Source organism: Petrotoga sp. 9PW.55.5.1 (assembly GCF_003265365.1).
Classification (GTDB): domain Bacteria; phylum Thermotogota; class Thermotogae; order Petrotogales; family Petrotogaceae; genus Petrotoga.
This window is the reverse complement of sequence record NZ_AUPM01000038.1, coordinates 57,672-101,895: the sequence shown is the minus strand read 5'-3', so window position 1 is coordinate 101,895 and position 44,224 is coordinate 57,672. Positions and strand designations below refer to the sequence as shown.

Annotated in this window: 43 protein-coding genes and 1 riboswitch (1 of these 44 running past the window's edge); of the genes, 27 read left to right on the top strand and 16 right to left on the bottom strand. The window is 30.6% G+C overall.

Annotation, left to right across the window (positions count from 1 at the left end):
* A partial coding sequence (locus PW5551_RS06090; protein ID WP_146738333.1) for a transposase occupies nt 1-331 on the top strand: 331 nt, incomplete at its 5' end.
* A gap of 93 nt (nt 332-424) precedes the next feature.
* On the opposite strand, the gene PW5551_RS06085 is transcribed toward PW5551_RS06090, so the two are convergent.
* Nucleotides 425-1,609 (bottom strand): glycosyltransferase family 4 protein, encoded by a 1,185-nt coding sequence (locus PW5551_RS06085; RefSeq protein WP_113074907.1) that lies wholly within the window; start codon nt 1,607-1,609, stop codon nt 425-427.
* 145 nt (nt 1,610-1,754) lie between these two features.
* Between PW5551_RS06085 and mutL the strand changes: the two genes are divergently transcribed.
* On the top strand, nt 1,755-3,605 hold the full coding sequence (gene mutL, locus PW5551_RS06080) for a DNA mismatch repair endonuclease MutL (protein WP_113074906.1): 1,851 nt from the start codon (nt 1,755-1,757) through the stop codon (nt 3,603-3,605).
* 42 nt (nt 3,606-3,647) lie between these two features.
* Here mutL and PW5551_RS06075 read toward each other — a convergent pair whose 3' ends face one another.
* Nucleotides 3,648-5,117, bottom strand: a complete 1,470-nt coding sequence (locus PW5551_RS06075; protein ID WP_370445921.1) for a 5'-nucleotidase C-terminal domain-containing protein — start codon at nt 5,115-5,117, stop codon at nt 3,648-3,650.
* A gap of 68 nt (nt 5,118-5,185) precedes the next feature.
* Nucleotides 5,186-6,076: a DUF89 domain-containing protein gene (locus PW5551_RS06070; RefSeq protein ID WP_113074904.1), complete on the bottom strand. Its 891-nt coding sequence runs from the start codon at nt 6,074-6,076 to the stop codon at nt 5,186-5,188.
* A gap of 254 nt (nt 6,077-6,330) precedes the next feature.
* Between PW5551_RS06070 and PW5551_RS06065 the strand changes: the two genes are divergently transcribed.
* From PW5551_RS06065 to PW5551_RS06030, 8 genes are all read left to right on the top strand, one after another.
* Nucleotides 6,331-7,332, top strand: a complete 1,002-nt coding sequence (locus tag PW5551_RS06065; RefSeq protein ID WP_113074903.1) for a polysaccharide deacetylase family protein — start codon at nt 6,331-6,333, stop codon at nt 7,330-7,332.
* 17 nt (nt 7,333-7,349) lie between these two features.
* On the top strand, nt 7,350-8,198 hold the full coding sequence (locus PW5551_RS06060; RefSeq protein WP_113074902.1) for a glucosaminidase domain-containing protein: 849 nt from the start codon (nt 7,350-7,352) through the stop codon (nt 8,196-8,198).
* 24 nt (nt 8,199-8,222) lie between these two features.
* The gene (locus PW5551_RS06055) at nt 8,223-8,906 is read left to right on the top strand and encodes a DUF554 domain-containing protein (protein ID WP_113074901.1); all 684 of its coding nucleotides are present in this window, start codon (nt 8,223-8,225) and stop codon (nt 8,904-8,906) included.
* A 346-nt stretch (nt 8,907-9,252) separates the two neighbouring features.
* Nucleotides 9,253-10,392: a hypothetical protein gene (locus tag PW5551_RS06050; RefSeq protein WP_113074900.1), complete on the top strand. Its 1,140-nt coding sequence runs from the start codon at nt 9,253-9,255 to the stop codon at nt 10,390-10,392.
* A gap of 20 nt (nt 10,393-10,412) precedes the next feature.
* Nucleotides 10,413-11,390, top strand: coding sequence for a glucosyl-3-phosphoglycerate synthase (locus tag PW5551_RS06045; protein ID WP_113074899.1), 978 nt, complete (start codon nt 10,413-10,415; stop codon nt 11,388-11,390).
* A complete protein-coding gene (locus PW5551_RS06040; protein ID WP_113074898.1) occupies nt 11,387-12,880 on the top strand; it encodes a hypothetical protein in 1,494 nt (497 codons plus the stop codon). The genes PW5551_RS06045 and PW5551_RS06040 overlap by 4 nt, the downstream gene beginning before the upstream one ends.
* Nucleotides 12,881-12,899: 19 nt before the next feature.
* Entirely contained in the window at nt 12,900-13,163 is a 264-nt protein-coding gene (locus tag PW5551_RS06035) for a DUF3783 domain-containing protein (protein WP_113074897.1), read from the top strand.
* Nucleotides 13,160-13,780 (top strand): viroplasmin family protein, encoded by a 621-nt coding sequence (locus PW5551_RS06030; RefSeq protein WP_113074896.1) that lies wholly within the window; start codon nt 13,160-13,162, stop codon nt 13,778-13,780. The genes PW5551_RS06035 and PW5551_RS06030 overlap by 4 nt, the downstream gene beginning before the upstream one ends.
* Nucleotides 13,781-13,980: 200 nt before the next feature.
* Here the strand turns inward: PW5551_RS06030 and PW5551_RS06025 are convergent, their stop codons facing one another.
* The 7 genes from PW5551_RS06025 to PW5551_RS05995 form a co-directional block, all read right to left on the bottom strand.
* Entirely contained in the window at nt 13,981-14,679 is a 699-nt protein-coding gene (locus PW5551_RS06025) for an ABC transporter ATP-binding protein (RefSeq protein WP_113074895.1), read from the bottom strand.
* On the bottom strand, nt 14,664-15,398 hold the full coding sequence (locus tag PW5551_RS06020; protein ID WP_113074894.1) for an ABC transporter permease: 735 nt from the start codon (nt 15,396-15,398) through the stop codon (nt 14,664-14,666). The genes PW5551_RS06025 and PW5551_RS06020 overlap by 16 nt, the downstream gene beginning before the upstream one ends.
* Entirely contained in the window at nt 15,395-16,321 is a 927-nt protein-coding gene (locus PW5551_RS06015; protein WP_113074893.1) for an ABC transporter substrate-binding protein, read from the bottom strand. Before PW5551_RS06015 ends, PW5551_RS06020 begins: the two co-directional genes overlap by 4 nt.
* 31 nt (nt 16,322-16,352) lie before the next feature.
* Entirely contained in the window at nt 16,353-17,417 is a 1,065-nt protein-coding gene (gene thrC / locus PW5551_RS06010; RefSeq protein WP_113074892.1) for a threonine synthase, read from the bottom strand.
* Nucleotides 17,417-18,676 carry a homoserine dehydrogenase gene (locus tag PW5551_RS06005; RefSeq protein ID WP_233488451.1) on the bottom strand — a complete coding sequence of 420 codons (1,260 nt, stop codon included), beginning with the start codon at nt 18,674-18,676 and terminating at the stop codon, nt 17,417-17,419. The genes thrC and PW5551_RS06005 overlap by 1 nt, the downstream gene beginning before the upstream one ends.
* Nucleotides 18,677-19,142: 466 nt before the next feature.
* A complete protein-coding gene (locus tag PW5551_RS06000; protein ID WP_113074891.1) occupies nt 19,143-20,093 on the bottom strand; it encodes a carbohydrate kinase in 951 nt (316 codons plus the stop codon).
* 20 nt (nt 20,094-20,113) lie between these two features.
* Nucleotides 20,114-21,049 carry an aldo/keto reductase gene (locus tag PW5551_RS05995; protein ID WP_113074890.1) on the bottom strand — a complete coding sequence of 312 codons (936 nt, stop codon included), beginning with the start codon at nt 21,047-21,049 and terminating at the stop codon, nt 20,114-20,116.
* 140 nt (nt 21,050-21,189) lie between these two features.
* Between PW5551_RS05995 and PW5551_RS05990 the strand changes: the two genes are divergently transcribed.
* The 5 genes from PW5551_RS05990 to PW5551_RS05970 all read left to right on the top strand — a co-directional run bounded on the left by PW5551_RS05990 (nt 21,190) and on the right by PW5551_RS05970 (nt 27,341).
* Nucleotides 21,190-23,193 (top strand): HD domain-containing phosphohydrolase, encoded by a 2,004-nt coding sequence (locus PW5551_RS05990; RefSeq protein WP_158526153.1) that lies wholly within the window; start codon nt 21,190-21,192, stop codon nt 23,191-23,193.
* 242 nt (nt 23,194-23,435) lie between these two features.
* Nucleotides 23,436-23,705, top strand: coding sequence for a co-chaperone GroES (gene groES, locus PW5551_RS05985; protein WP_113074888.1), 270 nt, complete (start codon nt 23,436-23,438; stop codon nt 23,703-23,705).
* A gap of 21 nt (nt 23,706-23,726) precedes the next feature.
* Nucleotides 23,727-25,349 (top strand): chaperonin GroEL, encoded by a 1,623-nt coding sequence (gene groL / locus PW5551_RS05980; RefSeq protein ID WP_113074887.1) that lies wholly within the window; start codon nt 23,727-23,729, stop codon nt 25,347-25,349.
* 215 nt (nt 25,350-25,564) lie between these two features.
* On the top strand, nt 25,565-26,698 hold the full coding sequence (locus PW5551_RS05975; RefSeq protein WP_113074886.1) for a DUF401 family protein: 1,134 nt from the start codon (nt 25,565-25,567) through the stop codon (nt 26,696-26,698).
* A gap of 28 nt (nt 26,699-26,726) precedes the next feature.
* The gene (locus tag PW5551_RS05970) at nt 26,727-27,341 is read left to right on the top strand and encodes a phosphatase PAP2 family protein (protein WP_113074885.1); all 615 of its coding nucleotides are present in this window, start codon (nt 26,727-26,729) and stop codon (nt 27,339-27,341) included.
* A gap of 33 nt (nt 27,342-27,374) precedes the next feature.
* Here PW5551_RS05970 and fsa read toward each other — a convergent pair whose 3' ends face one another.
* Entirely contained in the window at nt 27,375-28,037 is a 663-nt protein-coding gene (gene fsa, locus PW5551_RS05965) for a fructose-6-phosphate aldolase (protein ID WP_113074884.1), read from the bottom strand.
* Nucleotides 28,038-28,090: 53 nt separating this feature from the next.
* Nucleotides 28,091-28,753 (bottom strand): Crp/Fnr family transcriptional regulator, encoded by a 663-nt coding sequence (locus tag PW5551_RS05960; protein WP_158526152.1) that lies wholly within the window; start codon nt 28,751-28,753, stop codon nt 28,091-28,093.
* Between the two features lie 114 nt (nt 28,754-28,867).
* Between PW5551_RS05960 and PW5551_RS05955 the strand changes: the two genes are divergently transcribed.
* From PW5551_RS05955 to PW5551_RS05925, 7 genes are all read left to right on the top strand, one after another.
* On the top strand, nt 28,868-29,206 hold the full coding sequence (locus PW5551_RS05955) for a cupin domain-containing protein (RefSeq protein ID WP_113074882.1): 339 nt from the start codon (nt 28,868-28,870) through the stop codon (nt 29,204-29,206).
* Nucleotides 29,207-29,250: 44 nt separating this feature from the next.
* Nucleotides 29,251-30,882: a hydroxylamine reductase gene (hcp, locus tag PW5551_RS05950; protein WP_199562225.1), complete on the top strand. Its 1,632-nt coding sequence runs from the start codon at nt 29,251-29,253 to the stop codon at nt 30,880-30,882.
* 258 nt (nt 30,883-31,140) lie between these two features.
* Nucleotides 31,141-32,670 carry an alpha-amylase gene (locus PW5551_RS05945; RefSeq protein WP_113074881.1) on the top strand — a complete coding sequence of 510 codons (1,530 nt, stop codon included), beginning with the start codon at nt 31,141-31,143 and terminating at the stop codon, nt 32,668-32,670.
* 44 nt (nt 32,671-32,714) lie between these two features.
* Nucleotides 32,715-33,491 (top strand): hypothetical protein, encoded by a 777-nt coding sequence (locus tag PW5551_RS05940; RefSeq protein ID WP_113074880.1) that lies wholly within the window; start codon nt 32,715-32,717, stop codon nt 33,489-33,491.
* 94 nt (nt 33,492-33,585) lie between these two features.
* Entirely contained in the window at nt 33,586-34,314 is a 729-nt protein-coding gene (locus PW5551_RS05935; protein WP_113074879.1) for a hypothetical protein, read from the top strand.
* Between the two features lies 1 nt (nt 34,315).
* Nucleotides 34,316-35,698 (top strand): hypothetical protein, encoded by a 1,383-nt coding sequence (locus PW5551_RS05930; RefSeq protein WP_113074878.1) that lies wholly within the window; start codon nt 34,316-34,318, stop codon nt 35,696-35,698.
* 43 nt (nt 35,699-35,741) lie between these two features.
* Nucleotides 35,742-37,016: a glycogen-binding domain-containing protein gene (locus PW5551_RS05925; RefSeq protein WP_158526151.1), complete on the top strand. Its 1,275-nt coding sequence runs from the start codon at nt 35,742-35,744 to the stop codon at nt 37,014-37,016.
* A 76-nt stretch (nt 37,017-37,092) separates the two neighbouring features.
* Here PW5551_RS05925 and pgl read toward each other — a convergent pair whose 3' ends face one another.
* The 3 genes from pgl to PW5551_RS05910 all read right to left on the bottom strand — a co-directional run bounded on the left by pgl (nt 37,093) and on the right by PW5551_RS05910 (nt 40,652).
* Complete coding sequence (gene pgl, locus PW5551_RS05920; protein ID WP_113074876.1) at nt 37,093-37,791, bottom strand: 6-phosphogluconolactonase; 699 nt, start codon at nt 37,789-37,791, stop codon at nt 37,093-37,095.
* Nucleotides 37,772-39,343, bottom strand: coding sequence for a glucose-6-phosphate dehydrogenase (gene zwf, locus PW5551_RS05915; RefSeq protein WP_113074875.1), 1,572 nt, complete (start codon nt 39,341-39,343; stop codon nt 37,772-37,774). Before zwf ends, pgl begins: the two co-directional genes overlap by 20 nt.
* Nucleotides 39,344-39,455: 112 nt before the next feature.
* Nucleotides 39,456-40,652 carry an FprA family A-type flavoprotein gene (locus PW5551_RS05910; RefSeq protein WP_113074874.1) on the bottom strand — a complete coding sequence of 399 codons (1,197 nt, stop codon included), beginning with the start codon at nt 40,650-40,652 and terminating at the stop codon, nt 39,456-39,458.
* A 146-nt stretch (nt 40,653-40,798) separates the two neighbouring features.
* Between PW5551_RS05910 and PW5551_RS05905 the strand changes: the two genes are divergently transcribed.
* The 5 genes from PW5551_RS05905 to PW5551_RS05885 all read left to right on the top strand — a co-directional run bounded on the left by PW5551_RS05905 (nt 40,799) and on the right by PW5551_RS05885 (nt 43,960).
* Complete coding sequence (locus tag PW5551_RS05905; protein ID WP_113074873.1) at nt 40,799-41,026, top strand: type II toxin-antitoxin system HicB family antitoxin; 228 nt, start codon at nt 40,799-40,801, stop codon at nt 41,024-41,026.
* Nucleotides 41,027-41,152, top strand: coding sequence for a type II toxin-antitoxin system HicA family toxin (locus PW5551_RS10830; RefSeq protein ID WP_113074872.1), 126 nt, complete (start codon nt 41,027-41,029; stop codon nt 41,150-41,152).
* A 110-nt stretch (nt 41,153-41,262) separates the two neighbouring features.
* Nucleotides 41,263-41,373, top strand: a riboswitch (SAM riboswitch).
* Nucleotides 41,374-41,467: 94 nt separating this feature from the next.
* Nucleotides 41,468-42,298 (top strand): MetQ/NlpA family ABC transporter substrate-binding protein, encoded by an 831-nt coding sequence (locus PW5551_RS05895; RefSeq protein WP_113074871.1) that lies wholly within the window; start codon nt 41,468-41,470, stop codon nt 42,296-42,298.
* Nucleotides 42,299-42,322: 24 nt separating this feature from the next.
* On the top strand, nt 42,323-43,321 hold the full coding sequence (locus tag PW5551_RS05890; RefSeq protein ID WP_113074870.1) for a methionine ABC transporter ATP-binding protein: 999 nt from the start codon (nt 42,323-42,325) through the stop codon (nt 43,319-43,321).
* Complete coding sequence (locus PW5551_RS05885) at nt 43,322-43,960, top strand: methionine ABC transporter permease (protein ID WP_113074869.1); 639 nt, start codon at nt 43,322-43,324, stop codon at nt 43,958-43,960.
* A gap of 36 nt (nt 43,961-43,996) precedes the next feature.
* On the opposite strand, the gene PW5551_RS05880 is transcribed toward PW5551_RS05885, so the two are convergent.
* A protein-coding gene (locus PW5551_RS05880; protein ID WP_233488453.1) for a glycine betaine ABC transporter substrate-binding protein crosses the window boundary here: on the bottom strand, nt 43,997-44,224 show its end. Its footprint extends 666 nt past the window's final position; 228 of the gene's 894 nt are visible here — the last part of the coding sequence; its start codon lies off the right edge, out of view; it ends in the stop codon at nt 43,997-43,999.

Here is a 44,224-nt window from a genome sequence, read left to right as displayed (position 1 = left end):
CATTATAGCTGAGATAGGTTCTGTTACTTTTTTCGATTCCAACAATTCTTTGGCTAAGTTCGCTGGTTTGACTTGGAGACAAAACCAATCTGGAAATTATACTTCCAAGATTACTAGATTAACTAAAACAGGTAACTGCTATCTTAGATATTATTTGTTCGAAGCTGCTAATAGCGTTATTAGATATATCCCCGAGTACAAAGAGTACTATTGGAAAAAGTTTAAAGAACCAGCCAACTATCCTCATAAAAGAGCACTCGTGTTTACAACTCGTAAGTTAGTTCGTCTGATTTTTGGATTGCTGGCCAAAAATCGAATCTATGTGAATTAATGAATTGATTGAATACAACTCAATTGTTTTTTCCCTTTTTATGCCTATTTTATTGTCTTTTGAAAGTATGGGCATTGTTTAATTTGTCTGTTTTTAACAATCTTTTTCCTTTTTACCACTTGACTTTTTACCAATTAGCTTTTGATATAAATCTAAGATTCTTTCAACACAGTTTTCTATGGAAAAGTTTTCTCGAACGAATTTTTTAGATTTTTGTTTTAATTCTTCATACTGATTAGTGTTTCTTAATAATTTTATTATTTCATTTGCAAAATCGTTTCGATCAAGATCTTTAATCATGATGCCACCTGATCCTTCTTTTGAAAGTATATCATAAACTCCCGCTTTACCCAATGCAACTACAGGTGTTCCAGCTGCCATAGCTTCTAAAATAACTAGTCCTTGGGTTTCTGTGTAAGATGCAAAAATAAATAAATCTGATTGCTTGTATATATCTAAAACTTTCTCTCTAGACAATCCTCCAGTAAAAATTACATGATCCCTAATCTTTAATTCATCACATGATTTTTCTAAATTTTCCCTTTCAGGCCCTCCACCAACTATAACAAATTTTACTTTCTTTTCTTGTGAAAGAACATTTGCAAAGACTTGCAAAAGAAAATCAATATTTTTTTCTTTCCCCAATCTTCCTACAAATAGAAGAATCCTATCTTCCTCTTTTATTTGAGAATATTCTCTTCTCAAATTCCATTCCACAGGTTTGTCAAAAGAATCCAAATCTATTCCAGTAGGTATAGTTACTATATGATCAGTAGGCACACCATATTCAACCAATGTACTTTTTATATTTTCGGTTGGAGCTATTACTTTATCTGTTTTTAAACACCAATTTCTTATAATTTTTTGAACAAATTCTGGACGGGGTCTCATTATTGCTGGCAAGTAATGAGTATAATATTCATACATAGTATGATGCGTTCCAATATGCTTGACTTTTAACATATGTGAAATCATTCTGGCTAATATTCCCATAGAAAAAGGATCGTGAGAGTGTATTATATCTAAATTAAGATCTTTTATTTTAAATACCTCTGAAGAAAAAGGCAAAGCAATTCTCTGATCTTTTTCAAAAAAAAATTTCACCGCTGGAAATTCAAAAACGTTTTCTTCGTTTCTTTTATAATCAAATTCATATTTAGGAACAAATAAATAGACATTGTGGCCTCTTTTTTCCATCTCTTCTTTATATAACTTTAAAGCTGTTGCTACCCCATTTTTTTGCGGTATATATGTATCAGAAAACATTCCTATATTCATGTTTTTCCTCCTCGAAACTTATTTCAATGATTTTATAAGTACTTAATTATTATAACAAAAAAAGTAGAATTTTATAGTGTTTTATAATTTAAGATGTTATAATAAAAAGTAGTAACAAAAGAAAAGTAAACCAAGAGGTGTGTGCATGAAAATAAAAACTCTTTCACCAGAAGTTATTATGAAAATAGCTGCGGGAGAAGTTGTGTCTGGACCAAATTCGGTTATCAAAGAATTAATAGAAAATTCTATAGATGCAAATGCAGATAATATCAAAGTAGAAATTGTTGACGGAGGAAAATCTTTAATAAAAGTTGAAGATAACGGAATAGGTATGACCGCTGAAGAAATAAAATTAGCAATATTGCCTCACACCACAAGCAAAATATCCTCTATAGATGATATATATAGACTTCAAACATTTGGTTTTAGAGGGGAGGCATTAGCCTCAATTTCCAAAGTATCAAGGATGAAAATCACCTCAAAAGTTTCAGAGGAAGAATTAGGAACGTCTCTGGAAATATTCGGAGGGAAAATATTGGATGAAAAAAAGGTAAATACCTCAACAGGTACTAAAATCGAAATTATGGATCTTTTTTTTAACATACCTGCTAGAAGAAAGTTTCTTAAAAGTAATTCTGCAGAGGGGAGATATGTTACAGATATTGTAGAAAAGTTCGCTCTTTCAAATAGTATAGATTTAACATATACGAGAGATAACAAAGAAATATATAGATTTTCTAAGGACATGGACTTAGCTACAAAATGCTTAAGAATTTATCCCGAACTTAAAATGGAAGATATAATACAAGTTGATTACGAAGACCCTTCCTTTAAAATCTATGGAGTTATTTCTCATCCAAAAATTGGAAGAAGTAACAGAACCGCTCAAACCTTTTTTGTTAATAAACGATACGTAAAAGCAGCCTCTTTATTTTCTGTTTTAGAAAAAGGATACGGAACGATGCTTGAAAAAGCTGTTCATCCATATGCAGTTGTTTTTATTGATATATCTTCTGATATGGTCGATGTTAATGTTCATCCTCAAAAATTAGAAGTAAAGTTTTCTGATGAACGTAAAGTTGCTTCTTTACTAAAAAGCACTGTTAGAGAAACTTTAAATGAGAAGACATCTTTCACTCTTGAACTTGTTGAAAAAAAAGAAGAACCTCATTTTTCTGAAAACAAAAGTTCTGATTTTTCCTTCCAAGATCTTTACGATAAAGAATCGGAAAGTTACTTCAAAGAAGACACAAACGTTGAGTACTATAGAGATGATCAAGAACCCATAATAGATAAAGAACAAAATTATCAAAAAAACAATAAAATAATATCAAATAACGATTTTACATATCATAAAACAGTAAAAAATATGAATAATTTCGATTTCAGTAATTACAAAGAACTTAAACCTATTACAAAAGCCGATTCGTTAGCTAATTTAAGAATCGTAGGTATGGTTGCTGGAAGGTATTTAATCGTAGAAAGCGAAGACAAAATGCTTTTTGTAGATTTTCATGCGGCACACGAAAGATATATATACGAAAATCTAAAAAAACAGTTAGATGAAAAAGACAATCTTAGTTATAATATATTATTATCTCCAGTTAAAATAAAATTAGACAATATTAGAAAAGAAATAATTCTAGAAAATAAAGAACATTTAGAGAAGATAGGAATTATTATAGAAGAAAACAAAGAAGAAATCATTGTAAAAGGATTACCTAATCTTCTCAAGATCAATGATGTTGAAAAAATGATCTTAGAAGTTGCGGATAATTTAAGACTTTCGAATTTAGACAACGATATAAACATTTTTGACAAAAATTTAGCAACTATAGCTTGCCGATCCGCCGTTAAAACAGGAGATAATCCAACAGGAATGGAAACCCTTCTAAAAAACATACTAGAAAACAAATTACTTACCTGCCCTCATGGTAGGCCTATAATGTTTCAAATAAGTTTTAAATCATTAGATAAATATTTTGAGAGATTTTAAAAAAAGGTGCACAAAAAGTGCACCTTTTTTCTCTAAAATTATTTAATCTAATTCTACTAACCTTTCTTCCGATGAATAATATTCTATTGTACCTAAATGAGCGATATATTCTTTCAAAACATCGGCGTCTCTAAAATAAGTGTCATAGCCAGGTTTCCCTTTAAGCATTGTGTATCCGTCACCACCAGAAGCTACATAATTATTAGTTACTACCTTATAAGTTTTGTTCAAATCCAGAGGTTCCCCATTTACTTTAACGTTCATTGCCTTACCATCTTTTATATCTGCAGTAAGCCCGGCTACATGTAATTTAGCACCTTGTCCATCAGGAATATTTGCAGCGTAGTTTAAAACATCCATGATATCCTTTCCAGTTAACTCTAAAAGATATACAGTGTTTCCAAATGGCAGAACAGTCAAAACATCTCTGTAGGTTATTTCACCAGCTTCTATAGAAGCTCTTATACCCCCACCATTTTGTAGTGCAATATCTGCACCGGTTTTCCAAAGCATTGCATCTGTGATTAAGTTACTTAAATTGGTTTCATCACTTCTAACATTTGCACGTTCTCCATCTAAATAAACATTTGTCACACCAACCACTTCATTTAAAGCCTCTGACCCCAATTGATAAAAGTAATCAGCAAACATCTTTATAAAAGGATCTTCAGGAATATCAGGGGTTATAGGAATTACTTCTCCTCTCCAATCAACAATTCTTCCACTGTCTACCCATAAATCTATTCTTCCAAGATATTTGCCATGTTCTCCTGCTTGAGCTACAATAACATCATTAATTAACTCTGGTCCTAAAATTGAATGAGAATGTCCGTCTATTATTATATCTATGCCTTTTACGTTTTGAGCTAAATCATTAGCAGTAGTATATTCAACTGGCAAGTTAGGGGCTTTACCCTCCTCGTAGTATCCTAAATGTGAAAGAACAATAACAACATCTGACTTCCAATCAACTATCGGCAAATATTTTTTCAAAGTCTTTTCAGCGTTAACAATAGTATTTTCACCTAAATATATCGGTTCCAAAACGTTAGTTTGTTCAGTAGCAAGACCAATAATCCCAACTTTTAGATCACCAAAATCTTTTATTATATAAGGTTCAAAAACAGGCCCACCACGTTTATCATTAACAAAATTGGCGGCAACAAAAGGAGCTTGAAGTACTTTCTTTTGCATTTCAAGAACTTCAAACGGTTTGTCAAACTCATGATTTCCTAAGACCATTGCATCCAATCCCATATAATTAAGAACAAGAAAATCTGGAACAGCATCTAATTGATCAGACTCTGGGATACCCGTGTTGACATCGCCAGCATGTAAAAAGAGCACATGTCCGCCTTCTTTTTCAACTTCTTCCCTAGTTTGGTTGATCAAAGTTGCTATTCTTGCAAAGCCTCCCCCATTATCATCTCCCCAAACATGACCATGGGTATCGTTGAGATGAAAAATTACGAGATGGGTAGGTTCTGCTAATACCGATAAAACTAATAACATAAGAACTAACAAACTCAACACTTTCTTCACTTTAATCTCCTCCTTCTAAAATGGTTTTGGAACCTTCATTAAAACTTTTTAAAAACCAAATCTCCTCTATTTACGTTTAAAAAACTCGACACTTTTTGACATTTGGTAACAAAAGAAAAATAAACAGGTTTTTTCCCATTTTCATTCATTAAGCTTTGAAAGTTACTCTGGCCTTTGGCAATAACTAAATCTGCCTCATTATAAATATTTTGAAAAGAAAGAAAAGTATCGTTTAAAGAGGTTCCAAGATATTTTGAGCCACTTTCAAAAGGTAGAGATACTTCTTTCAAAAATATTTCTTCTGCGTCTTTTTTAGTAGCAGATATATATATGGGTTTAGATTTCAGAGCGGAATGTATAATTATATCAGGGTAGAACTCTTTTATAACCCTTATAAAAACTTTATCAAAAACAATTTCTCCAGCATAATTATGAATAAATAACAAAAATCTCGATTTTCCCAATTCTTTTTTGAGTTCTTCAATATCATCTAAGATTATTTTTTTACTGTTAAAGAAACTTTTTATTTGTATTTCAAGCTCTCCAAAAAAATTGTTGGAATTTTGACATAAAAGCTCCCCCATTATAGATAACTTATTAGCCGCATACAAAGGATCTTGGTAAGAAAAACAAAAATCCAACAAATCTTCGTATATTTCTAAAAACCTTTGATTTAGATCGGTTTTATGGTTATTAAAATAATCTTCCTCACCAAAAATTTCAAAGAAAACATCATAAAAAGTCTTTTTTAACTCATAATGAGTTTGAGAGAAATCTATTTTCTCAAAAGTTTGTAAAATCATGTTCTTATAACCATCAAAAAGTTCTTTTGGAGCATCTTTTGATTTGTTTTTAACCTGGTTCATTAATTCATTAGAATGGTTAAGTAAACAAACCAAACACTCATAATCTACATTTGCATCGTTCATTTTACAAATTTCACTCCTAAAAAATCCAATTTATCTTATTTTTTATTATATCACTCTTTATTTAATTTATTATTAGATGAAATTAGGGTTATGTTAAGAAACAGTTTTAAGACCGATTTTTTTAAATGATTTTTTCTAAATATAGTCAATTTATATTTCAGAAAAAATTTTGGTATAATTTATTAAATTTCTTTTAAATAGATTATTATAAATTTTTATTAGACAAATTTTATAAAACTAGGAGGACAAAATAGTTGAAAAAGACAATAATTTTCATTGTATTATTAATTATACCCCTTTTAAGTATGAGTGAGGTATATGTTTTGTTATATCATAGATTTAATGATGAAAGGTATCCTACAACCAATACTACAACACAGGATTTGACTACACATATAAGATATATTTTAGAAAATGGGTATAGAATAATATCCCCTGAAGAATTTTTGTTATATATTCAAGGAGAAATAAACATTGACAAAGGCGTACTTTTTACAGTTGATGATGGTTATAAATCTACTTTAGAAGGATTAAAAATATTTGAAGAATATGAAATACCCTTTCTATTATTCGTTCCAACAGAGTTTATTGGATATCCAGACTATCTAAGTTGGGACGATTTAAGATCTTTAAATGAAAACTCTTTAGTTACAATTGGAGGTCATTCCCATTCTCACGGTAATTTCTTAGAAACCCTAAGGATAAACGGTAAAGAAAAAACGATTGAAATTTTTGAAGAAGATTTAAAAAAGATGTTTGATAAATTTGAAAAAGAATTAAATTTCAGACCTGATTTGTATGCTTATCCATATGGTTATTACTTTAACGGTGTTGAGGAAGTACTCGAGAAACATGGAATAAAAGCGGCTTTTGCTCAGGATTCGGGTCCTTATGTTAAAGAATATGGAAATTATTTTATTCCAAGAGAAGCTTTACTTCAAGATTGGGCAGAGTTAGAGCATTTAAACTATGTATTAAACAGAAGAGCTTTAATACTGGGCAATTATGAACCTCAAGAAGTAAAAGTAAATACAGAAATTCAAATAAAAGCCGTTACAAAAAATATCAATCCCAAAAGACCAACGGTATATATAACTCAAGAAGGTGTTTTGCCAACATCTCTAGATGAAAACATTATATATTCAGAAAAAAAGATATTACCCAACACTAAGACTGTTAATAGAATCGCTATTTTTGCCAGAGACGAAAATAATATTGAATATGTAAAATATTGGCTTTTGCGATTAATTCCATAAAACATTGGAGGTAGAAAATGGGAAAGAAGAAAATACTAATATCTTTAACTATCTTTGCAATAATAATTTTCACAGCTCTAACCATATTCATATCATACAATAATCGAAAAATAGAAAGTAAACCAGAAGATATCAATTGGGTAACCTTAGAATTTGAAAGTTGGAAAGATTTAGACGCTTATTTTGAATCCATAAATTACAATTTAGATAACCCTGAAATTCCAAATGTTTTGATAAAAAGTTTTCCAAAAGATTTTCCTGATGTTTATCCAGTTGAAAAGAAAAAAGAATTATTTACGAAAATAATGCTCCCTATTATACTTGCTATTAACGCCGAAATAGAAAATGAACAGATAAAGTTAGATAAAGCATTAATAGAAAATGATCTTGAAACCATAGAAAACTTAAAAGCAAAATATAATGCAACAAACATCGAAGAATTAAAAATAAGAATAAAACCAATTCCTATAGAAATTGCTTTAGGACAATCAGCTAAAGAATCGGGTTGGGGGAGCTCTAGATTTGCCATAGAAGGAAATAATATCTTTGGCGAATGGACTTGGGAATCTGGAACAGGTATAGTTCCTGCTGAAAGAGCCGAAGGTGAAATTTATGAGGTTAAAAAATTTGAATCTTTAACTGACTCTATGAGAAGTTACGCATTAAAACTTAATTCTTTAAACTATTATGAAGACTTTAGATTAATTAGAGCAGGAATCATAAAAAATAAAAGTTATGAAGATGGTTTATTGTATTACTCTCAGCAAAGAGAGTTATATGTTTCAACCTTGAAAGATCTTATTGATTCTAATAACTTTAGAGAGTTCAGTTCTATGAATTTTGAACTATATTATATCGAAAATTAAAAATATAGAGGGGACAGAATCTCCATGTTTAATATTGCCGTCATTGTAAATACTTTAACTGTTTTAGTTGGAGCTAGCTTGGGTACAATTATAGGAAACAAATTACCAAATAATCTTAGAATAATTCTATTTCAAAGTGTAGGATTAACAACCTTTTTGATTGGATTAGGTATGGGATTAGATGCCAACAACCTCATAGTTGTTCTTGTTTCACTAGCTCTAGGCGGAGTGATAGGAGAACTCTTAAAAATAGAAAATGGACTTGGGAAACTTGCCAATATTGTAGAAAGATCTGAAGGAGAAACTCCCTTTGTAAAGGGTTTTATTACAGCTACTGTTTTATTTGTAATAGGACCTATGACAATTATAGGGTGTTTGAATGCTGGCATATCAGGAGATAACTCAATAATATTTCTAAAATCTGTTCTAGATGGAATATCTTCTATGGTTTTAGCTTCAGCATACGGGCTTGGGGTTGTATTCTCTGCTGTGAGTGTCTTTTTAATACAAGGATCTATTGTCAGTTTAGCAACAATGTTATCTTTTTTATCTGATCCTTATTATTTAAATGATTTTACTGCCGTGGGTGGGGCTATGATAATTGCCATAGGAATCAGACTATTAGAAATAAAAGATATAAAAGTTGGAAATTTCCTTCCTTCACTTATAATTGTGGTATTGATAAACTTTTTAATTACTTTTTTTTAACGTCCACAATATACTAATACTAAAAATTCCCTTTCTGTGAAGTGGGAATTTTACTTTCAAAACCAATTGTTTTTACGGACATTTAATATGATCTAACGGGTAATTTTGACAAATTTAGTCATATGTGTTATAATCTAATTGAAAGGCAGTATACACAGCCTTCTTCTAGATAATAAATGCTTTCCTCTTGACATTTTCTTTAATTTATTTAGCAATTTTATTATCACGCAAATCCTAAAATAAATGATTGATAGGCCTTTTCTAAAAGGTTGTTTTTTTGCACTATTTCATGAAATTGATAATTAATAAATATATACAAATATACAAAAAGAAAGGAGGAATTGAAATGTATAGATTAGAAGACTCTTTGTGGAAGATAGAAAAGTACGAAGACGAATTGCTTACCAATACCATTTTATACAACCAGTTACCGCTAAAATTTCCTAATGATCAAAAGAACTATATTTTAAAAAGACTTGAAAACTCTAATATACCAAATATCCAAGAAGATGCAGAAGGAAATGTTTATGTTCCTTTTATAAACAATGAGAATGCTCAAACTTCTCTTGTTTTTACCACGGTCGATGAGGTGACGGAACCACTTGTTGAAAGGTTTGTAAGAGTACAAAAAGGAAAGATATCTGGAACAGGAGCAGTTACTTCCTCTTTAAAGATAGCTGCCCTTATAACACTAATAAACTTCCTCCATAATGAAAACATTACTCTAAACAACAACGTTATATTTCTTTTTTTAAACCAAGCAAGGAAAAATAAATTTTTGAGTTTAGGTCAGTTTTTGCAAAATAATATAAACAAGTTAGATTACGCAATAAAAATTAACAGTATAAATTTGGGAGATTTAGGGCATAGATCGTTAGGTAAGTATGTTTATAAGCTTAGGTTCTATTCTCCTGATTTAATGCATAAGAAGTTCAAATCCCCCTCGACTTTAGAAATTTTGTATAAGATTACATCAGATTTAAAAGATAATAGCGATATGGAAGGCACATCCATAAGTATCCAAAAATTAGACAAATTCAAAGACAACACCGAAGTAATTCTTGAAATAAAAAGTGAGGGAGATCAAGATCTAGAAACGATCAGCGAGAATTTAAGATCAACTGTTGGAGAATTAGCCAATAGATACAAATCAAGAATCAAATTAAATTTACTGTCTTATATTCCTAGCAGTCTAATACCAAAAGATCATCCTTTTATAGAACAAATTTCAGAGATTCAAAAAAACCTAGGTCTTAAAACAAACTTTTGTCCTTTAGGAAGGGATGAGGCATTGATAATAAAATCTGGTATCCCCGCTATATCTTTAGGCATAGCTAAAGGTGAGGTTACGGAAGAAAATGAGTTCTTTGAAAGAGATGAAATAACAAAAGGTTTAACGCAAATATTAATGATTTTAGATAATGTTGTAGCTGAAAATATTCTTGAAGAGTCAATTGAAGATATAATTGATGAGGAAACAGATTAAACATAAGGGGGAGATCAAAAATGAGTGATAGTGTTTTAAAAAGAGCCTTTCATCATTCTAATTTTTCAAATTTGAAAGAACTTGTTAAACTAAAAGAAGAACAAAACTTAAAGATTTCCCTCGCCTTTCCAGCGTTGAATGAAGAAAAAACTATAGGCAAAGAAATATTAATAATGAAAACAGAGTTAATGGAAAGGTATCCTTTGTTAGATGAAATAGCTGTTATAGATTCTGGATCTGAAGATGAAACAGTTTCTATAGCAAAAGAGTATGGAGCAAAAGTGTTCTTCTCGGGAGATATTTTACCAGAATATGGATTTTATAGGGGAAAAGGAGAAAACCTTTGGAAGAGCCTTTACGCATTGAATGGAGATATAATCGTTTGGGTAGATTCCGATATTGAGAATATTCATCCTAAGTTCGTGTACGGATTAGTTGGTACCTTATTAAAAAATCCGGATGTATCGTATGTAAAAGCTTTTTATGAAAGACCCATTGTTGGAAAAGGCGGTGTCCAGCCATCAGGAGGTGGAAGGGTAACAGAATTAGTTGCTCGCCCTTTATTTTCTCTTTTCTATCCCGAATTAGCAACTATTATACAACCTCTTAGTGGGGAATACGCTGGAAGAAGAGAAGTTTTAGAAAATTTGCCTTTTTTTGTTGGATACGGGGTCGAAATTGCCCATCTCATCGATATAGCAGAAAAATATGGAAGTCAAATCATAGCTCAAGTGGATCTTGAGTTAAGAGTTCATGAGAATCAACCCTTACAATCTTTGAGCAAGATGGCTTTTGAACTTACCAAAGTAGTTTTAAAAAGATTAGAAAAATACGGTAAGATAGCTTTAAAGACAGATCTCAACAACGAACATATTATGATTCAAAAAAAAGAAAACGAAAGGATTCCTAATCCTGTAGAAATTTTAAGTATAGAAAGACCACCTATTATAACTATTCCTGAATACCAACAAAAATTTTCAAAAGGTGAAAAAGTATGAGAAAGATTTTCGTCTTCCACTATCATTATTTAAAAGGCGGTGTAACTACCGTTGTCAAAAATATAGTAAAAACTTTGAGAGATGATTATAATTTCACAATATTTGGTTCAAAAAAAATGGGTATAGAAGGAATAGAGGATATTCTATCTTTTGAAAATGTTGATTTTGTTAATTTTGAAGAACTTGGATACATTTATCCCGATAGCACAGATCAAAAAGATTTTGAATGTTTAAAAGAAAGTATATCAAAAAAACTGAATGACTTTTTGGATGAAGATGCTATATACTGGGTTCACAACTATCATTTAGGAAAGAACCCCGCTTTTACTCAAGTGTTTAAAGATTTTGTGGTTAATAAAAACGTTCCGACTATAATACAAATTCATGATTTCCCAGAGTGTGCAAGATGGGAAAATTATTTTTTTGTTAGAAAATTTATTAAATCCTCTTTGTATCCAATAAAAAGTAATATAATTTATGCAACTATCAATCTATCAGATTACAATAGGCTGATAAAATCAGGTATACCTGAAGAAAATTTATTTTATCTCCCAAATGCTGTTGAATTGAAGAAAGAACATAACGAAGAAATTGAAAAATTCAGCAAAAGCCAAATAATTACAAAACTAAAAGAGCTTGGATTCAATATAAAAGAAAACAATAAGAATATTTTGTATCCAACAAGAACCATTAGAAGAAAAAATATTTTAGAAGCTGTTTTGATAAATAGATTACATGGAAAAAGTAATCTTTTAATTACTTTACCTGCTAACTCTGATAAAGAGCGTCCTTATGAAAAAGTTGTAAAAGAAACCTTTGAATCTGAAAAGGTTAACGGGGCATGGGCAATTTCAGCCAAAGATCCGTCTCTTTTTCCATATATTGTTAAGTTTTCAGATCTGTTCTTTTCTTCTTCTGTTCTTGAAGGTTTTGGAATGATTTATCTAGAATCTAAGTTCAACAACAAAAACTTTTTAACCAGAAAATTAGATATAATTGAAGACTTTAAAAATATAAAAGATATAAGCTACTACGATGGCTTGTATGTCAATTTATCAGGAATAGAAAAAGAAAAGATAAAAAAAGAATACCAAAAACATATAGATGGCATCCCTATTTCTAATAATTACAAAGATATCCTTCTTCAAGATTTAAATTCAAAATTTGAAAACGAATCAGTTGATTTTTCTTATCTTCCCGTTCAAATGCAAAAGGAATTTTGTTTGAAGGATATAACGGAAATTAACTATTTAAAAGAAATAAATAAAGGAATATTTGATAAAATAGATCTATTAACTACAAGTAATCATATAGATCAAGGAATAAACACTGAAGAATTCTCATTAAAATCTTACAAAAAAAGAATTTCTGAGATTATAGAAAGTTTCGGCAATACAAAAAACACTTATACCGAAAGTAAAAAGATAGATGAAGAAATCCTAAAATCTTTTCTAAAACTGGAAAATATCAGATTGATATATTCATTTTAAAAAATATGGAGGTGCGATTGTGTACGATGAAATAAAAGATATTCCAACAATAATCATCAATGGAATGGATAAAAAACAGATACTCAAAATAATGAAAACGATAAAAAATATAGAAGAACTTCCTAATAATATAATCTTTGCTTCAGTAACTCCCATAAGTTCTCAATGGACTGTTGAAGAATTGATAAAAGAATTAAAGCAAGAGGATATAGAAATGAAAATGGTTACTAAAAATCTAAAAGAAGGCTTTTACGATAAACCTAAGAAAGAAGATAATCAATGAAGAAAAAAATCTATGCAGTAAAAAACGGTAGAAAAAAAGGGATTTTCTATACCTGGGAAGAATGTAGAAAACAAGTAGACAATTTTTCTAACGCCGAATTCAAAAGTTTCACAACACTTGAAATGGCTCAAGAGTTTTTAAATGACGATAACAAGAATTTTGAGATCAAGTCTCTAATTTCTTATGTAGATGGCAGTTACGATAAGTTAAAAAAAATCTATGGAAGCGGAATCGTGTTTTTAGAAGATCCAGAAGAAAAGACATTTAGTTTTGCTGGAAACAACAAAGAGTACGCAAAAAGCAGAAACGTTGCCGGGGAAATTAGCGCTTGTATATATGCAATGGAATATGCCAGAGAAAACAAATATGAAAAGATAATAATAAATCATGATTATATCGGATTAGAAAAATGGTGCACAGGTTCATGGAAAACCAACAAGATCATCACAAAAGCTTACAAAAATTGCTGTGATTATATGCGCAACTTCTTAATTATAAAATTTAATTGGATAAGAGGCCACTCAGGCGATAAATACAATGAGATGGCCGATAAACTAGCTAAAAAAGCCTTAAAAGATAGAAAATATATAGATGTCATTTCAAAGTATAGTACTTAAACAAAAATTTTTAAGCAATCCCTGCCTTGTAATTAGTTCTGAGTTTTTCAATCCATTCATTTTCCTGTCCATATTCAAACTTTTGCATAAGTTTTCCACAATGTTTTTGCAGCATATAAGCCTCTTTTACACTCCAGCTTTTCCAGTATAGAGTGTTTATGTATCTGTATAATCACACCTCCAATTTTCTCCATTTTTAATTAATTTTGATCTATAATAAAACTCATAATTTTCGCTTCTAGAGATAGAAAATTAGAATCTATTAAATTCCTGTTTTCTTTTGGGAGATCTATTAGAAATTCATTTAAAATATGTGAAGGCCTTTGTGAGGCTATCAAAATCCTATCAGCCAATAGTAATGCTTCTTTTATATCATGTGTAACCATTAACAAAGAATATCTGTTTCTTTCCCATAATTTATTTATATCTTCAATTATCGATAGCTTTATATTCAAATCCAAAGAAGTGAATGGTTCATCCATAATCAAAATATCCGGTTCTACCAACAAAGCTCTTGCTATATTTACCCTTTGCTTCATACCACCACTTAATCTTGATGGTAAAAGGCTTTCAAAACCTTCCAAACCCATCATACTAATTATTTCTTTAATTTTTGTTTCATTATCTCTGATTATTTTTAGGTTATTGTTAATATTTCTCCATGGCAACAATCTCGGTTCCTGAAAAACATAACCTATCTTATCAACAAAGATCTCTACATTTCCATCATAATGTTTATCTAACTCTGCAACAATTCTAAAAAAAGTCGTTTTCCCACACCCTGAAGGACCTAATAAAACAACTCTTTCTCCTTTTTCTAACTTTATATTCCAGTTATCTAAAACTAAAAGATCTCCAAATCTTTTGGTTAATCTTTCAACTTTTAGTACATTTCCCATTTTTTTAACACCTTTTTTGAAATAGCTTTAAATACTCGTTCAGTAGCTATCCCAAGTACAACAGCTACAATAGTAATTGCATAGATTCTAGGTACATCCACATACTGTCTTGCCCAAGCCAACTCTACACCTAAACCACTACCTCCAACAAGAAACTCTGTAACTAAAACAACTTTCCAAACATTTCCAATAGAAACTTCTATTGCAGCAATTACAAATGGAACTATTGAAGCTAAGTATACATTTCTGAATATTTTAGATCTCGGTACTTTGTATAAATGAACCATTTCAAGTAATTTTCTATCAATATTTTTTATCCCAGATGCCGTTGTAAAAACAGTGTTAGGCAAAATGGACATCGTGCTAATTAAGATGGGACCTTTCCATCCTATTCCCCATAAAAAAACAACAAAAGCGAGCCATGAAACTACAGGGATGGCTTGAATTACCATTATGATCGGTCTGAATATATCATAGATGGTATCGTTTGTTCCCATAAGAAACCCTATTAAAATACCGATAAATGAGGTTATAAAAAGAACTACCAATGTTTTCCAGACAGTATTCCATAAAGATAGGTAAAACCTCTGTGTTTTTAGTTGTTGTAGAAGATTTATTATAACCTCATGTGGTGGTGGTAAGATAAAAGAAGATCCAATAATAAAAGATAATACATACCATATTAAAATTACTAACAGGATTCCATAAAAAGTTTTCATTTATAATAAAATCCTTCTGAGGGTAGTTTTGGCAAACCTTCAGGATAAAACTCATGCATGGTAATTAAAAAGTTTTGTACTTCCTCTTTACAATCAGAAATTGGGATGTATTCAAATTTTAGTCTATTCATAGCCTGTTTTAGAACAGGTATTGGGATGGTTAAATATTGGTTAGTTATTCTTAAAGCCTCATCTAAATTGTCATTAGCCCAAATTACACTCTCAGAAAAAGATTTTTCAACTTTTGAAACGAGTATTGGATCCTTTTCCAAAATTTCTTTTTTAACGAACAAACCAGCTATAGGAAGTCCATATTTAGATCCTGAGATTTCATTCCATTCTTTTTGAAAATCTAAAAGTATTTCCCCATCCGTTCCTGTTATTGCCAAGGTTGCAAACGGTTCAGGTAATGCTGCAAAAGTTACTTTTCCTGCTTTAAACAGTGAAACAATTTCCTGAGGAGGTAAGTAACTGAATTTTACATCCTTATCAGGATCCAATCCGTTTACTACTAGAAGATATCTCAATAAAACATCGACGGTTTGCCCTCTTCCATGAGGAGAATAAACTTCTTTTCCTTTTAAACTTTCTATGTTGTTAAAGCTTTCATTACCGCTACCCACCAAATAAAAGGCTTCCCATTCATGAACACCTAACAATATTAAATCTAATCCTTGTGCATATAAGTTTGCACCGACTGTTACAGGAAGAACAGCAAAATCAGATTGATTTGATACCAGTAAGGCTACTGCTTCGTTAGCATCCTTCCAAAAGCTTACATCTATCTCAACCTCTTCATCTATCGTATTCTCCATAAGTCCCGTAACAGGAACAACCGTTGGCCCTAAAGGATTGGTTAGTGTAACTGAGAAAATTAATAAAGAAAAAAACAAAAAACTTAATAAAAAAATTTGTTTTTTCAAAATAAAGCAGCTCCTTTAAATTTTTTTATTTTTATAAACCGATTATTTTTAAAATAGTTTCTAACTTTGGTTCTATAGCTTGTGGATTTTTTATCGTTTTTATAGCTGTATCAGGATCTTTTAAACCATGTCCTGTTAATACAGCCACTATTTTGCTTCCTTTTTCTATTTTATTTAATTTGATCATTTTTTTAACTCCTGCAACAGATGCAGCTGATGCAGGTTCTGCAAAAACTCCTTCGAGGGATGAGAGTTCTTGGTACGTTTCTAAAATTTCTTGATCTGTAACAAAATTAATAAAACCGTTTGATTCTTCTGCAGCTTTTACTGCCTTTCCCCAATTGACTGGATTACCTATTCGTATTGCTGTAGCTACAGTTTCTGGATTTTTTATAACCAAATTTCTTACAATAGCTGCTGAGCCCTCTGCCTCAAAACCCATCATTTTTGGTAAATTGTTTATTTTACCGGCTTGGTGATATTCTTTAAACCCTTTCCAATAAGCTGTTATGTTTCCTGCGTTTCCAACAGGTATTGCAAGTATATCAGGAGCTTTTCCTCCCAACTGGTCACATACTTCAAAGGCTGCACTTTTTTGTCCTTCTAATCTAAAAGGGTTCAAAGAGTTTACAAGAGTTATAGGATAGTTATTTGCTATTTCTCTTGTTAATTCTAAAGCAACGTCAAAATTACCTTTTATAGGAATAACGGTAGCACCATGCATCAATGCCTGAGATAATTTCCCTAAAGCAATCTTTCCTTCTGGAATAATCACAGCGGTTTTTAAACCAGCTCTACTCCCATAAGCTGCTGCAGAAGCTGAAGTGTTGCCAGTAGAAGCACATATTATGGCTTTATCCCCATTTTCTACCGCTTTTGTAACAGCTAAAGTCATTCCCCTGTCTTTAAAAGATCCTGTAGGATTAGCCCCATCATATTTTAAATATAATTCTATATCCAATTTGTTACTTATCTTCTCTGCAAATATTAGAGGGGTATTTCCTTCTTGCAAGGTTATTATTTTAGTATTTTCATTCACCGGCATGAACGATCTAAACGCTTCTATAATGCCTGGCCAAAAATTGAATCTATCCATTAAAAATCCTCCACCCTTATTATGTTTTTTACTTCTATTACATCTTCGATTTTTTCTAAAGATTTAATAGCATCTTTTAAGTTTTTTTCTCTAATTGGGTGTGTAAGCAAAAATATTGGTACTACTGGAGTCAATCGGTTTTTTTGTATTACCGAAGCGATACTAACTTCATTATCTCCAAAAACTTTTGCTATTTTTGCAAAAACTCCCGGTTTGTCATTTACTTTTAATCTTATATAAAAAGCATTTTCAACATCTTCTATACTTATCAACTTTTGTCCGTTTACTCCGTTAGAAATTTGCTCATTTTCAATTTTATATTTAATACTCTTAGATGCTTCCATAATATCTGCAACAACCGCACTAGCTGTAGGCATTTCCCCAGCCCCTTTACCGTAGATCATTATATCACCCACAGCATCTCCATGTATTTGAACTACATTATATACATCATTAATCTTAGAAAGAGGATTTTTTTGGGAAACAAAAGTAGGATGAACTCTTATATCAAGAGTTTTATCGTTGATGTTCTTAGCTATAGCAAGTAACTTAATAGAATACCCTAATTCTTCAGATATTTCAATATCTTCTTTTTCTATCTTTTCAATTCCTTCAACATGAAGTGAATTAACATCTATAAATGTCTCGTAAGCCAAAGAGGATAATATACCAATTTTGTAAGCTGCATCCCAACCACTTATATCAAAATATGGATTACTTTCTGCATAACCTAGTTTTTGAGCTTCTTCTAAGGCTTCTTTAAAAGTTACATGTTTTTCAATCATTTCTGTCAGAATATAATTCGTAGTTCCATTCAAAATACCGTAGATCTTTTTAATTTTGTTAGCTATCATTGATTCTTTTAAGGTTTTAATTATTGGTATACCTGCTCCAACACTACCCTCATAATAAACTTTAACTTTGTTCTTTTTTGCCAGTTTAAAAATTTCTTCAGCGTATTTTGCTATTACCAATTTGTTGGCGGTAACAATGTTTTTTTTATTGTTAATTGCTTCTTTTATATAATTTAAAGCGGGATATTCGCCACCTATCAACTCTACTATAATCTGAATTTCTGGATCATTTATTATATCTTCATAATTCAAAGTTATCAACGAGTCATCAACTTTATACTTTCTTCCCTTATCCTTACTTTTAACTAAGATCTTTTTTATTTCTATACCTTCTCCTAACTTTCTTTTTATCTCATCTCTCTTCTCTGTAAGAATGTTATAAACACACACCACCAACAGTTCCAAACCCCAGAAGACCTACTTTAATCATACTTTTTACCCTCCCTCATTTAATGTTAAAAAATTAGAAAATGTTGATAGTTGATAACTTTTGAACATATTTATTTTGAATTCAAAAGCCTGTATTTAGATATGTTTTTACCCTCTTCTATTACTTAATTATTTTTTTGTCAACAATATTTTCCACATTATTATCAACATAATTAGTTCATAACTTTTTTATAAACTTTTTTATCAGTTTATAAGTTGAAAAGAAAGTTCATAAAAAAAGATTTGAACATAAAATACCGTTTGTTTTTTAAAAAAATATTTTGAACATTAAGGTTCATAACTAAGTTGATCATTTTTTGGATTTTTCAACATTATAAAAATATTATAAATAAAAGAAAAAAAGAAACTTTTCAACTATCAACATGATACTATCACTACTATCACTTATTAAATTATATATAGAACAAAAAAACCAACAAATTTAAAAACTAAGAACCTCCGAGAGTGTTGGCATAGCATTTGCTGCTCCCTGACGTGTTGCTACTATAGCGGCACATTTATTAGCAAAAGTAGCAAATTCTTCCAAATCCTTCAATCCCAAATTATTAAAAGTATACCTATCAATATTTTGAAAGTTATACAAAACACCTGCCATAAAAGAATCTCCACATCCTACCGTTTCTACAACCTCTACCTTATATCCAGGTACTTTTTTATATTCCCCATTCTTATACACCATAGAACCATTACTCCCTAAAGTCACAAAAACAGAAGCTTCCTTTTTAATATCAAGTTTTTTCAATCCTTTTTCAACATTTTTCTCCCCTGTTAAATAAAAAAGATCGTCATCACTCATTTTTAAAATATCAGTTTTACTAACTATATTATTAACTAATTTGTTGTATGTTTTTTCATCTTTTATCAATGATTTTCGAACGTTGGGATCAAAAGAAGTCAACACATTTTTTGAAACAAACTTTTCAAACAAATTGAGCAAAGAACCTGAAGTTGGCTCATTCAATAGAGCAATAGATCCAAAATGATAAATACTTACTTTATCTAAATCAAGTCTTTCAATATCCTTTAGAGTAAGTTGTGTATCTGCAGCATTATCCCTATAGAATTCGTATTCAGCTTTACCTTCTGAATCAACCGCAGCAAACGCTAGTGTAGTTCTAAAATCTTTTAATGTAAATAAAAAATCAGTATTTATTCCACAATCTTTTATATAAGATAAAAGAAACTTACCAAACGGATCTTCAGCAATCTTAGTCAAAAAAGAAACATTCGTTCCCAACCTAGCCAGTCCCACTGCAACATTAAAAGGAGACCCACCCGGCCTTTTTTCAAACAACTCACTCTCGCCTAAACCTTTATTCAAAGATTTAGAAATAAAATCAAAAAGAATCTCTCCACTGCATAAAATTGACATATGCTTCCTCCCATTAATTTCTAATCTTCTATTATCTTTTCTATCTTAAGATAAATATCTTCACTCAATTCCCAATCTCCTGCTTCTATATTTTCCATAAGATGCATTTCATCTTTTGTACCAGCAATAACCGTTGGAACTTCATCATGATGCAATAACCAATTTATAGCCAACTGAGAAAGAGGTCTTCCTATCCTGTTGGATAAAATTTTCAATTCTTCCACTTTTTCGACATTTTTCTCAAATAAATCACGATTTTTAAAAATCTCATCCATTGCTCTTGGATCTCTTCTATCTGGCACAAAATCTTTAGAAATTTTCCCTGTCAATAGGCCTTTAGCTAATGGACTATAAGGAATCACAGCCAAATCATATTTCTTTACTACTGGAAATAACTCTTTTTCAATATTTCTTACCAATAAGTTATAATAATTTTGTGTAGAGACAATATCAACATATTTGGCTAATTCTTCTATTTGCATAGAACTAAGATTAGAAACTCCTATATACCTAGCTTTTTTACTATCCAATATTTTTTGTAATGCTTCTGCAGTTTCTTGTAAAGGGGTATTTGGATCTGGCCAATGAATCTGATAAAGATCTACATAATCTGTTTTAAGTCTTTTTAAAGAGTCATCAATTTCTTTTAAAACCCTTTCTTTTTTTAAATTGTTTCTTATTCTTCCTTTTTGATCCCACTCAAGACCACATTTTGTTGCAATATATAAACTCTCTCTTTTTTTGCCTTTTAAAAATTCCCCAACACTTTCTTCTGACATACCCAGTCCATAAACTGGAGCTGTATCAAAAAAATTAACTCCATTTTCATAAGCTAAATTTAATATCTTAACAGCGTTTTCTCTATCTATTGGGCCCCAGTTACCGCCTAACTCCCATGCACCATAACCAACAACTGATACATTCATATCTGTTTTTCCAAACTTTTTAAATCTCACGCAATCACTCCCTTAATTTTATTAATTTCTAAAATAATAACGCTTACAATTATTATAACATATCGATTAATTTGAATTTTTTGTTAATTTAAAGATTTATGGTAAAATTAGACAAACTGTATTTAGCGAGGGTATATATCATGGTTAAAAAATATATTTTGGTTACTCTTATGTTAATTATGTTTTTAAATGCGTTCTCAAATATATTAAATGTAATTTTTGGAGATTATTACCCAGATATTTACATTGATAATGAAGGAATAATATCCGGTTTTGCTGTAGATATTTTAAAAGAAGTAGAAAAAAATTCTAATCTGACATTTAATATAACGATAATGAATTGGGATGAAGCCTATGAAACTTTTTTAAATACAGATGATTATGACTTGATTGGTCTAATTATTCCAACCAAAGAAAGAAAAGAAATCTTCAATTTTTTTGATTCAGTTATATCTTCTACGCCATTCATAATGACTTTATACGATAATAATAAAACTTACAATGAACTAAAAAATTATGAAATAGGGATTTTAAAAAACAGCTTTTTAAAAGGAGTCTTGGAAAACGAAGGATTTAACAACATAATAGAATATTCTACAACTGACGAAATCATAAAAGATTTATTAGATAAAAAGATTGAATCAGCTGCTATAGAAGATGAAAGAGTCATTCAAAGATACTTAATTTTGAACGATCTAAAGCCAAATATAAAATATATGAAAATCTTTGACCCACAACCTTTGACTTTTGCTTCCAAAATTAATAGTAAAAATGAGGCATTAAAAGAATTTGACAGAACACTAAAAACTGTTTTAAAAAGCTCAGATTTTGAGTTAATTCAAAATTTATGGATGGGTATAGATACTTCATATATTTTAGAACGTCAGAAACAAGCGAATAGACTTCTAATATTTTCTATAGTTATTCTTTCAGGTTTTTTTATTGCATTGATTTTTTTTAATATTAGAAGTAGAACGATGGTAAAAAATATAAAATTAACTAATAAAGAACTAGAAAACTCATTTGAAAAAATATCAATTTTAAGTGATGAAAATAAAGAGTTAAGTGAGAAATTAGAAAAAATTCATAGTATCTTTTATTCTTTCATTGAAAGTAACGATACCAAAAGTATTTTAAATAATTCTTTAGAAGGTTTAATTAATTTATTACCAGAAGCTGAAGCAGGAAGTATAGGCCTTGTTTCTGATCATACCTGGAAAATCTATGCAGCACATGGATTTCCTAAGGATATATACAATGCATATTTACCGATTGAAGAAGTTATCAAAGTAGGAAAACACGTTAAAGAAATAAATAATCTAAATGATTACAATCAAAATATTCCAAAAGAAACTGAAAATATTTTTTCAAAAATAGAATCGTCACAAATAAAAAGTAGTTTATTTATAGACTTATATAATGGAGAATTATTCTTAGGCAATATTTCAGTTAATTCCAAAAAAGCATTGACTTTTTCAGAAAGTTCCAAAAAAATTATGGAAATTTTTGGAAGATTAATTGAGATTTTTATTGATTTGAAATTTAAAGAAAGAGAAGCAATAGATGCATATAATTATTCTCTACAGAAACTAAGTAATGTAGCTGAAAATTTTGATTCTGAAACTAATATCCATATGGAAAGAATATGCGATATAAGTTATGAAATAGCAAAAAAATTGGATCTTAAAGAGGAAACTTGCCAAGAAATAAAAAGGTATGCATATTATCATGATATTGGTAAAATATTAATCCCTATAGAAATTCTAAAAAAACCAAGGGAATTAACTCCTACGGAATTCTTAATAATTAAAAAACACACAGAATATGGCGCAGAAATAATAGGAGATGCGGAAATTTTTAAGGTCGCAAAAAACATTGCTCTCTATCATCATGAAAGATGGGATGGAACAGGGTATCCATTTGGTTTAAAAGGAGAAGATATTCCTATTGAAGCTAGAATTGTTGCTATCGCAGATGTTTATGATGCTCTCCGCAGTAGAAGGCCGTACAAAAAAAGTTTTACTCACGAGCAAAGCATGAAAATAATAACTGTGGGGGATGAAAGAACATCTCCAACACATTTTGATCCAAAAGTATTAGATATTTTTAAGAAAATTATCGAAAATTTTAAAAAAAGGTATTAAATTATTTGCCATTAGGTAAAAAAACAAAGAAAACAGAGCATTTTGGAGAAAATTAAAGAAAAACGGAGGATTAGCCTTCTAATCAACAATAATTACTTCTAATTGCCTATAATCTTCTATAATCTCCTTTTTTACCTCTTGATACTTTTTCACATAAGTGGTATCATATAACAGGATTAGCACTCTTAATATTTGATTGCTAAAAATAATAAAATATTAAATAAAAAAGGGGGTATAAGTTTATGACAGTAAAACCACTAGGAAATAGACTACTCATTAAGCCTATAGTAGAAGAAAAGAAGACCGAGGGAGGTATAGTTTTACCCGATTCAGCAAAAGAAAAACCGCAAAAAGCTGAAGTAAAGGAAGTTGGAAAGTTAGAGGAAGACTACGATATCAAAGTAGGAGACAAGGTTATCTTCTCTAAATATGCGGGTACTGAAATAAAGATAGATGATGAAGATTACATCATAATAGACATTGATGACGTATTAGCAAAGGTAGAAGACTAAAAAATAGGAGGTGTATAGAATATGGCAAAAATATTAAAATTTAACGAAGATGCACGAAGAGCTTTAGAAAGAGGAGTTAACGTAGTTGCAGATGCTGTTAAGATTACATTAGGTCCTAAAGGAAGAAACGTGGTTTTAGAAAAGAGTTGGGGTTCACCTACAATAACAAACGATGGTGTTTCAATAGCGAAAGAAATAGAACTAAAAGATAAATTTGAAGCTTTAGGGGCTGAATTAGTAAAAGAAGTTGCTTCAAAAACAAACGATATTGCTGGCGATGGAACAACTACAGCAACAGTCTTAGCTCAAGCAATGATTCAAGAAGGTTTGAAAAACGTTGCTGCTGGTGCAAACCCAATTTTAATGAGAAACGGTATAGCAAAAGCTACAGACAAGGCTGTAGAAAAAATTAGAAATTCAAGTAGAAAACTATCAAGCAAAGAAGATATAGCTCATGTAGCTTCTATTTCTGCTAACAATGAAGAAATAGGTAATATTATAGCAGAAGCGATGGATAAGGTTGGAGAAGATGGCGTTATAACAGTTGAAGATTCTAAAACACTCGAAACATATGTTGAGTTTACAGAAGGTATGCAATTCGACAGAGGATACATCTCGCCTTACTTCGTAACAAATACAGAAAAAATGGAAGCAGAGATGAAAGAACCTTATATCTTAATCACGGATAAGAAAATATCAGCAGTTAAATCTTTAGTTCCAATTTTAGAAAAAGTTGCTCAATCAGGTAAACCATTAGTAATTATTGCAGAAGATGTTGAAGGAGAAGCTCTTTCTACATTGGTTCTAAACAAATTAAGAGGAACATTAGAATCCGTTGCAGTAAAAGCTCCTGGCTTTGGTGATAGAAGAAAAGAAATGCTAAGAGATATCGCAATATTAACAGGCGGAACAGTAATATCTGAAGAAGTTGGATTAACATTAGAAGATGTAACCATTAATGATCTTGGACAGGCTGATGTTGTAAGAGTTGGAAAAGAAGATACTATTATTGTTGGAGGAAAAGGCGAAACAGACGCTATTAAAGAAAGAATTGCTCAAATAAAAGCCCAAATTGAGAATACTACATCTGATTATGAAAAAGAAACATTACAAGAAAGATTAGCAAAACTTTCTGGTGGGGTTGCTGTTATCAAAGCTGGTGCAGCTACAGAAACTGAATTAAAGGAAAAGAAACATAGAATTGAAGATGCACTTTCAGCAACAAGAGCTGCAGTAGAAGAAGGAATCGTTGCTGGTGGTGGAGTAACGTTACTAAAAATAAAGAAAGATATAGAAGAGTTTGCTAACACTCTATCTGGTGATGAAAAAATAGGCGCTCAATTGGTAGCAAAATCATTAGATGCCCCAACAAAACTAATTCTTAGAAATGCCGGATTAGAACCAGCAATTATTATAGAAAGAATATTAGAAAAAAATGATGAAGCATACGGTTATGATGTTTTAAAAGAGAAATACACAAACATGTTTGAAGCTGGTATAATCGATCCAACAAAAGTTACAAGAAGTGCTCTACAGAATGCGGCATCAATATCTTCCATGCTTTTAACTACAGAAGTTTTGGTAGCAGAAGAACCAAAAGAAGAAAGTCACCCAGAAATGCCACAAACCCCAGAAATGTACTAAGAAAAAAATAATAAAAGAAAAATGACGTGTCGCTTTAAGCGACACGTTTTTTTATGGTATAATAAAATATAGTTAGTCTTGCTTACAATAGAGGTGAATAATTTGGCCGTAGTGTCCATATTATCTGGATTAGTTAGCATGGTAATATCCATAAAATTAATCAAAAAAGTTCACTGGGCTATTTTCATTGCAACTATTATAACAGCAATAGTTTCATGGTAATATCCATAAAATTAATCAAAAAAGTTCACTGGGCTATTTTCATTGCAACTATTATAACAGCAATAGTTTCTTTGAATTTGAATTATATAGGCAGGGGTTTGATAGAAACTTTAACACAAAAAGATTTTTACGAAGTTATTCTTGTTATTTATGGAATCTATCTGTTATCAGATACGATGAAAAGAAGCGGTAGTTCTCAAATATTTGCCAAAAATATAGAATCTCTTTTTAATTCAAGACAAGCAATTGGTTTAATGCCGATGTTGCTTGGGTTACTTCCTATGCCAGGAGGGGCAATGTTTACAGCTCCGATGGTTAAAGACATATCAGATGAAAATAAAATTGATAGAGTTGAAGCAACGGCTATGAATTATTGGTTTAGACATAGCATGGAATTTTTTTGGATTTTATATCCTGCTCTTATACTAGAAAGTGCCTTGACTGGAATAAATCTTACTAGATTATTGTTGCTTCAATTACCAATAGGATTATTTGCTATAATGGGAGGATGGATCTATTTCAAAAATGGAAAAATAAAAGTAAAAAAAGATAAAGATAATTGGATAAGTCTTTTCAAATCTATTTTACCAATTATTATCATAATTATTGGTGTTGTATCTTCTCTTCCGGGATGGATAGTAGTATTAATTGTTTCCTTAGTTTATACAATTTATAATAAAAATTACAAAGATATTTTAAATATTAGAGGGGAAACCATTTTGTTGTTACTATTTGTTTTTTGGTATAAAAATTTTATAACCGTTTCAAACTTATCAAATGATTTTGTTGGTAATTTAACTCTTTGGGGAGTAAGTCCTTGGTGGATAATAATGATATCCCCTATTGTGATTGGTTTAATAACAGGAATAACCCAAGCAGGTTTTGCCGTTACTATGCCTATAGCTTTGTCTTTTGTTGAAGCAGGAATAATACCTTTGGTTCCAGTGGCTATAACAACATACTTTTTTTCGGTTTTGGGAGTTCTCCTGTCACCAGTACATCTTTGCCTTTTACTAACGACTAAATACTTCGAAGTAAGTATCTACTCTGTTATAAAAAAGATAATTATTCCTATAATTTGTGCTATAATAGGATATATTTTAATTATGTTCTTTTATATTTTTTAAAAAAATATAAAAGGGTTGGTGATATAAAATGTCGAAAAAATTTTTTTTAATAATTTTATTATTTATTTTTTCACATTCATTTTTTTCTAACGATTTGCTAACTAAGGAAAGTACTGATATAAATAGGTTTAATTTCAACTTTGATGATTTGAGTCGTAGTTTTATTAAAGAAAATAATAACAATACATTAGAATCTATTTCAGAGTTTTTAACTAACTATGATTATTTTTTCTTAGTATTACTACCAATAAGTGGATATAGTGCGGGTTATTTATTAAATGATGATAAATTAAAAAAAGTCGCTACAGACTCCATTCTTTCTTCTGCATTGACGGGTAGTATAATTATAACTACAAAAATTTTTGTGGGAAGAGAAAGGCCAAATCCTGAAAATGATACATATTCTTTTAAACCGTTTGCCCCTCTTACTGAGGGTTCCACGTACACATCTTTCCCTTCAGGACATTCTGCTGTTAGTTGGGCAGCTTATACCCCTTATGCAATGCAATACAATCCTTGGATCTTTTCAATTCCTTTTAGCATTTCTCTTTCTCGTCTTATTGAAGACAGGCATTGGCTATCGGATGTTGTGGTAGGTTCCTTAATTGGTTATTATGTTGCTTCTTATATGTATTATAGATAATAAAACTCACCAAAAAATGGTGAGTTTTAAAGGTTAATTTTTGTTTTTCAAATAATCTTGGTATTTCTTCCAATCACTTAAGAAGCTTTCAAGCCCAATGTCTGTCATTGGATGATGGAACATCTTATCAAGAACATTAAAAGGTACGGTAACAACATCTGCTCCTACTAACCCAGCTTCTAAAACATGTTGAGGATGTCTCACGCTAGCGACAATAATTTTTGTTTCATATCCATAATTACTGAATATAACTTTAATCTGTTCAACTATTTCCATACCTGTATTTCCTATATCATCCATTCTTCCTATAAAAGGACTTACGTATGTTGCTCCCGCTTTAGCTGCAAGAAGTGCTTGTAAGGGGCTGAAAACTAACGTTGCATTTGTCTTTATTCCTTCTTTAGATAAAGTTTTTATTGTCTTTATCCCATCAGGTATTAGAGGAATTTTAACTACAACATACTCACTAATTTTAACAAGTTCTCTAGCCTCTTTTACCATTCCAGCGTACTCAGTTGAAACTACTTCCGCACTTACAGGTCCTTCTACAGTTTCACAAATCTCTTTTATTCTTTCTTCAAATACAGCGTTTTCTTTTGAAACTAAAGTTGGATTGGTTGTAACACCATCGACTATTCCCCATACAACACCTGTTTTAATTTCTTCTATATTTGCAGTATCTAAAAAAATCTCCATTTGTTTAATACCCCCTTAAAAACTTTTTTAATCTCAAATATATTATAACATGATTATTTCTTCAATTTTTTTAAAATAATTCTATCTCCATTTTTTTCAAATAAACCTTCCTTTTGCATTTCTGAAATTACTCTTGATAATGAAGGTCTTTCTATTCCAAATAAATTTGAAAGCTCTTCTAAAGTAAGAGGTATTTTCAATTCAATTGATTTATTTTGTTGATTATATAGATTTAAAAGATACATCGTGAACTTATCTCTAATTGTATTAAAAGTGTTCATTCTTAATTTTTCAGCGACAAATAGAAATTTCTCTCCAATATCTTCTAAAAAAGACAAAAGAAAGTCAGAATTTTCTTTGAAAGATTTAATCAAATACTTTTTCTCAATGCAAATTAAAGTTACGTTGGTTGCTGCTATTACATCTACGGGCAAATAATTTTCCTTCGCAAAAAGTAAAGCGGAAGCTAAGATATCAGGTGCTTTTATTCTTTCAATTTCTAAAGATTTTCCGTTAAAATCAACCATTTCTGTAATAACTTGACCATCAACCAAAATCATAAATTCTTCTACTCTTTCTCCAGAATTTCTTATCAAAGTTCCTTTTGAATACTCTTTTATATGGTAAGATGTATTACCAAATATTTTAAGTAATTCACCCTTAGTAAAATTTGAAAAAATATTTATTCTACTTATTATATCGATGAATCTGTCCAAATTTCTTACCTCCCTAAAGCCCTTAAGGAATATGTGTAACATATGTTACTGAAAAAAGCATTCATATTTATTATACTTAAATTAAACTAGAAATACAAAAGGGGAGGAAAATATATGTCTAATAAAGAAATCGACAAAGTTTTATTAAATAACGTTTCTATACTCAAAGATTTAGTTGGTTATCAACAAGGGAATGTTGTCAGTAGAACTATTGTTGATAAAACAACGGGAACGGTAACATTATTCGCTTTTACTAAAGATCAAGGATTGAGTGAACACACAGCACCTTATGATGCATTAGTTCATGTTTTAGAAGGCGAGGCAGAAATTATTATAGATGGAAAATCTTATAATCTTAAAGAAGGAGAAGCAATCATAATGCCTGCAAACCATTCTCATGGATTAACTGCAAAAAATGAATTTAAAATGATTTTAACTATGATAAAGGCATAAAAATATAAATTATTTATTTAATTTTCCAAAGGAGGAGAAATTGTATGGGAATGTTTTGTTATCAGTGTCAAGAAACTTTACGAAATGAAGGCTGTGTATTTTCAGGTATTTGTGGAAAAACTCCAGAAACTGCTAACCTACAAGATCTTTTAATTTATGTTCTAAAAGGAATATCTTATTGGAGTATAAAAGCAAGAGAAGTAGAAGTCGAGGATTCAGACGTTGATCTCTATGTTGCAGAAGGTTTATTCGTTACGATAACTAACGTTAATTTTGATGAAGAAAGAATTGTGGAATATATAAATGAAGCCCTTGAAAAAAGAAATATTATAGAAAAGAAATTCAAAGAAGCCTATGAAAAGAAATACGGAAAGAGTTTTAACGAAGAAGTACCAGATGCAGCAATATGGGCTCCCCAAGAGAAAACAGAAGAAGAATATCTTGAAAAAGCTGAAAAAGTCGGAATTCTTTCAGAGGAGAATGAGGATATAAGATCACTAAAAAGTTTTCTATTATTTGGATTAAAAGGAGTAGCCGCTTATACAGATCATGCTTATGTATTAAAAAATTCTAACGACGATATTCTTACTTTCATTGAAAATGCTTTGTCACAAACTTTGCGTAATGATATAACAGCAGAAGAATTAACAAACTTAGTTTTGGAAACTGGTAAATACGCAGTAAATGCAATGGCTTTACTAGATGAAGCAAATACTTCTTGTTTTGGAAATCCAGAAATGACGGAGGTTTATACAGGAACATATGAAGAACCTGCCATATTGGTAAGTGGACATGATCTATTAGATCTTTATGAAATTTTAGAACAAACAAAAGGTACAGGAATAAAAGTATATACTCATGGTGAGATGCTTCCTGCAAATGCTTATCCAGAACTAAAAAAATATGATCATTTGGTTGGAAATTACGGAGGTTCTTGGTGGAAACAACAACAAGAATTCGAGGAATTTGGTGGAGCTATAGTCATGACGACTAACTGTATACAAAAACCAAGAGAATCTTACAAAGATAAAATATTTACAACAGGGCTTGTTGGTTGGCCAGAAGTAACTCATATTCCAAATAGAAAAGATAACAGACAGAAAAATTTCTCTCCAGTGATAAAAAAGGCATTAGAAATTGGTCCAATTAAGAAAAGAGAAGGCAAGAAAATTACTATAGGATTTGCACATCAACAAACTGCTCAAGTAGCAGATAAAATTGTTGAAGCCGTAAAAGCAGGGAAAATATCTAAGTTCTATGTTATGGGTGGTTGTGATGGAAGAAACAAGGAAAGAAATTATTATACGAATTTTGCAAAAGAACTTCCGCAAGATACCGTTATTCTTACAGCAGGATGTGCAAAGTACAGATACAACATGTTAGATTTAGGAGATATTGAAGGAATACCAAGAGTTATAGATGCAGGTCAATGTAATGATTCTTACTCCTTAGTATTAACAGCTTTAAAATTAAAAGAAGCATTCGGATTGAACGATATCAACGAACTTCCAATTGAATACAATATTGCTTGGTACGAACAAAAAGCTGTAGCAGTATTACTTGCTCTACTTTATATGGGAGTAAAGGGAATAAGGTTAGGTCCAACATTACCGGCTTTCCTTTCTCCAAATGTCTTAGAAACAGTTGCCAAAACATTTGATATAAAAACTATATAAAATAAACACTTAGCGGAGACGAAAAATAATCGTCTCCGTTTTTTTAATCTTCAAAATTCTTTTCAAAAAAAAATAGATATTTTAAGATTTTTTCATCTATTTATAATTATTTCCCCATAATCTCTTATAATTTCCCTTAATCGATTTTTTTGCCATTTGTGGAAATGTTTCCATATCTGCTATAATAGAATGAAAACATTTCCATTTGTTTTGAGTTACTAACAAATACAATCAAGTTTTCTAGGGGGACCTTCTCAAGTGAAAAAAAACTTTTTTATTTTAACTTTCATAACGATATTTTTCTTATATGCATGTTTAGGGAATATTATAGATAATGAAAATGATCAATTTTATCCTAAAATACCTGAAGAGTTAAATAATGAAACTATTATGCAAGCATTTTATTGGGAAATGGGTACAGGAGATTATTTAAAAAATTATCCAGAAGAAGAAAAACTATGGCGTCTTTTAGCTCAAAAAGCTCCAGAATTATCAGAAGTCGGTATTACAGCGTTATGGTTACCCCCTGCAAACAAAGCAATGAACGGTATTTATGATGTAGGATACGCTACTTATGATTTATGTGATTTAGGTGAGTTTAATCAAAAAGGTACTATTAGAACTAAATATGGAACAAAAAAAGAATTAGAAAGTGCCATAGCTGCTCTTCATGATGAGGGAATAAAAGTCTATTATGATGCTGTACTAAATCATAGGATGGGTGCAGACAGAACTGAAAAGGTAAGACTGAGTAGTCAAAGTCCTGATAAGCCTAATGAAGAAATTTCAGCTTGGACAGTTTTTAATTTTCCAGGAAGAAATAATAAATACAGTGAAATGAAGTGGAATTGGCAACATTTTGATAGTGTAGATGAGAATTTATTTGAGGGCAAAAGTTGGGATTGGACTTTTTACATGGATAACGATTATCTAATGGGGGCAGATGTAGATTATGAAAATCTCGAAGTACAAAAAGACGTTACCGATTGGGGAAAATGGATAATAAACGATATTGATTTTGATGGATTTCGTTTAGATGCTGCAAAACATATTGATTACAGATTTATAAACAGTTGGATAGATGATATTCAAAACAATACAGACAAAGATGTATTTTTTGTTGGAGAAGCTTGGATTGAAGATGTAAGCGAACTTGCAAGATTTCTTGATACAGTAGACAACGAAGATTTAAAAGTATTTGACTTTCCTTTAAGAAGTTTTTTTGTAGATATGATTGATGGTGCTGATTTAAGGAATCTTGAATACGTTGGATTAATAAACATAGATGGTTATAAAGATAAAGCAGTAACCTTTGTTGATAATCACGATACTAATAGAGATGAAGACGAAAAAGCGGGTATATTGAGAAGAAAATACCAATCATATGCATATATATTAACTAGAGAACATGGAACGCCGGTGGTTTTTTGGAAAGATTACTATATATGGGGCATGAAAGAAGAGTTGGATAAATTATTGCTGGCAAGAAAATACTTTGCATATGGTCCTGGTTATGAAGTAGATAACAACGATGAAGATGTATATTCTTACGTAAGAGCTGGATTGCCTGATGTTGAAGGTGATGGTTTGGTTTTAATGATCTCTGATGGAGAATCTAGAAAGATTACAACTAAAAGCATAAATTCAAGACAGCCAAATACAACTTTTTATGATTTTACTGGACATATAGCTGAAAGAGTAACAACTGATGAAAGCGGATACGGTGATTTTAAAGTCATAATGAGTGAAAACGAAGGTTGGTCAGTATGGGTACCATTAGTGGAATAGGAAGCAAGCTTTCAGAAATATTAAAAACTTAAGGGGGTATTAGTATGTATAGGAAAAAGATTTTGGTAGTAACATTGGTGAGTTTCTTAAGTATTTTTGTGCTTTTTGGATGTTTACCATCTACTACAGAGGAACCACAGGAAGAAGAAACTCCACAGGAAGAAGAAACTCCACAGGAATTAGTTTTAAGAGTCAATTTGCCTGAAACAACCCCAGCAACTGCAACTATTTATCTCGTTGGTGATTACTCTGATTGGGGATTTGACAACGCTAAGTCTTCCGAAGTTGAAACTGATAATGAGCAAAAGTATGCGGAATTTATTCTAGATTTTGATGCTACCGATTATCCTATTCAATACAAATACACGTATGACGCAGATTGGGAATATGAAGAAGTAAACGAAAATGGTGGAAGTTTGGATGGAAATAGAAGAATAGACGTAAAGCCAGATAAAGATATACAAGATGTTGTATTAAATTGGAAGGGATTAGAGAACATAGATTACACAGATTCTCAAAGTGAAATAACTATAAATTTCGTTGTTTATGTTCCAGCAGATACAGTAGATGATGAAGGAAAAATATATATGAGAGGTTTGAACGAGAATTGGGATCCTGGTTATGAGTTAAATAAAACGGGAGAAACTTATACTTTATCTGCAACAACAACATCTTATACCGTTCAGAAATACAAATTTTTGAGAAATAATGATTGGGGTTATGTGGAAAAAGATGAAAGTGGAGAAGAAGTAGGAAATAGAGTTACAATTTTAACTGATGATAGTACAATAGTTTCTGTGGTAGAAAGTTGGGCGCAATAAAATTTGATTTTTCAACCATAAGATTAAGATCTTAAGATTAAAAAGGGTAGGGAGTCATCTCCCAACCCTCTTTTTATAAATGGAGGTGAGTTTTTTGAGAAAAAAATATTTATACATACTACTTGGCTTTTCTCTTTTGTTTGTTTTATCAGGTTGTATGATGAATCTATTAGACATTATTCTTGATCCAGGTATTTATCTAGGATATTCAAAAAATAACAATGTACCAACAGTGGGAGATCAACTAAAGTATGATGGAAATTTAGAGTTTTACAAGATAACTATAAACGTTTCTGATCTTACTTATTCACAAGTTGATGAAGATGGTGTTATTTATGATTTGAGTTATTACAAAGTTTTTAATGTAAAAGAAGACGGAAATGTTGTGAGTGATTCTATACCAATATGGAAAGATGTAGTTGAGGAAAATGAATTAGAAACAATTACTATTTATGCTGACCCTTCAAAAATGAAAGAGAATTTAGCAGTAGGAGTAGGCGATTCTTCAAGGTATTATGTTGATTGGTATTTTGCTGGTAACTGGGGTAGTGATACTTGGGATGCAGGTGCTGTTAAATTCGAAGAATTAGAAGGGATTTTAGTGGCTAATATAGAAAAAGATTTTAATGCTGGAGATACAATATCATATAAAATTAAACCAAGCTCAGATTGGCGTCCTTGGAATATGATCTTCAATTCTGAAGTATATTCAAGAGATTCTTCTGACGCTGTATACACTCTAAAAAGTAACACCAACCAAATAACAGTTTATTTTGATCCTAGAATAAGTTATGTTTGGTTTGAAGAAAGCGAGGTGAATTAAGTTGAAAGCTAAGAAATTATTTTTAATTTCGATAATTGTATTATCCATAACTATTTTCTTTGGATCTGTTAATCTTGGTGGAAGTGTAGAATTTAACTTAAATTATGAATTTCCTCAAGAAGAAGATGCGTTGCTTTATGATAATTTCAACAAGGCAGATCTTTACTTCAAGTTTTTTGGAGATGGGTTGAGAGGTGAATTTAATTTAAACAAGGATGCAAATGATAATTTATTGGTTTCTTCTTCCGAGTTTAAATATAAGTTTGAAAAATTAGATTTTACAACCTATTGGAATAGGAGAAGTGTATCTACGGATGATTGGCTGAAGATAGTAAACAACGAAAAAGTAGAGGCAGTGGATGGGATCAAAATCTATTCAGATTTAGATAATTGGGGTAAGTTAAGTTTTTACGCTGTTGATAAATCCGGATACATGCTTAATCTACTACATTATAGGCTCCCTGAATTTATTGGAATAAATTCAAGTGTCTTATATTTAAAAGACTACAAAAATAAATTTTTAGATTATAACGAACTTATAGGTTTTGACTTTAATATAGGAGTATTTGAAGCCATTGAACCATATGGAGAAGCTGTATTTTCTTATCAGCAAGATGTTTATACCGCTTCATATGATATTGATGAAAATTATATTTTATTTGGTGGAGTAAAAGGTAAATTAGGGGAATTTTCTTATAATTTCAATACTACTTATATAGCGGATAATTTTTATAGAGGGTATTCTCCCGATAGTTTAAACGAAAATATTTATTTAGAAACTAAATATAAAGATATTCGTTTGACAAATAAACTAGAAGTTGATTTTAGTAAAGAAACAGAAATAGATAGATTGAGAAGTAATCTATATATAAATAATTTTGAATTGTATGTATCTCCAGATTTTGAAGGATCTTTTTCTGATTTTAACATGGATGGTTCTGAAATATCTGTGACATATAATCAAGAACTTTCCATTCCATTTTTGAATTGGTATAAGGTTTCATTGTACAAGAGAGGCTGGGAGGATGATTGGACAGATATAACAACATACAAACCTTTTAGATTATATTTGGAAGGAAATTATGAGGTTTTAGGATTTAAAGGAAATATGAAGTATGCCTTTGGTAATCCAGTTTCAGAAGCGGCGTTTCAATCTTTAGGTGAACTATATTATGTTGATGTTTCAAGAAATTTCGATCAGATTTCTACGTTAGTTAAGGTTCAATATATACAAGGTATAATAGAAAAATATTTTACAGTATATGGTGAAATGGGTTACAATCTTCCAAATGGTAATATAAAATTATATGTTGGTGATGGTGATTTTGAAAATTCGCTTCAATTTAAAAGACAGATTGGTATAACGACAACTTATTACTTTTAATTAATAAAAAAAACAAAAATAGAGAAATTTTGGAGGTGGAATGATGAAGAAATTCATATTTGTTGGGATATTTTCTTTGCTGATAGTATTTTCTTTTTCCAAGGTTTACGTTGAAGATGGAATGGTTGTTTTTGAGTATGAAAACCCAACAGCAGATACGGTTTTTGTAGCTGGAACTTTCAATAATTGGAGTACTTCAGCTTGGGAAATGGAATATTATGAAGGAGTTTGGGTTTATGTAACTAATTTACAACCTGGAGTTTATGAATACAAGTACGTGGTAAATGGAACAGATTGGTACGAAGACCCAGAGTCTCCAGATTATATCCCTGATCCATATGGGGGAAGGAATTCAAAATTTGAGTTAATACTTGTTAATGGAAAGTTACAAATAGTTACTGGGTTATCAGAAGAAGAAGGTGCTTCCTCTTTTATTTCTGGCGAATATAAATTTGGTTTGAAGACAAAGTTAGAAGAAGAGACTGGATTTTTTGCAGGTCCGAAGGTCTCAAATGAAGTTGTGTTAAGTTTAAATCCAAATGTTCAAAATTCTGATTTAGAATTAAAAATAGGAGCAGATTCTACTAATTATCAATTTAAAGTTCTAGGGATGAAGGCATTTTGGGGATTTGAAAATCTATCATTTGGAGCTTTTTACAAATCAGAGGTTAATCCAAATTATGTTTTTGAATATGAAAATCCAGAAAAAAAATTACCGGGTTTTGGATTTTTTTATAACTGGAATGATTTGAATGTTGGTTTAAATATCTATTCTCAAAGTGACAAACTGAAATATGATGTTTTTGGAAGTTATTTCTTCGGTGATTATGGTTTTAGCGTTTTATTTGATACGGTTGATTCTACGTCTTTAGTTTTTAGAGGAGATGTATTTGATTTTTATGCAGAAGTTGAAATGAAAGATTTAGAATTTGATAAAATCCTTGCAGGTTATGAAAAAGAGGATAAATACGGTATTAATTTGGGATACTCCATGTTAAATGAGGATTTAATGCTAGATGGATATTTGATCCTTGGAAATATTGATGTGGATGGAGCTGCATATTATGAGATGAAAGTGGATAATTTCTTTGCAGTTAAGGTAGGAGCAGGCTATACACTATCGGAATTGTATAGGATAGGAGGTAATTTGTACTATAACGCCGATGAAAATTTTGGATATGATATTAATTTTAAAGTTTCAGGAGACGATATACCAGTTGAATTGAAGGTTTCATTCGGTAATCAAATGCCCACAGACGATCTTACGGCTTTTGAAGAAGATAAGTATCTTTCTTTTTCACTTATAGCAGAATTTTAAAATTATTTTCCCCTTCTACTTTTAATTAAAGAAATAAAAAATTAATAAATTTTTAAGGGACTGATTTTTAAGTCCCTTATTTTTTAATATACATAAAGATATTCTTGGCATTAACTTTGGCAGCGGGATATTTTTTTTCGGCAATTTTTGGTTCTTTGATAATTTGGTCTATAATTTTTTCTTTTCCCTTGTAGGAAGATAAAAACAAAATGTTTTCTGCCTTGTCCAAAATCTTGTAAGTTACAGTTATTCTTGGTACTTTTGGGGATCCATAAGGAGCAGTATTAACGACTAATCTTTCATGTTCATTTATGATCTCACTATCTGGAAAGATAGAAGCAGTATGTCCATCGTTACCTAAACCAAGCATTATTAAATCAAAAACAGGTTCATCGTTTTCAAAAAAGTTTACTATTTCTTTTTCATACTCTTTAGCTGCTTTTTCCAGTTCTAATTCCGTTTTTATTCTATGAACGTTTTTATCAGGAATTTCTATCTTACTAATTAAAGAGTCGAAAGCAGGTTTAAAATTACTTAAATCCGAACTTTTATCAACGTATCGTTCATCACCCCAAAACAAATGAACATTTTGCCAATTTATTTTGTTTTTGTATTCTTCACCCAGTTTATTATAAACAGGAATAGGTGTCTTTCCTCCAGAAAGCATTAAAGTAAATTCGTTCTTTTTTTTAAGATATGTAGAAATGAGTTTGTATATAAAATTAGCTGATTTATCTATAAAATCTTTTTCTTCCTCAAAAAACTTTATCTGCACGTATCTCTTCTCCCTCTTGGTTTAATTCTAAGTTGCGCCATTGTCTTTGGTCTTTTTCTAATAGTTTAAAAGATTCAATAGGACCCCAACTACCAGCGGGATAAAATAGTAAACCTTTATCTTTTTGTTCTTCCCATTTTTCTAAAAGTGGTGTGAAAAGTTTCCAAGACACGTCCATTGCATCGCTTCTTACAAAAAGGGTTTGATCTCCAACCATTGCATCTAGTAGTAACCTTTCATAGGCATCAGGACCTTTAAATTTGAAAAAATCGTTGTAGTTAAAATCCATACTTAACGTGTTTAAACAAAGTTTAGAGCCAGGCTGTTTCGCTTGTATTTTTAGTGAGAAACCTTCATCTGGTTGGATGTTGAGTATCAAAATATTCTGCTCTAAATCAAGATTATTTTTTGCAAAGATAGAATGTGGAACTTCTTTGAAAATTATCGCTATTTCAGTAACTCTTCTTTTGAGTCTTTTTCCAGCTCTTAAATAAAAAGGAACACCACTCCATCTCCAATTGTCTATATTAAATTTGCCCGCAACAAATGTTTCAATATTAGAATTTGGGTTCACATTTTTTTCTGATCGATAAGCGGAGACTTCTTCACCGTTTAAAAACCCTTCTTTGTATTGAGCCCTTACAAAATATTTGTCTATATCTTTTTTATCGTAGGATCTTATACTTTTTAGTAATTTATTTTTTTCATCTCTTACACTTCTGTCTTCTAAAGAAGCTGGAGGTTCCATTGCAACAAGAGTTAGAAGTTGCATCATATGGTTTTGAAACATATCTCTTAATAGACCAGCTTGTTCAAAGTAGCCGGCTCTGTGCTCCACACCAAGTGTTTCAGCAACAGTTATTTGAACGTTATCTATGTATTTATAATTCCAAATAGGTTCAAAAACAATATTTGCGAACCTGAGCATCATAATATTCTGAACGGTTTCCTTTCCAAGATAGTGATCAATTCTGTATATTTGAGATTCGTTTAAATATTTGTGTAATTCTTTGTCTATTTCTTGGGAGGTTTTTAAGTCTCTTCCGAATGGTTTTTCTATAATTATTCTTGAATAACTTCCTTCTTTTTCGACAGTTAATTCAAAATTTCCCAAACGTTTTATTATTTCTAGATAAACGTTTGGAGGTGTAGAGAGATAAAATAAATAATTTTGGTTTGTTTTAAAAATATTATCAAGAAGATTAAGACGATTTTTTAAATTTGTGTATAAAGAATCATCATTATAATAACCTGAGAGATAGAATATTTTTTCTAAAAATTTATCAACAATGAATAAATCTTCTTTTTCTTCTAATAGTCGTGACTTTATATTCTCTCGATATTCTTCGTCTGTGTATTTAGTTCTTGCTATACCTAACAAAAAGAACTCTTCAGGTAGTAAATTTTTCTTAAAAAGTGTGTATATAGAAGGAATCAATTTTCTAAAAGTTAAATCTCCTGATGCCCCAAAAATTATTATTGATGAGGGACCAGGTTTTATTTCTTCACAAAGTTGTGCTCTAGATATTCTTGTTTTAGTTTTTTGTTCCATATTTTTAAAATCACCTCTTTTTCATTAAGAAAACCAAAAGTAAAAAAATACTAGAAGAGAAATTATTTCTTCTAGTATTTTAACACGACAAAAAAGATAATGATTTACAGATTCATGAATTTATTTTATTAGACATAGCTTTTGCAAGTTCATCCAATTTTTTAAAATCATCTTCCTTTGCAGAAAGTCTTGCTTCTACTGGTTCATACACGAGGGGCCATTTCATCTGTTCATTGTATTTTACTATAGTTGATACTCCACCACCACTCCATCCATATGTACCAAAGATACCTAAGACATGATTTTTAATATTATTGTGAGATAACCATTGAACTAAAGATTCCATATATGGGAAAAGTCCTTGGTTATATGTACAACTCCCTAATATTAAACCCTTATACCTCCAAATTTCATTTATTATATGAGATATATGAGTTTTGGAAACATCCATAATTTTAATTTCTTTAATTCCATCTTCGGCGAGCTTTCTTGCTATATAATCTGCCATTTCTTCGGTGTTTCCATACATTGACCCATATGCAATTACAACGCCTTTTTCTGTTTCATATTTACTCCATTTATCGTATAATGTAAATATTCTTTGAGGATCTTTTCGCCATACAGGGCCATGAGTTGCAGCGATTATTTTTATTTCAATATTAGCTTCATTTAATTTTCCAAAAGCTTTTTGAACCATAGGGGAGTATTTTCCAACTATATTAGAAAAGTATCTTCTAATTTCATCTTCAAAAAAGTCTATCTTAACCTCATCATCAAATATTCCTCCATCTAATGTACCAAATCCTCCAAAAGCATCGCCTGAAAAAAGAATTTTATCAGTTTCATCATAAGTCATCATAGTTTCAGGCCAATGAACCATCGGGGTAAGATAAAATTTTAGTTTGTGATTTCCCAAGTCTAAAAGATCTCCATCTTTTATTTCTTGATAGTTGTCCTGTATTTGATATAGGTTTTGCATAAATTGAAATGTAGTTCGATTTCCAATAATTTTAAGATTTGGAAATTCATGTAGAAGTTCCGGAATAGCCCCAGAATGGTCTGGTTCCATATGATTAACGATAAGGTAATCAAGAGGTTTGCCATTTAAAAGTTGTCTTATCTTGGAAAAAAGTTCAGAGATTTTTGTTTCTTTAACAGCATCTATTAAGGCAGTTTTTTCATCTACTATTAGATAAGAATTATAACTAACCCCTTTTTCAAGAGGCCAAAGTTTTTCAAAAAGCACTGTATCCCTATCATTTACCCCAACATAATAAACATTATCACTGATTTTTATATTACCGTTCATATTCATTCCTCCTTGCATGTTTGTTTGATTATTCACTAATTATTATATCACAGTATATATGCTAATTTCAAAATAAGTATGGTATATATAGTATTGTATAACGTATGGTATAATTAAATAAGAAAGACAAACTTTGAGGTGATTATATGAAAAAATTGACTTATAAGATACTTTTGAGAAAAGAACCGGAAGGAGGATACACAGTAATAGTTCCAACATTAACAGGATGTGTTACCTACGGAAAAACAATAGAAGAAGCTATAAAAATGGCTAAAGAGGCTATCGATTTGTATTTAGAAAGTTTGATTGAAAATGGGGAAGAAATACCTACCGAGGATAAAACTTTAGAATATACATTGACGGTTGATATTTAAATGTCAAAATTACCTTCTTTTAATTCTAAACAGATAATAAGGACTTTGAGAAAAAATGGTTTTAAATTGGATAGAGTAAAAGGTAGTCATCATATTTATGTTAACGAAAAGACTAAGAAATATTAAAACAAGTTGGAATAGATAAGAATTATTTGTAATTTTTCTTTTGGAAAGAGAAAGATGTTGTCTTGACTTTTAAAAATAAATATGGTATTATTAGTTAAAATTAATAAATTTCCTTATCAAGAGTGGTGGAGGGACTGGCCCTGTGAAGCCCGGCAACCTACATGATACAAAATATCATGTAACGGTGCCAAATCCTGCAGAGGAATTCTGGGAGATAAGGAGAGGAAAAATTTATAAATAATTAAACCTCTTCCATACCCAGGAAGAGGTTTTTTAATATTTATCTAAAAACTAAAACCTAGGGAGGGAGTACACATGAAAATAAACACAAGAGTAGTAAAGGTATTGATTCTATTTGTTTTTTTTGGAGTTTTATTAAATCAAGTTGGTTTTGCTGCATTTGGATTTGGAGGGGGAAAAAGCTTTAAAGTAGGAGCTACACCTGTTCCACATGCAGAAATCCTTGAGTTTGTTAAAGATGATTTTGAAGAAAAGACGGGAGTAAAATTGGATATAGTTATCTTCACAGATTACGTACAACCTAATTTGGCTTTGGAAGATGGTTCAATTGATGCGAATTATTTTCAACACGAACCTTATTTAGAAACTTTTACAAGAGAAAGGGGTATAAATGATTTAGTTTCTATTGCTAAGATACACGTTGAACCTATGGGTTTCTATTTAAAAAAGGATCTAAAAGATTTAAAAAAAGGTGATTTGATAATACTACCTAACGATGTAACAAACGAAGGAAGGTCTTTGTTATTACTTCAAGAAAACGGGATTATAAAATTAAACGATAGAGAAGATCCTTTGGTTGCAACTATTAAAGATATTCTTGAAAATCCTTATGGTTTAAAATTCAAGGAATTAGAAGCACCTTATTTGCCAAGAACTTATAAGAGTGACAAGAACGTTGTAGGAGCAGTTATTAACACAAATTATGCTATTGAAGCTGATTTAAATCCATTAAAAGATGCAGTTTTCTATGAAGGAGCTGAATCTCCGTATGCCAATATAATTGCGGTTAAAGAAAATAGAGCTGATGATGAGTTAGTTAAGGCACTTGTTGAAGTGTTAACTACGGAAAAGGTAAGAAACTTTATCCTAGAAAAATACAATGGAGCAGTAGTTCCTGTTTTCTAATTTTTTAAAAGGAGAATATTATAAGTGTTAAGAATAAAAGATCTTAATCTTGTATATGACGAAAACTTGCATGTTTTAAAAAATATAAACTTTACCGTAGAAGATGGAGAAATTTTAGGAATAATTGGGCTTTCTGGAGCAGGTAAAACATCTCTTTTAAGAACACTCAACCTCCTCCAATCGCCCACTTCCGGGGAAATTTATTTGGATGATTTGGAGATAACTCATTTAGAGAGTAACGAATTAAGAAAAATAAGGAAGAAAATAAGTATAGTATTTCAAAATTTTAATTTGTTAAGTTCGAGAACGGTTTTTCAAAATGTATCTTTACCGCTAGAGATAGAAAAAATTGCTAAAGTAGATATAAAATCATCTGTAGATAAAATATTGAATGATCTTAATCTGTCTCATAGAAAAGATGCTTATCCATCCCAACTTTCTGGTGGAGAAAAACAAAGAACAGCTATTGCTAGAGCATTAATCAGTAATCCTGATATTATTTTATTCGATGAACCTACTTCTTCGCTTGATCCAAGTACCACTCAAAAGATACTTGATTTGATATTAGAGATTAACAAGAGTACTAAAAAGTCAATATTGATAGTCACACATGAAATGGATGTTATTAAGAAGATATGTGATAAAGTAGTTTATTTAAAAAATGGTAGTGTTGATTTCTTTGGTAAAGTTCACGAATTTTTTATAGAAAAAGAAAACGAATTAAATAAAGAATTTTATCAGGAAATAAATATTGATTGGAAAAAAGTTAGAGAAGTAGTTAAAGGTGAACACGACAGGTTGATAAAAGTAGTTTTCTGGGGCGAAAAAACTCATGAACCTATATTACATGAAGTTTCTAAAAAGTATGATATTACGTTAAATGTACTTTATGGCAAAATAGAACATTTAAAAGATAACCCATACGGAACTTTAATTTTAGAAGTTGTTTCTGATGAAAATGAGATGGAGAAATTTCTAGAAGAACTTTCTGCCAAAGTTTATAAAGTTGAGGTGCTGAAATAAATGGTCCAAGATCTTATAGTAGCCACACTTGAAACGTTGTACATGACTTTTGTTTCAGGATTTATATCAATATTGTTAGGTATTCCTTTGGGAATAGCGCTTTATTTACTATCTAAAAGTAACAATAGTTCCTCTAGAAAGTTATATTCTGTACTTGATTGGATTGTAAATATTTTTAGATCCATACCTTTTATAATTTTGATAATATTGATAATTCCATTGACAAGATTGTTGACTGGTACGATAATTGGTTCGACTGCGGCTATTGTTCCTTTAAGTATTGCCGCAATACCTTTTATGGCAAGACTCGCTGAAAACTCTTTTAATAATCTTTCACAAGGATTGTGGGATACCTCAGTTTCGATGGGTATGACAAACAGGCAGTTTGTTTTGAAGGTATTGTTGCCTGAAACTGCTCCTGAGATGATTTCTAATATAACTTTATTGATTATTAACTTGATTACTTATACAGCGATAGCCGGTGCAGTAGGAGCTGGGGGGCTTGGAGCAATGGCTATAAATTATGGTTATCAAAGATTTAGAATGGATGTTTTATTATATGATGTTGCGATTTTAATCTTATTAACTCAAATCATTCAATTTTCTGGATCAAAGTTAGCGAATTCTTTAAGAAAATAAAAAACCGGGATAGTCCCGGTTTTTTAATTTTTAAACTTAATCTATTAGTCCTAAACCTTCCAAATAATCTCTTGCAACTATTTTAGGTTCTAATCCTTCGATATCCACTCTATAGTTTAACCTTATAAGTACATCTTGATTAAGATATAAAGTAAGTGGTCTCAATATTTCTTCAATTTCCGGGTATTTATTTAATACATCTTCCCTTACAGCATAAGAAATATGATAGTATGGCCAGAAGTTCAAGTCGTCTTCAAGAACGTA

What these genes read in the sequence shown, in the direction of transcription:
- PW5551_RS06085 (WP_113074907.1), bottom strand. Translation starts at nt 1,609, where the DNA reads ATGAATATAGGAATGTTTTCTGATACATATATACCGCAAAAAAATGGG.
- mutL (WP_113074906.1), top strand. Translation starts at nt 1,755, where the DNA reads ATGAAAATAAAAACTCTTTCACCAGAAGTTATTATGAAAATAGCTGCG.
- PW5551_RS06075 (WP_370445921.1), bottom strand. Translation starts at nt 5,117, where the DNA reads ATGTTATTAGTTTTATCGGTATTAGCAGAACCTACCCATCTCGTAATT.
- PW5551_RS06070 (WP_113074904.1), bottom strand. Translation starts at nt 6,076, where the DNA reads ATGAACGATGCAAATGTAGATTATGAGTGTTTGGTTTGTTTACTTAAC.
- PW5551_RS06060 (WP_113074902.1), top strand. Translation starts at nt 7,350, where the DNA reads ATGGGAAAGAAGAAAATACTAATATCTTTAACTATCTTTGCAATAATA.
- PW5551_RS06055 (WP_113074901.1), top strand. Translation starts at nt 8,223, where the DNA reads ATGTTTAATATTGCCGTCATTGTAAATACTTTAACTGTTTTAGTTGGA.
- PW5551_RS06050 (WP_113074900.1), top strand. Translation starts at nt 9,253, where the DNA reads ATGTATAGATTAGAAGACTCTTTGTGGAAGATAGAAAAGTACGAAGAC.
- PW5551_RS06045 (WP_113074899.1), top strand. Translation starts at nt 10,413, where the DNA reads ATGAGTGATAGTGTTTTAAAAAGAGCCTTTCATCATTCTAATTTTTCA.
- PW5551_RS06040 (WP_113074898.1), top strand. Translation starts at nt 11,387, where the DNA reads ATGAGAAAGATTTTCGTCTTCCACTATCATTATTTAAAAGGCGGTGTA.
- PW5551_RS06030 (WP_113074896.1), top strand. Translation starts at nt 13,160, where the DNA reads ATGAAGAAAAAAATCTATGCAGTAAAAAACGGTAGAAAAAAAGGGATT.
- PW5551_RS06025 (WP_113074895.1), bottom strand. Translation starts at nt 14,679, where the DNA reads ATGGGAAATGTACTAAAAGTTGAAAGATTAACCAAAAGATTTGGAGAT.
- PW5551_RS06020 (WP_113074894.1), bottom strand. Translation starts at nt 15,398, where the DNA reads ATGAAAACTTTTTATGGAATCCTGTTAGTAATTTTAATATGGTATGTA.
- thrC (WP_113074892.1), bottom strand. Translation starts at nt 17,417, where the DNA reads ATGGATAGATTCAATTTTTGGCCAGGCATTATAGAAGCGTTTAGATCG.
- PW5551_RS06000 (WP_113074891.1), bottom strand. Translation starts at nt 20,093, where the DNA reads ATGTCAATTTTATGCAGTGGAGAGATTCTTTTTGATTTTATTTCTAAA.
- PW5551_RS05990 (WP_158526153.1), top strand. Translation starts at nt 21,190, where the DNA reads ATGGTTAAAAAATATATTTTGGTTACTCTTATGTTAATTATGTTTTTA.
- groES (WP_113074888.1), top strand. Translation starts at nt 23,436, where the DNA reads ATGACAGTAAAACCACTAGGAAATAGACTACTCATTAAGCCTATAGTA.
- groL (WP_113074887.1), top strand. Translation starts at nt 23,727, where the DNA reads ATGGCAAAAATATTAAAATTTAACGAAGATGCACGAAGAGCTTTAGAA.
- PW5551_RS05975 (WP_113074886.1), top strand. Translation starts at nt 25,565, where the DNA reads ATGGTAATATCCATAAAATTAATCAAAAAAGTTCACTGGGCTATTTTC.
- PW5551_RS05970 (WP_113074885.1), top strand. Translation starts at nt 26,727, where the DNA reads ATGTCGAAAAAATTTTTTTTAATAATTTTATTATTTATTTTTTCACAT.
- fsa (WP_113074884.1), bottom strand. Translation starts at nt 28,037, where the DNA reads ATGGAGATTTTTTTAGATACTGCAAATATAGAAGAAATTAAAACAGGT.
- PW5551_RS05955 (WP_113074882.1), top strand. Translation starts at nt 28,868, where the DNA reads ATGTCTAATAAAGAAATCGACAAAGTTTTATTAAATAACGTTTCTATA.
- hcp (WP_199562225.1), top strand. Translation starts at nt 29,251, where the DNA reads ATGGGAATGTTTTGTTATCAGTGTCAAGAAACTTTACGAAATGAAGGC.
- PW5551_RS05940 (WP_113074880.1), top strand. Translation starts at nt 32,715, where the DNA reads ATGTATAGGAAAAAGATTTTGGTAGTAACATTGGTGAGTTTCTTAAGT.
- PW5551_RS05925 (WP_158526151.1), top strand. Translation starts at nt 35,742, where the DNA reads ATGAAGAAATTCATATTTGTTGGGATATTTTCTTTGCTGATAGTATTT.
- zwf (WP_113074875.1), bottom strand. Translation starts at nt 39,343, where the DNA reads ATGGAACAAAAAACTAAAACAAGAATATCTAGAGCACAACTTTGTGAA.
- PW5551_RS05910 (WP_113074874.1), bottom strand. Translation starts at nt 40,652, where the DNA reads ATGAACGGTAATATAAAAATCAGTGATAATGTTTATTATGTTGGGGTA.
- PW5551_RS05905 (WP_113074873.1), top strand. Translation starts at nt 40,799, where the DNA reads ATGAAAAAATTGACTTATAAGATACTTTTGAGAAAAGAACCGGAAGGA.
- PW5551_RS10830 (WP_113074872.1), top strand. Translation starts at nt 41,027, where the DNA reads ATGTCAAAATTACCTTCTTTTAATTCTAAACAGATAATAAGGACTTTG.
- PW5551_RS05895 (WP_113074871.1), top strand. Translation starts at nt 41,468, where the DNA reads ATGAAAATAAACACAAGAGTAGTAAAGGTATTGATTCTATTTGTTTTT.
- PW5551_RS05885 (WP_113074869.1), top strand. Translation starts at nt 43,322, where the DNA reads ATGGTCCAAGATCTTATAGTAGCCACACTTGAAACGTTGTACATGACT.